General features: G+C 59.6%; 53 protein-coding genes, 1 tRNA gene and 1 pseudogene (2 of these 55 running past the window's edge). 40 read left to right on the forward strand and 15 right to left on the reverse strand.

Going from position 1 to position 56,375, the window contains the following annotated elements:
* Positions 1-488, forward strand: the 3' portion of a protein-coding gene (mtnC, locus tag ASD95_RS11660; RefSeq protein ID WP_056721835.1) for an acireductone synthase. It extends 196 nt beyond the left edge of the window; 488 of the gene's 684 nt are visible here — the last part of the coding sequence; the start codon falls outside the window, past its left edge; the stop codon is at positions 486-488.
* A 134-nt stretch (positions 489-622) separates the two neighbouring features.
* Here the strand turns inward: mtnC and ASD95_RS11665 are convergent, their stop codons facing one another.
* A complete protein-coding gene (locus tag ASD95_RS11665; protein ID WP_046042946.1) occupies positions 623-901 on the reverse strand; it encodes a DUF3509 domain-containing protein in 279 nt (92 codons plus the stop codon).
* Positions 902-1,271: 370 nt separating this feature from the next.
* Here ASD95_RS11665 and ASD95_RS11670 point away from each other — a divergent pair, with 370 nt between their 5' ends.
* From ASD95_RS11670 to ASD95_RS11715, 10 genes are all read left to right on the forward strand, one after another.
* Positions 1,272-3,110 (forward strand): long-chain-acyl-CoA synthetase, encoded by a 1,839-nt coding sequence (locus tag ASD95_RS11670; protein WP_056721837.1) that lies wholly within the window; start codon positions 1,272-1,274, stop codon positions 3,108-3,110.
* A 97-nt stretch (positions 3,111-3,207) separates the two neighbouring features.
* Complete coding sequence (locus ASD95_RS11675) at positions 3,208-3,726, forward strand: ankyrin repeat domain-containing protein (RefSeq protein WP_056721839.1); 519 nt, start codon at positions 3,208-3,210, stop codon at positions 3,724-3,726.
* A 154-nt stretch (positions 3,727-3,880) separates the two neighbouring features.
* A complete protein-coding gene (locus tag ASD95_RS11680; RefSeq protein ID WP_056721841.1) occupies positions 3,881-4,411 on the forward strand; it encodes a hypothetical protein in 531 nt (176 codons plus the stop codon).
* Positions 4,412-4,491: 80 nt separating this feature from the next.
* On the forward strand, positions 4,492-4,683 hold the full coding sequence (locus tag ASD95_RS11685) for a PLD nuclease N-terminal domain-containing protein (protein ID WP_046042941.1): 192 nt from the start codon (positions 4,492-4,494) through the stop codon (positions 4,681-4,683).
* A 276-nt stretch (positions 4,684-4,959) separates the two neighbouring features.
* Positions 4,960-5,835 (forward strand): polyamine aminopropyltransferase, encoded by an 876-nt coding sequence (gene speE / locus ASD95_RS11690; RefSeq protein WP_056721843.1) that lies wholly within the window; start codon positions 4,960-4,962, stop codon positions 5,833-5,835.
* A gap of 265 nt (positions 5,836-6,100) precedes the next feature.
* Entirely contained in the window at positions 6,101-6,334 is a 234-nt protein-coding gene (locus ASD95_RS11695) for a hypothetical protein (protein ID WP_056721845.1), read from the forward strand.
* 210 nt (positions 6,335-6,544) lie between these two features.
* Positions 6,545-6,889 (forward strand): ribonuclease E inhibitor RraB, encoded by a 345-nt coding sequence (locus tag ASD95_RS11700; protein WP_056721847.1) that lies wholly within the window; start codon positions 6,545-6,547, stop codon positions 6,887-6,889.
* Positions 6,890-7,254: 365 nt separating this feature from the next.
* Positions 7,255-8,664 carry a circularly permuted type 2 ATP-grasp protein gene (locus ASD95_RS11705; RefSeq protein ID WP_056721849.1) on the forward strand — a complete coding sequence of 470 codons (1,410 nt, stop codon included), beginning with the start codon at positions 7,255-7,257 and terminating at the stop codon, positions 8,662-8,664.
* Between the two features lie 12 nt (positions 8,665-8,676).
* Positions 8,677-9,627 (forward strand): alpha-E domain-containing protein, encoded by a 951-nt coding sequence (locus ASD95_RS11710; RefSeq protein WP_007971901.1) that lies wholly within the window; start codon positions 8,677-8,679, stop codon positions 9,625-9,627.
* Positions 9,624-10,433, forward strand: coding sequence for a transglutaminase family protein (locus ASD95_RS11715; protein ID WP_056721851.1), 810 nt, complete (start codon positions 9,624-9,626; stop codon positions 10,431-10,433). The genes ASD95_RS11710 and ASD95_RS11715 overlap by 4 nt, the downstream gene beginning before the upstream one ends.
* A gap of 120 nt (positions 10,434-10,553) precedes the next feature.
* Here ASD95_RS11715 and ASD95_RS11720 read toward each other — a convergent pair whose 3' ends face one another.
* Complete coding sequence (locus tag ASD95_RS11720) at positions 10,554-11,375, reverse strand: c-type cytochrome (RefSeq protein WP_056721853.1); 822 nt, start codon at positions 11,373-11,375, stop codon at positions 10,554-10,556.
* A 593-nt stretch (positions 11,376-11,968) separates the two neighbouring features.
* On the opposite strand from ASD95_RS11720, the gene ASD95_RS11725 reads away from it, so the two are divergent.
* The 3 genes from ASD95_RS11725 (at position 11,969) to ASD95_RS11735 (ending at position 16,167) form a co-directional block, all read left to right on the forward strand.
* Complete coding sequence (locus ASD95_RS11725) at positions 11,969-13,174, forward strand: acetyl-CoA C-acetyltransferase (protein WP_056721855.1); 1,206 nt, start codon at positions 11,969-11,971, stop codon at positions 13,172-13,174.
* Between the two features lie 24 nt (positions 13,175-13,198).
* Positions 13,199-15,343: a 3-hydroxyacyl-CoA dehydrogenase NAD-binding domain-containing protein gene (locus ASD95_RS11730; protein ID WP_056721857.1), complete on the forward strand. Its 2,145-nt coding sequence runs from the start codon at positions 13,199-13,201 to the stop codon at positions 15,341-15,343.
* 95 nt (positions 15,344-15,438) lie between these two features.
* Positions 15,439-16,167 carry an amidotransferase gene (locus ASD95_RS11735; protein WP_056721859.1) on the forward strand — a complete coding sequence of 243 codons (729 nt, stop codon included), beginning with the start codon at positions 15,439-15,441 and terminating at the stop codon, positions 16,165-16,167.
* 121 nt (positions 16,168-16,288) lie between these two features.
* On the opposite strand, the gene ASD95_RS11740 is transcribed toward ASD95_RS11735, so the two are convergent.
* The 3 genes from ASD95_RS11740 to ASD95_RS11750 form a co-directional block, all read right to left on the reverse strand.
* A complete protein-coding gene (locus tag ASD95_RS11740; RefSeq protein WP_056721861.1) occupies positions 16,289-17,260 on the reverse strand; it encodes a magnesium and cobalt transport protein CorA in 972 nt (323 codons plus the stop codon).
* A 160-nt stretch (positions 17,261-17,420) separates the two neighbouring features.
* Complete coding sequence (locus tag ASD95_RS11745; RefSeq protein ID WP_056721863.1) at positions 17,421-18,143, reverse strand: lysophospholipid acyltransferase family protein; 723 nt, start codon at positions 18,141-18,143, stop codon at positions 17,421-17,423.
* A gap of 214 nt (positions 18,144-18,357) precedes the next feature.
* Positions 18,358-19,047: a crotonase/enoyl-CoA hydratase family protein gene (locus ASD95_RS11750; protein WP_008048453.1), complete on the reverse strand. Its 690-nt coding sequence runs from the start codon at positions 19,045-19,047 to the stop codon at positions 18,358-18,360.
* A gap of 308 nt (positions 19,048-19,355) precedes the next feature.
* On the opposite strand from ASD95_RS11750, the gene ASD95_RS11755 reads away from it, so the two are divergent.
* From ASD95_RS11755 to ASD95_RS11790, 9 genes and pseudogenes are all read left to right on the forward strand, one after another.
* A tRNA-Ser gene (locus tag ASD95_RS11755) sits at positions 19,356-19,445 on the forward strand.
* A 290-nt stretch (positions 19,446-19,735) separates the two neighbouring features.
* Positions 19,736-20,389 carry a hypothetical protein gene (locus ASD95_RS11760; RefSeq protein ID WP_156385704.1) on the forward strand — a complete coding sequence of 218 codons (654 nt, stop codon included), beginning with the start codon at positions 19,736-19,738 and terminating at the stop codon, positions 20,387-20,389.
* Positions 20,390-20,405: 16 nt separating this feature from the next.
* Positions 20,406-20,583: pseudogene (locus ASD95_RS29790) on the forward strand (6-aminohexanoate hydrolase); the annotation flags it as partial.
* Entirely contained in the window at positions 20,580-20,900 is a 321-nt protein-coding gene (locus ASD95_RS11765) for a YbjQ family protein (protein WP_056721868.1), read from the forward strand. The pseudogene ASD95_RS29790 and the gene ASD95_RS11765, both read left to right, overlap by 4 nt.
* A gap of 146 nt (positions 20,901-21,046) precedes the next feature.
* On the forward strand, positions 21,047-21,235 hold the full coding sequence (locus ASD95_RS11770; RefSeq protein WP_056722301.1) for a hypothetical protein: 189 nt from the start codon (positions 21,047-21,049) through the stop codon (positions 21,233-21,235).
* Between the two features lie 312 nt (positions 21,236-21,547).
* Positions 21,548-21,916: a hypothetical protein gene (locus ASD95_RS11775; RefSeq protein ID WP_007988063.1), complete on the forward strand. Its 369-nt coding sequence runs from the start codon at positions 21,548-21,550 to the stop codon at positions 21,914-21,916.
* A gap of 113 nt (positions 21,917-22,029) precedes the next feature.
* Complete coding sequence (locus ASD95_RS28595; RefSeq protein WP_082562897.1) at positions 22,030-22,497, forward strand: YMGG-like glycine zipper-containing protein; 468 nt, start codon at positions 22,030-22,032, stop codon at positions 22,495-22,497.
* A gap of 16 nt (positions 22,498-22,513) precedes the next feature.
* Positions 22,514-22,696: a hypothetical protein gene (locus tag ASD95_RS11785; protein ID WP_056721871.1), complete on the forward strand. Its 183-nt coding sequence runs from the start codon at positions 22,514-22,516 to the stop codon at positions 22,694-22,696.
* 107 nt (positions 22,697-22,803) lie between these two features.
* Positions 22,804-23,019: a hypothetical protein gene (locus ASD95_RS11790; RefSeq protein ID WP_056721873.1), complete on the forward strand. Its 216-nt coding sequence runs from the start codon at positions 22,804-22,806 to the stop codon at positions 23,017-23,019.
* A gap of 24 nt (positions 23,020-23,043) precedes the next feature.
* Here ASD95_RS11790 and ASD95_RS11795 read toward each other — a convergent pair whose 3' ends face one another.
* Positions 23,044-26,238: an RHS repeat-associated core domain-containing protein gene (locus ASD95_RS11795; protein WP_442965837.1), complete on the reverse strand. Its 3,195-nt coding sequence runs from the start codon at positions 26,236-26,238 to the stop codon at positions 23,044-23,046.
* Between the two features lie 412 nt (positions 26,239-26,650).
* On the opposite strand from ASD95_RS11795, the gene ASD95_RS11800 reads away from it, so the two are divergent.
* A complete protein-coding gene (locus tag ASD95_RS11800) occupies positions 26,651-27,346 on the forward strand; it encodes an HAD-IA family hydrolase (protein ID WP_056721875.1) in 696 nt (231 codons plus the stop codon).
* A 154-nt stretch (positions 27,347-27,500) separates the two neighbouring features.
* Here ASD95_RS11800 and ASD95_RS11805 read toward each other — a convergent pair whose 3' ends face one another.
* On the reverse strand, positions 27,501-28,247 hold the full coding sequence (locus ASD95_RS11805) for a 3-oxoacyl-ACP reductase family protein (RefSeq protein WP_056721876.1): 747 nt from the start codon (positions 28,245-28,247) through the stop codon (positions 27,501-27,503).
* Between the two features lie 124 nt (positions 28,248-28,371).
* Here ASD95_RS11805 and ASD95_RS11810 point away from each other — a divergent pair, with 124 nt between their 5' ends.
* Complete coding sequence (locus ASD95_RS11810) at positions 28,372-29,295, forward strand: LysR family transcriptional regulator (RefSeq protein ID WP_056721879.1); 924 nt, start codon at positions 28,372-28,374, stop codon at positions 29,293-29,295.
* 71 nt (positions 29,296-29,366) lie between these two features.
* On the opposite strand, the gene ASD95_RS11815 is transcribed toward ASD95_RS11810, so the two are convergent.
* A complete protein-coding gene (locus ASD95_RS11815; protein ID WP_056721880.1) occupies positions 29,367-30,107 on the reverse strand; it encodes a phosphoadenylyl-sulfate reductase in 741 nt (246 codons plus the stop codon).
* Between the two features lie 173 nt (positions 30,108-30,280).
* Between ASD95_RS11815 and thrH the strand changes: the two genes are divergently transcribed.
* Entirely contained in the window at positions 30,281-30,889 is a 609-nt protein-coding gene (thrH, locus tag ASD95_RS11820; protein ID WP_056721882.1) for a bifunctional phosphoserine phosphatase/homoserine phosphotransferase ThrH, read from the forward strand.
* A 94-nt stretch (positions 30,890-30,983) separates the two neighbouring features.
* On the opposite strand, the gene pabB is transcribed toward thrH, so the two are convergent.
* The 4 genes from pabB to rloA form a co-directional block, all read right to left on the reverse strand.
* Positions 30,984-32,327: an aminodeoxychorismate synthase component I gene (gene pabB, locus ASD95_RS11825; protein ID WP_056721884.1), complete on the reverse strand. Its 1,344-nt coding sequence runs from the start codon at positions 32,325-32,327 to the stop codon at positions 30,984-30,986.
* A 145-nt stretch (positions 32,328-32,472) separates the two neighbouring features.
* A complete protein-coding gene (locus ASD95_RS11830) occupies positions 32,473-33,459 on the reverse strand; it encodes an alpha-L-glutamate ligase-like protein (RefSeq protein WP_056721886.1) in 987 nt (328 codons plus the stop codon).
* Complete coding sequence (rloB, locus tag ASD95_RS11835) at positions 33,459-34,994, reverse strand: osmotic stress tolerance membrane protein RloB (protein WP_056721888.1); 1,536 nt, start codon at positions 34,992-34,994, stop codon at positions 33,459-33,461. The genes ASD95_RS11830 and rloB overlap by 1 nt, the downstream gene beginning before the upstream one ends.
* Positions 34,995-34,999: 5 nt before the next feature.
* Complete coding sequence (gene rloA / locus ASD95_RS11840) at positions 35,000-35,536, reverse strand: retropepsin-like aspartic peptidase RloA (RefSeq protein ID WP_056721890.1); 537 nt, start codon at positions 35,534-35,536, stop codon at positions 35,000-35,002.
* Between the two features lie 297 nt (positions 35,537-35,833).
* Here rloA and ASD95_RS11845 point away from each other — a divergent pair, with 297 nt between their 5' ends.
* From ASD95_RS11845 to prpD, 6 genes are all read left to right on the forward strand, one after another.
* Positions 35,834-36,553, forward strand: a complete 720-nt coding sequence (locus ASD95_RS11845; protein ID WP_056721891.1) for a GntR family transcriptional regulator — start codon at positions 35,834-35,836, stop codon at positions 36,551-36,553.
* A complete protein-coding gene (prpB, locus tag ASD95_RS11850) occupies positions 36,550-37,440 on the forward strand; it encodes a methylisocitrate lyase (RefSeq protein ID WP_007971535.1) in 891 nt (296 codons plus the stop codon). The genes ASD95_RS11845 and prpB overlap by 4 nt, the downstream gene beginning before the upstream one ends.
* Before the next feature lie 42 nt (positions 37,441-37,482).
* Entirely contained in the window at positions 37,483-38,610 is a 1,128-nt protein-coding gene (prpC, locus tag ASD95_RS11855) for a bifunctional 2-methylcitrate synthase/citrate synthase (RefSeq protein ID WP_046042905.1), read from the forward strand.
* 203 nt (positions 38,611-38,813) lie between these two features.
* Positions 38,814-41,408: a Fe/S-dependent 2-methylisocitrate dehydratase AcnD gene (gene acnD, locus ASD95_RS11860; RefSeq protein ID WP_056721893.1), complete on the forward strand. Its 2,595-nt coding sequence runs from the start codon at positions 38,814-38,816 to the stop codon at positions 41,406-41,408.
* 64 nt (positions 41,409-41,472) lie between these two features.
* Positions 41,473-42,663, forward strand: a complete 1,191-nt coding sequence (prpF, locus tag ASD95_RS11865) for a 2-methylaconitate cis-trans isomerase PrpF (RefSeq protein WP_056721896.1) — start codon at positions 41,473-41,475, stop codon at positions 42,661-42,663.
* A gap of 75 nt (positions 42,664-42,738) precedes the next feature.
* The gene (gene prpD / locus ASD95_RS11870; protein ID WP_056721898.1) at positions 42,739-44,223 is read left to right on the forward strand and encodes a 2-methylcitrate dehydratase; all 1,485 of its coding nucleotides are present in this window, start codon (positions 42,739-42,741) and stop codon (positions 44,221-44,223) included.
* 135 nt (positions 44,224-44,358) lie between these two features.
* Here prpD and ppsR read toward each other — a convergent pair whose 3' ends face one another.
* Positions 44,359-45,177, reverse strand: coding sequence for a posphoenolpyruvate synthetase regulatory kinase/phosphorylase PpsR (gene ppsR, locus ASD95_RS11875; RefSeq protein WP_056721900.1), 819 nt, complete (start codon positions 45,175-45,177; stop codon positions 44,359-44,361).
* A 174-nt stretch (positions 45,178-45,351) separates the two neighbouring features.
* Between ppsR and ppsA the strand changes: the two genes are divergently transcribed.
* The 8 genes from ppsA (at position 45,352) to ASD95_RS11920 (ending at position 53,546) form a co-directional block, all read left to right on the forward strand.
* A complete protein-coding gene (gene ppsA, locus ASD95_RS11885; protein WP_056721904.1) occupies positions 45,352-47,727 on the forward strand; it encodes a phosphoenolpyruvate synthase in 2,376 nt (791 codons plus the stop codon).
* Positions 47,728-47,935: 208 nt separating this feature from the next.
* Positions 47,936-48,925, forward strand: coding sequence for an alpha/beta fold hydrolase (locus ASD95_RS11890; protein ID WP_056721906.1), 990 nt, complete (start codon positions 47,936-47,938; stop codon positions 48,923-48,925).
* 140 nt (positions 48,926-49,065) lie between these two features.
* Positions 49,066-49,554: a ribonuclease E activity regulator RraA gene (gene rraA / locus ASD95_RS11895; protein WP_177336456.1), complete on the forward strand. Its 489-nt coding sequence runs from the start codon at positions 49,066-49,068 to the stop codon at positions 49,552-49,554.
* 26 nt (positions 49,555-49,580) lie between these two features.
* Positions 49,581-50,576 (forward strand): zinc transporter ZntB, encoded by a 996-nt coding sequence (locus ASD95_RS11900; protein WP_056721910.1) that lies wholly within the window; start codon positions 49,581-49,583, stop codon positions 50,574-50,576.
* 62 nt (positions 50,577-50,638) lie between these two features.
* Positions 50,639-50,887, forward strand: coding sequence for a hypothetical protein (locus ASD95_RS11905; RefSeq protein WP_008048593.1), 249 nt, complete (start codon positions 50,639-50,641; stop codon positions 50,885-50,887).
* 2 nt (positions 50,888-50,889) lie between these two features.
* On the forward strand, positions 50,890-51,714 hold the full coding sequence (locus tag ASD95_RS11910; protein WP_008048604.1) for a mechanosensitive ion channel family protein: 825 nt from the start codon (positions 50,890-50,892) through the stop codon (positions 51,712-51,714).
* Between the two features lie 90 nt (positions 51,715-51,804).
* Complete coding sequence (sigX, locus tag ASD95_RS11915; RefSeq protein WP_015096065.1) at positions 51,805-52,395, forward strand: RNA polymerase sigma factor SigX; 591 nt, start codon at positions 51,805-51,807, stop codon at positions 52,393-52,395.
* Between the two features lie 107 nt (positions 52,396-52,502).
* Positions 52,503-53,546 (forward strand): OmpA family protein, encoded by a 1,044-nt coding sequence (locus tag ASD95_RS11920; RefSeq protein ID WP_056721911.1) that lies wholly within the window; start codon positions 52,503-52,505, stop codon positions 53,544-53,546.
* A gap of 73 nt (positions 53,547-53,619) precedes the next feature.
* Here ASD95_RS11920 and cobA read toward each other — a convergent pair whose 3' ends face one another.
* Positions 53,620-54,384: a uroporphyrinogen-III C-methyltransferase gene (gene cobA, locus ASD95_RS11925; RefSeq protein ID WP_056721913.1), complete on the reverse strand. Its 765-nt coding sequence runs from the start codon at positions 54,382-54,384 to the stop codon at positions 53,620-53,622.
* Between the two features lie 10 nt (positions 54,385-54,394).
* Positions 54,395-56,375 carry the 3' portion of a nitrate reductase gene (locus ASD95_RS11930; RefSeq protein ID WP_056721914.1) on the reverse strand. The gene runs 737 nt beyond the window's last position, so only the last 1,981 of its 2,718 coding nucleotides appear in the window; its start codon lies beyond the right edge, outside the window — the gene reads right to left on this strand; the stop codon is at positions 54,395-54,397.

The raw sequence follows: 56,375 nt of genomic DNA on the forward strand, positions 1-56,375 counted from the left end.
TCATCGAGATCCTGTTGGGCTGGATCGCTGAAGACCGCAAGGCCACGCCGTTGAAGGCGTTGCAGGGCATGGTCTGGGAACAGGGCTATCAGGCCGGGCAGTTGAAGGGGCATGTGTACCCGGACGCCGTTGACGCACTCAAGCGCTGGCATCGGGACGGCTTTCAACTGTTTGTTTACTCGTCCGGCTCGATCCAGGCCCAGCGGTTGATCTTCGGCTGCTCGGAGGCAGGGGATCTCACGCCGTTGTTCAGTGGTTACTTCGATACGACGTCAGGGCCCAAGCGCGAGGCGCAGTCCTACGCCAACATCAGCCAGGCGATCAGCATTGAGGCGGGGCAGATCCTGTTTCTGTCGGACATCGTCGAAGAGCTCGACGCGGCGCGCACGGCGGGGATGGCTACGTGCGGGCTGGCTCGCGAGGGTGGGGAACTGGCGGGGCATGTCACCGTGGACAGCTTTGCGCGGATCGATCCTTCAGCGTTCTAAACACCGGACAACCTGTGGGAGCGGCGGTGCGGCGATCCGACTTGCTCGCGAAGAGGGCGTGTCAGTCAACATCAACGTTGAATGACACGCCCTCTTCGCGAGCAAGCCCGCTCCCACATTTTTTTCTCATTTTTTTATAGTGAGTGATAGGTCGGCAGCGCAAACCGTTGCTGGCTCTGCAGCATGGAAATCTGCGGCAGTTCACTGGCTTGTTCGGCGAGGTCGCGGCGAATCGCACTGATGACCCACGTCAGTTGGTCGCCATTGTGCAACTGCTGGTAGGAAATCGAACGCTTGAACACTTTGCCTTCGCCGCCGCTGAGGGTCAGCAGGATCCCACCGTCAGGGCGGGCCTGGGTGGTGACTTCGAAGTTGGAGAACAGGGACGAAAATTTTTCCTGAATCAGGTTCATGTCTTTCAGCTCCGTTAGCTCTTGAATGGCAAGCATACGGAGAGGGTTGCAGTGATTGTGCCAGCCTTGGTTTTCTATAAATCAATATATAAAACAACAAGTTAGTATCGTTGGTGATTTTTGCTTTCGTGCATTCTGCATGAACGGCCATCGTGCATCCTGCATTTTGCGCGGTCGCTCGGCGATTCGATGGAACCATTGCGTGTGCGAGGGTTCACGATTGGCCCTGTATCAACCGCGGATCAAGATCGCAGATCAAGATCGCAGATACAAAACATTTCAAAAACCGCGTGTACAGCTCAAGAACCGTTGACGTATTTTCGGGCTCAGTCATCGCAGCCCGACAATAAAAAGATCGAACGGGAGCAACATGAGTCGCACGTCGAACGACACGATTACCTGGGGCATGATGCTCCGCAAGCTGCCTTCCATTGCCAAGGCCATCCCCCGGGTGGTGAAGGGCATGAAGGCCGCCAACGTCAAGGACCCGACCCAAGCGTGTGGTTTGGGCTGGAGTTTCGAGCAAGCCACGTTGCGTAACCCGGATGGCCCGGCGCTGTTGCAAGGCGACGTAATGCTCAGTTACTCCGAGGTCAACCAATGGGCCAATCGCATCGCCCATCACCTGATCGGCCAAGGCATCGGCAAGGGGGATGTGGTGGCGGTCTTCATCGAGAACCGCCCGGAACTGCTGGTGACCATACTGGCGGTGGCCAAGGTCGGCGCAATCAGTGCGCTGCTCAATACCTCCCAGACCCGCGACACCCTGGTGCACAGTGTGAATCTGGTGGCGCCGGCGGCGATCATTGTCGGTGAGGAGTTGGTCCCGGCGTACCTCGGAGTGCGTGACCGGGTGTCGATCAAGGCTGACCGAACCTGGTTCGTCGCCGATCAGGACACCTCGCGCCAACCGGGTATCGCGCCTGAAGGTTTCATCAACCTGATGACCGTCAGTCTCGACGATGGCAGCGACAACCCGGCCAGCAGCCGGCAGATTTTCTTTGATGATCCCTGCTTTTATATTTACACCTCGGGCACCACGGGGTTGCCCAAGGCGGGCGTGTTCAAGCACGGACGCTGGATGCGCAGTTCGGCGAGCTTCGGCATGATCGCCCTGGACATGCGCCCCGACGATGTCGTCTATTGCACTTTGCCGCTGTACCACGCCACGGGCCTTTGCGTGTGCTGGGGTTCGGCCGTCAGTGGTGCCAGCGGGTTCGCCATCCGCCGCAAATTCAGCGCCAGTCAGTTCTGGAACGATGCGCGCAAGTACCGGGCGACCACCATCGGTTATGTCGGCGAATTGTGCCGCTACCTGGTCGATCAACCGTCCAGCGCCGACGACAGCCGGCACGATGTGAAGAAAATGATCGGCAACGGCTTGCGGCCCGGCGCCTGGAACGAGTTCAAGACCCGCTTTGCGGTCAATCACATCTGCGAGCTGTACGCCGCCAGCGACGGCAACATCGGTTTCACCAACATTCTCAATTTCGACAACACCATCGGTTTTTCCCTGATGTCCTGGGAGCTGGTTGCGTACGACCACGACAGCGGCGCGCCGATTCGTCAGGCCAATGGCCTGATGCGCAAGGTCGCCAAGGGCGAGCAGGGGTTGTTGCTGGCAAAAATCGACGACAAGGCACCCCTGGACGGCTACACCGATCCGCAGAAAACCGCCAAGGTTGTGCTTGAGGATGTGTTCGAAAAGGGCGACCGCTACTTCAACACCGGCGACCTGTTGCGCAACATCGGCTTTGGGCATGCGCAGTTTGTCGACCGCCTGGGCGACACCTACCGCTGGAAGGGCGAAAACGTCTCGACCACGGAGGTCGAAAATATCCTCCTGCAACACCCGCTTATTTCCGAAGCCGTGGCCTATGGCGTGGAAATCCGCAACACCAATGGCCGGGCCGGGATGGCGGCGATTACCCCGGCCGAATCCCTGGCAACCCTGGATTTCAGCGAGCTGCTGGCCTTCGCCCGCGAGCAAATGCCGGCCTATGCGGTGCCGTTGTTCCTGCGGGTGAAAGTGAAAATGGAAACCACCGGGACGTTCAAATATCAGAAGACCCGACTCAAGGACGAGGCCTTCGACCCGGGTAAAACCGGCGATGATCCGATCTATGCCTGGCTGCCGGGGACGCAGACTTACGTGCAGGTCACGGAGCAGTTGTTGTCCGACATTCATGACGGCAAGTACCGCTATTGAATCTGGCTATGGCGGCCCATGAGAAAAAACAAGTGACAGTGCCGGGGGCGCTCGGGAAACTGTCGGCTTTTACGAATGACAGAAAAGGGAGTGCCCAATGTCAGACAAAAGCCGCCAGATGACCCCCGAAGAAGCCGCCGAATTCACCGAACAGGTATTCAACAAGGCACGGGAGGGCGATGCGGCGATGATGGCCGCGCTGCTGACCAAGGGTTTACCGCCGAACCTGCGTAACCACAAGGGCGATACCTTGCTGATGCTGGCCGCGTATCACGGTCACGTGGACACGGTAAAAGTCCTGCTGGAGCACAAGGCCGACCCGGAGATCCGCAACGACAACGGCCAGAGCCCGATTGCCGGCGCCGCCTTCAAGGGCGACCTGGCGATAATCAAGGCCTTGGTCGACGGTGGCGCGCAGGTTGAAGGCTCGTCCTTCGATGGCCGCACGGCGCTGATGATGGCGGCAATGTTCAATCGCGTCGAAGTGGTCGACTACCTGATCAGCAAGGGCGCCGACCCGAAAGCCAAGGACGCCAATGGCATCACTGCGCTGGAGGCGGCTAAAACCATGGGCGCTTCCGATACCGTTGCGCAGCTTGAGAAGCTGATTGGCTGATTGCTTTAAAAGATCGCAGCCTTCGGCAGCTCCTACGGGTGTACGCCACTCAATGTAGGAGCTGCCGAAGGCTGCGATCTTTTTTGGGCATTCGAATCTATCCTTGCGGTATCCTTCGCGCCCTCAAAATTCACCTCGCTACAGGATCCTCCCCATGAAAGCCGCACTCGTCGAACTCATCAGCAAAATCAGCTCCGGGTGCATGGGCGAAGACGAAATCCTCAAGGTTGCGGACGAAGCGGCCCGGGCATACGCCGATCAGGATGCTTTTCTGAGCGCCAATCCGGACATCAACTACGACGAAACCTTCCCGATCCCGCTGGGTGAATGGGTGGTGGTTGGCAGCCTACCGGAAACGGTACTGTTCCAGGCTGACACCTACATGGACCTGTTCGCCCAGATCGTCGCCTCATTCGGCCCAGGGGTGGAGTTCAATCTCAAGCCCAAGCAACTGGCCAAGACCGAAGCCCTGACCGCGCTCAACCGCATCCAGGTGCAGATGAGTAGCATGAACAAGGAAAATGGTGGCTACACGCTGATGAATTTCAGCCAGTTGCTCGATGACGAATTGCAGGTGGTCCTGGTCTACGGCAATGACGTGCCACGGGTGCTGGAATTGTGCGCAGAAGCGGGCATCGCAGCCGCGCCATCCCTGGAAGCCCTGAAAGTGGCGATCCACGTCTGACCCAGACACTGTCAATAAAAAGGAATCCTCGCGACGAGCGTCTATCCTGAGGGGGCATATCACTCTTTGGGAGCGTCACCATGGGTTCCACGTTCAACAGCCTGGTTGCCTTGATCATTTTTGTCCTGGACATCTGGGCCATCATCAACGTCTTCAAAAGCAGTGCCGAGACCGGGATGAAAATCCTCTGGGTACTGCTGATCGCGCTGTTGCCGGTACTGGGACTGATCATCTGGGCCATCGCCGGGCCGCGGGGCAATGTCAAACTCTGACGGATTTCCCACAAACAACACCGACCCTGTGGGAGCGGCGGTGCGGCGATCCGACTTGCTCGCGAAGAACGATTACGCGGTTCGCCGACAAACCGAGTTGCCTGCTTCGCGAGCAAGCCCGCTCCCACAGGATTGTGGCAAGTCGAACAAGTGAGGTTCGACCTGTCATGTTCCGCGACGTAGAATGCGCGCCTTTCCCGGTCAATCGAGACACTCGATTGGCCATCATGGGCGGGTAACCGTCCGTTGCCACCCGCATTCATCGGAGCACTTCCCATGAGCAACACCCCGACCAGCGACTACCTGGAAACCCTCTACGAAGGCTACGGCCAGCGTTTTCGCATGGAAAAACTGCTGCACGAAGTGCGCACCGAGCACCAGCACCTGGTGATCTTCGAAAATCCGCGCATGGGCCGCGTGATGGCGCTGGACGGCGTGATCCAGACCACCGAAGCCGACGAATTCATCTACCACGAAATGCTGACCCACGTGCCGATCCTGGCGCACGGTGCGGCCAAACGCGTGCTGATCATCGGCGGCGGTGACGGCGGCATGTTGCGTGAAGTGGCCAAGCACCGCAGCGTCGAGCACATCACCATGGTCGAGATCGACGGCACCGTGGTCGACATGTGCAAGGAATTCCTGCCGAATCACTCCAAGGGCGCGTTCGATGATCCACGCCTGAACCTGGTGATCGACGACGGCATGCGTTTCGTCGCCACCACCACTGAAAAGTTCGACGTGATCATTTCCGACTCCACCGACCCGATCGGCCCGGGTGAAGTACTGTTCTCGGAAAACTTCTACCAGGCCTGCCACCGCTGCCTGAACGAAGGCGGCATCCTGGTGACCCAGAACGGCACGCCATTCATGCAGATCGAAGAAGTGAAGACCACCGCCGGTCGCCTGCGCAGCCTGTTCCCGGACTGGCACTTCTATCAGGCCGCCGTGCCGACCTACATCGGTGGCTCGATGACCTTCGCCTGGGGCGCCACCAATACCGCTTATCGCAAGTTGTCCCGCGAAACCCTGCAACAGCGCTTCACGGGCAGCGGCATAGTCACCCGCTACTACAATCCTGAAATCCACATCGGCGCCTTCGCCTTGCCTCAGTACGTGCTGCAGGCGGTGAACAAGCCAAGCAACGACTGATAGGTTGAAACACAAAACCTGTGGGAGCGGCGGTGCGGCGATCCGACTTGCTCGCGAAGAGGGACGGTCAGCTGAAATCAAGCTGGCTGACACACCGCTTTCGCGAGCAAGCCCGCTCCCACATGGTTTGCGCTTGGTGGGTTACAAAGGGTGTTGAGAGTGATTTTCACATCCGTCGACGTGTTTGACTCGGCGGAACAATTAGTCAGCTAACAAGGTCGAGATAGAGGTAAGCCCATCCATGGGTTTTATCGAGGAGGCACCAATGCAAAAGTGGAAAGTCACTTTCGTGGATGATCATGGCGAAACCATCGACGAAGTCTTTGAGTGCACCGAGCGCCCGGACTACGAGCGTGCTGCCAAGCTCATCAAGGCCCGGCTTCTTCCTGTCGCCGCCGAACTGGATCTGAACGATCTGGAAGGGCGGACCAATGACGCGAGCGTCAAAGAGCTCAAGTCCCAGAACAGCATTCAAATCCTCGACATTACTCCAATCTGAACGATACCTGTCGCATTCATATCCAGGCCTTGGCAGAGGCTCTATCTTGAGGCTACTCTGCAAGCGAGATCAGCGAATGAATCGCTAAGGTCTGGTCTTGTCAGCTCCATGCTTGTTTCCCGCCGGCACATCGTTTGCCGTCGCTCGCGCTGTTCGGTTGCGGGTGAGGGAGTACGGAAAGTCTATCCATCGTTTTGAGGAGGACGTTTCATGAGCACAGCCTATCAAGAAGACATCAGCAGCAGTGTGCTGCGCCGCATGAAAGAAGGCGGTTTTGACTTTTCCCGGTTTCATCCCATCGAGTTCTACGCCATTTTCCCGGACGAGGAGCGGGCACGCAGGGCGGCAGGTCATTTCCACCGTGGTGAATCCCTGGATGCGCAAGTCAGTGCGCGCGACGACGGCGCCTGGGCGCTGGAACTGTGCAAGGTCATGTATGCCACCTACGACGATATCGGCGACTTCGAACAGGGTTTCGAAGCAGTGGTCGAGCCTCTGGGCGGCATTATCGAAGGCTGGGGTGTGAAGCAGGAGGTACGAGGGCGACTCGCATAACCTTATGAACAGTGACAACCAGCAATGACGGCTGACCTTCGGGTTGGCCGTTTTCATTTGTGGGCGTTGGACACCAAAAAAAAGCCGCCAGGGCAGGCGGCTAAAAGGGAAGTTCGGTGAGCTTTTCAGCGAATGCCTGGATTATCCGCATCCGTTGCCGGGCAGTGAAATCAACTCTGGCTATGCTGGTGATAGGCGACCACCACGCCTTGCAATGAAGCGGGGGCGATCAGGTTGGGGCATTTACCGCACAGGATTGGTGCGGCGCGTGCGCGTTGATTACCCAACTGATTGAAATTTAAGCGTTTATGCCGATGGCACGGGCCTTGCGAAGGTCTGGACGTCCGAGTGACAAGGAGTACGGCATGATCCGCACCTATTTTGATGAGATGTACGATGCCGGCGGACAGGTCCGCCCGCATTATCGGGAGTTTGCCCGTTGGCTGGCCGAGACGCCTGACGAGCTTCTGGCACAACGGCGACGCGAGGCCGATCTGCTGTTTCATCGCGCCGGGATTACTTTCACGCTCTACGGTGATGAGCAAGGGACAGAGCGCCTGATTCCCTTCGACACCATCCCCCGCAGTATCCCCGCCAGCGAATGGCGGATAGTCGAGCGCGGGTGCATCCAGCGGGTCAAGGCGTTGAACATGTTCCTCGCCGACCTTTACCACGAGCAGCGCATCATCAGGGCCGGCATCATTCCGGCCGAGCAGGTGCTGGCCAACGAGCAGTACCAGTTGGCGATGCAAGGGCTGGATCTGCACCGCGATATCTATTCGCACATCTCCGGCGTCGACCTGGTACGCGACGGCGACGGCACCTACTACGTTCTTGAAGACAATCTGCGAACACCGAGCGGCGTCAGCTACATGCTCGAAGACCGCAAGATGATGATGCGCCTGTTCCCCGAGCTGTTCGCGGCGCAACGCATTGCCCCCATCGACCACTACCCGAACCTGCTGCTCGATACCCTGAAAAGCTCAAGCCCGATCGATAACCCGAGCGTGGTGGTGCTGACGCCGGGGCGCTTCAACAGTGCGTTCTTCGAGCATGCGTTCCTGGCGCGGGAAATGGGCGTGGAGCTGGTGGAAGGCGCGGACCTGTTCGTGCGTGACGACAAGGTCTACATGCGAACCACCGACGGGCCGAAAGCCGTCGACGTGATCTATCGTCGCCTCGACGATGCGTTCCTCGACCCACTGGCATTCAACCCGGAATCGATGCTCGGCGTGCCGGGGCTGCTGTCGTCCTACCGTTCCGGCAACGTGGTGCTGGCTAATGCCATCGGCACGGGGGTGGCGGACGACAAGTCGGTGTACCCGTTCGTTACCGACATGATCCGTTTCTATCTCGATGAAGAGCCGATCCTGAAGAACGTTCCTACGTGGCAATGCCGTAATCCCTCTGAGCTTTCCCACGTGCTGGCCAACCTTCCAGAGTTGGTGGTCAAGGAAACCCAAGGCTCCGGCGGGTACGGAATGTTGGTGGGGCCGGCGGCGACGGCGGCGGAAATCGAAGCTTTCCGCGCGCGGATCATCGCCAAGCCCCATGCATATATCGCGCAACCGACGCTGTCGCTGTCGACCTGTCCGACCTTTGTCGAAAACGGCATTGCGCCACGCCATATCGACTTGCGGCCGTTTGTCCTGTCGGGTCGTGAAACCCGGGTCGTTCCCGGCGGCTTGACCCGTGTCGCCTTGCGCGAAGGCTCCCTGGTGGTCAACTCCTCCCAGGGCGGCGGAACCAAGGACACCTGGGTGGTCGAGGATTAAAGGAAGCCTGTCATGTTAAGTAGAACTGCCTCGGATCTGTATTGGATGTCACGTTATCTGGAGCGGGCGGAAAACCTCGCCCGGATGCTCGATATCAGCTATTCGCTGTCGCTGATGCCGCAGGACGGTCGCGGCGACGGTTTGCACGAACTGGCCATGCCGCTGTTGATCACCGGCACCCTGGACGATTACCTGGAGCGCCATGGCGAGCTGCATGCCGAACGCCTGCTGCATTTCTTTGCCCTGGATGCGGCCAACCCGGCGAGTATCTACAGCTGCCTTGGTGCCGCACGTGCCAGCGCCCATGCGGTACGTGGGCGCATCACCGCCGACATGTGGGAAAACATCAACGCCACCTGGCTGGAAATTCGCGGCATCGCCGAACAAGGCCTAAGTCGCTACGGCATGAGCCGTTTCTGCGAGTGGATCAAGGAACGTTCCCACCTGTTCCGGGGCGCGTCCTACGGCACCATCATGCGTAACGATGCGTTTCGCTTCATTCGTCTGGGGACCTTTATCGAACGGGCGGACAACACCTTGCGCCTGCTCGATGCCCGCTACGAAATGGCCGGCGACCAGGCCGAAGCGGTCAGCGATGGCACCGCTCACGCGTATTACCAATGGAGCGCGTTGTTGCGGGCGTTGTCGTCGTTTGAGGCCTACACGGAAATCTACCGCGACGCCCCCGGCGCCCGGCATGTTGCCGAATTGCTGTTGCTGCGGGCCGATGTACCGCGATCCCTGCGCGCCTGCACCGAAGAAATCGACCAGATCCTCGCGCAATTGCCGGGGGCCAACGGTCGTCCCGCACAACGCCTGGCGGCGGAAATGGACGCACGCCTGCGCTACACCGGCATCCATGAAATTCTCGAAGAAGGCCTGCACGCCTGGCTGACCGAGTTCATCCCGCTGGTGCGCCAGTTGGGTAACGCGATTCACAGTTCTTATCTGGAGGCCGCATGAGACTTTCCATTAGCCACGAGACCACCTATCACTACGAAGACAAGGTGCGGGCGAGCATCCAGTATCTGCGCCTGACTCCCCACGACAGCGAGCGCCAGCACGTGCTCAGCTGGCAGCTCGACCTGCCGCGTCCGGTGCGGGCGCAGCTCGATCCGTTCGGCAACATCCTGCATGTGCTGACCATGGACGAGCCCCACGAGGCGATCATCATCGGCGCCCGTGGCCAGGTCGATATCGACGAATGGCGTGAGGCCGAACACGAGAGCCAGTCGGCACTGCCATTTCTGCGCTTTACCCGTTTGACCGAAGCCGACGCCGCCCTGCGGGCGTTTGCCGAGAAGGAATGCAAGCAACGCCGCGACCGCACGGCGCTGATCGATCTGATGCACGGCCTCAACCAGCATATGACCTACACGCCGGGCTCCACGGAAGTGGATACCAGCGCGGCCCAGGCCTTTGCCGGAGGCTCCGGCGTGTGTCAGGACCACACCCACGCGTTTCTCGCCTGCACCCGCAGCCTGGGCATTCCAGCGCGGTATGTGTCGGGCTACCTGTACAGCGAGAACAGCGAACATCTGGCCAGTCACGCCTGGGCGGAAGCCTGGCTGGATGACGCCTGGTACAGCTTCGATGTGACCAACGAACTGGCCCGACCGGAGCGGCACCTGAAACTGGCGGTGGGCCTGGATTACCTGGATGCCTGCCCGGTGCGCGGGATGCGCCGGGGCGGCGGGTGTGAGCAGATGCACGCCAAGGTGCTGGTTTCACCGACGCCGGTGCCGGTGATTTCTGTGCAGCAGCAGTAGGCGCGATACCAAGGAACCTTGTGGGAGCGAGCTTGCTCGCGATGGCGTCATTTCAGTCAATACTTTTGTGACTGATACACCGCTATCGCGAGCAAGCTCGCTCCCACAGGTACGATGTTGTTACGGCTTCACCTTGCGCCCAACCATATGCTGCAAATACCCCACCAGCATCCCCAGATCCCCATCCGGCAACACCTCGGCCGGGAACCCGGGCATCTTCGCCTGCGGCCACTGACGCAAACTTTGTGGATCGCGAATGTAGCGCTTGAGGAAGTCCGCGCCGAAGTACTCGGTCGGGTTGTACGGAATATTCAGGTCCGGCCCGAATTGCGCATCCCCGGCGCCATTGAGTCGATGGCAGGCCAGGCAGTTCTTCTGGAACAACGCAAAGCCCTTGTTCACCGGATCATCCGCCTTCAATGCCGGATCGGGCAGCAGGGCAGGGAAGCGCTCGGTGACGGGCGCCAGGCGTTTGATGCTTGCCACCTGGAACGGCCATTGTTCGGGGCTGATATTGCCTGCCTGCGGATTGCTCCAGACCAGATAGAACGGTCCGGCGCCCGGCTTGCCTTCCGATAGCGGTGGCCAGGGTTTGGCTGGGTCTTCAATCGCCAGCCACGCCTGTGCACCCTGGGTTTTGAGCAACGGCGCGGCTGTCATTTCGGCGGCAAAGCCATCCAGCGCCACGGCCTGCAGGTGGTCTTCAGGCTTGATGCCGTCCAGCAGTGCGGACAGCGGCACGGCGCGGTAACTCATGTCCCGCTTGTAGGAAACGTCGTTGCTGATGTTGATGGTTTGGACCTGAGGATGCTTGAGCAATTGCTCGGTCTGCCAGGTGCGACTGTTCGCGCCCAGCTCCAGGTTCAGTTGTGCGGCATACAGGGGCGAGCCGAACAGCGTGGCCCCAAGCAGAATGAGCATTTTCAAGTGATCGCCGTCCATGTCGTGCAGGTGCCGCAAAGATTGGCACAGCCACGCTGGCCCGGGTAGCGGGCCAGTCACATTTTGAGAGTGGCAATTCAAAAACTGTGACGCCGTATCTTTTAGACGCGACTAGCCGATGACCTTGGTCAGGTTCGGCAATATCAACAACAGCGTGGTGGCGAAAAGGATGAGCCCGGCTTGACGAACTTTCGATTGTTTGAACATGGCTTGACCGCCTTTTTTGTTATTTCCTGATGCCTGCCCGCATAGCTCCATGATGGCAGCGCGTTGCACTTCCTGTAGTGACGAGCGCCTCGGCAAAACCCGACGACAACTTCGTACAAGTTCACCTTAGAGCCCGCGTTAAGCTTGGCTTAGATCCATTTCGTATGGTGTTCTTGCGATTCGCTTTTAAAAAGGCATGAGGCATATTGCCAGCTTCTTTGGCGCCCGTTGGCTAGACAGCTTGGTGTCCTGAATGGTAGCTGACTACCGTTCGTCTGAGCGTGAGCGTCAACGTCTGTGAGCGCTGCGGTCATTGAATCAAACGCGGCTCGGGCCAAGAGTGGGCACTCGGTATTTACCCACCTGCACTGCGGTTCGAGGACGTCATGACCCAAGCATTGATTTTCGACGCGTTACGCACGCCCCGTGGCAAAGGCAAGGCTGATGGCGCCTTGCACAGCGTCAAACCGGTGAACCTGGTGGCCGGTTTGCTCACCGCACTGCAGCAGCGCACGGCACTGGACACCAGTCAGGTCGATGACGTGGTGCTCGGCTGCGTGACACCGGTTGGCGATCAAGGTTCCGACATCGCCAAGACCGCCGCTCAAGTGGCCGATTGGGATGTCAGCGTGGCGGGGGTACAGATCAACCGGTTCTGTGCTTCGGGGCTGGAGGCTGTGAACCTCGGCGCGATGAAAGTGCGTTCAGGCTTCGAAGACCTGGTGGTGGTCGGTGGTGTCGAGTCGATGTCCCGGGTGCCGATGGGCAGCGATGGCGGGGCCTGGGCGCTGGACCCGGCGACCAACCTGCACAGTCACTTCACGCCACAGGGTGTGGGTGCCGACCTGATCGCCACCCTTGAAGGCTTCAGCCGTCAGGATGTCGATGCCTATGCGCTGCATTCCCAGCAGAAGGCCGCGCGGGCGCGAGCCGACGGTTCGTTCAACAAATCGCTGGTGCCGGTGCAGGACCAGAACGGCATCATCCTGCTCGATCACGATGAGTTCATCCGCGCCGATTCGACCCTGGAAGGCCTGGGCAAGCTCAAGCCGAGTTTCGAGATGATGGGGCAGATGGGCTTCGATGCCACCGCGCTGCGGGTCTACAGCCATGTCGAGCGGATCAACCATGTTCACACCCCCGGCAACAGCTCCGGGATTGTCGATGGTGCGGCGCTGATGCTCATCGGCTCCGAAGCCAAGGGGCGGGCTCTGGGCTTGCAGCCCCGGGCGCGGATTGTCGCCACGGCAGTCACCAGCACCGATCCGACCATCATGCTTACCGGCCCCGCGCCAGCGACCCGCAAGGCGTTGGCCAAGGCCGGGCTGCGGGTCGAAGACATCGATCTGTTCGAGGTCAACGAGGCGTTCGCGTCGGTGGTGTTGAAATTCATCAAGGACATGGCCGTCGATCCGGACAAGGTCAATGTCAATGGCGGTTCAATCGCCATGGGCCACCCGCTGGGCGCCACCGGTTGCGCCATTCTCGGCACGCTGCTCGATGAACTGGAAGCCCGACGCCTGCGCTATGGCCTCGCGACCCTGTGTGTCGGCGGCGGCATGGGCATTGCCACCATCATTGAACGCCTCTGAGCCCGGACTTCAAGGAATCCAGTTATGAACGAAGCTATTCGTTACGAAAAAGGCCAGGACCAGATCGTCGTCCTGACCATCGACATGCCGGGCCAGAGCGCCAATACCATGAACGCGGTGTACCGCGAGGCCATGGCGGACTGCGTTGCGCGCCTGGTGGCCGACAAAGACAGCATCGCCGGTGTGATCATCACCTCGGCCAAGAAGACGTTTTTCGCTGGCGGCGACCTCAACGAACTGATCAAGGTCGGCAAACCCCAGGCCAAGGCCTTCTACGACATGGTGCTGAACCTCAAGGGCCAGTTGCGCGCCCTGGAAACCCTAGGCAAGCCCGTGGTCGCCGCGATCAATGGCGCTGCATTGGGCGGCGGCTGGGAAATCTGCCTGGCCTGTCATCACCGTGTGGCGCTGGACAACCCGTCGGTGCAACTCGGCCTGCCGGAAGTCACCCTCGGTCTGCTGCCGGGCGGCGGAGGCGTGGTGCGCATGGTGCGCATGCTCGGCCTGGAAAAAGCCCTGCCTTATCTGCTGGAAGGCAAGAAGGTGCGGCCACAACAGGCATTGCAGGCGGGGTTGATCGATGCGCTGGCAAGCGATCACGAAGACCTGTTGGCCAAGGCGCGGGAATGGATTCTGGCCAATCCGGCGGCAGTGCAGCGCTGGGACGTGAAGGGCTACCAGATTCCGGGCGGCACACCGTCAAACCCGAAAGTCGCCCAGATGCTGGCGATTGCACCCTCGATCCTGCGCAGCAAAACCCAGGGCACGATGCCCGCGCCAGAGAAAATCCTCTGCGCGGCGGTCGAGGGCGCCCAGGTGGATTTCGATACGGCGCACCTGATCGAAACCCGCTACTTCACCGAACTGACCACCGGCCAGGTCTCGAAGAACCTGATCGGCACATTCTGGTTCCAGCTCAACGAAATCAATGCTGGCGGCTCGCGACCTCAAGGTTTTGCGCCTTATGTCACCCGCAAGGTCGGCGTGCTCGGTGCCGGGATGATGGGCGCCGGTATCGCGTTTGTCAGTGCATCGGCGGGAATCGAGGTGGTACTCAAGGACATCAGCCTCGCGGCGGCTGAGAAGGGCAAGGCGCATTCGGCGGCGCTGCTGGACAAGAAGGTCGCTCGCGGACAAATGAGCATCGAGCAACGCGACACCGTTCTATCACGCATTCAAACCAGCGAAAGCGATGCCGACCTGGCCGGTTGCGACCTGATCATCGAGGCCGTGTTCGAGGATCGAGATTTGAAAGCCAAGGTCTCGTTGGCCGCGCAGAAGGTCGTCGGCGCGGACGCGGTGATCGCCTCCAATACCTCGACCTTGCCGATCAGCGGCCTGGCGTGTGCCGTGCCCGACCAGAGCAAGTTTATCGGCCTGCATTTTTTCAGCCCCGTGGAAAAAATGCCGCTGGTGGAAATCATCAAGGGCGCCAATACCAGCGACGAAACCCTGGCACGCGGCTTCGATTACGTCCTGCAAATCAGGAAAACCCCGATTGTGGTCAACGACAGCCGCGGTTTCTTCACCTCAAGGGTGTTCGGCACCTTCACCAATGAAGGCATCGCCATGCTGGGCGAGGGCGTGAGCGCGGCGATGATCGAGACTGAAGCGCGCAAGGCCGGCATGCCGGTAGGGCCGCTGGCGATCTCTGACGAAGTGTCCCTCAGCCTGATGAACCATATCCGCCTGCAAACCGCCAAGGACCTGCAAGCAGAAGGCAAACCGCTGACAGAACACCCGGCATTTTCCGTGATTGACTTGCTGCTCAATGAATTCAAGCGTCCGGGCAAGGCTGGCGGCGGAGGTTTCTACGAGTATCCGGCGGGCGGCCAGAAACACCTGTGGCCTGAATTGAAAACCCGCTTCGAGAAAGCCGACGGGCAGATTTCGCCCAAGGACGTGCGTGATCGCCTGCTGTTCGTGCAAGCCATCGAAACCGTGCGCTGTGTGGAGGAGGGGGTGTTGACCTCGACGGCGGATGCCAACGTTGGCTCGATCTTCGGCATCGGTTTCGCCGCCTGGACCGGCGGTGCGCTGCAGTTCATCAACCAGTACGGCGTGCAGGACTTTGTGGCCCGCGCCCAGTATCTGGCCACGCAGTATGGCGAGCGGTTCGCGCCACCCGCCTTGCTGCTGGAGAAGGCTGCCAAAGGGGAGGCGTTCTAAGGGGGAGATGATGCATTTCTGGGCTTGCCTTGTCACAGCGTTTCAAGGCAGGCTCTGGGGTGTGCATTATTCCCATCACGTGTCAGGTATTTTTTATGTCGTTACGCATCTGCATTCTGGAAACCGACCACCTGCGTCCGGAATTGGTTGACCAATATCAGGGCTACGGGCAGATGTTCAAACACCTGTTTTCGCAGCAACCGATTGCCGCCGAGTTCACCGTCTACAACGTGGTGCAGGGTGAATACCCAAGCGACGACCTGACGTTCGACGCCTACCTGGTGACGGGCAGCAAGGCCGACTCCTTCGGCACCGATCCGTGGATCGAAACCCTCAAGAAATATCTGCTGACCCGCTACGAGCGCGGCGACAAGTTGCTGGGCGTCTGCTTCGGTCACCAGTTGCTGGCGTTGCTGCTCGGCGGCAAGAGCGAGCGTGCGACCCAAGGCTGGGGCGTCGGTACCCACAACTACAAGTTGGCCGCCAAGGCGCCATGGATGAGCCCTGTGCGCGAAGAGCTGACGCTGCTGATCAGCCACCAGGACCAGGTCACGTCGTTGCCGGAGAACGCCACGGTCATCGCTTCCAGCGATTTCTGCCCGTTTGCCGCCTACCACATCAACGACCAGGTGCTGTGCTTCCAGGGGCATCCGGAGTTCATCCACGACTACTCCCGCGCCCTGCTTGAAATTCGCCAGCAGGCACTGGGTGAGCAGGTCTATTCCAAAGGTATCGCGAGCCTGGAACAGGAACACCATGGCACCACGGTTGCCGAGTGGATGATGCGGTTTGTCGCGCACAAGCCAGCAGCCAAAGCGGTATAAAAGCTAAAAGCTTCGCGAGCAAGCCCGCTCCCACAGTGGTTCTTTGGTGTTGCAGAGATCCAATGTGGGAGCGGGCTTGCTCGCGAATGGGTCCCCCGGTTTTCAATGTAGACACACAGCCCTACAGCCACCCCGATTTCTTGAAACTCGCCCACAACCCCAGACAACCCACTGTAATAAACCCCAGCACCCCGAAATACCCGTAGTGCCAGGTCAACTCCGGCATGTTCTGGAAGTTCATCCCGTAGATCCCCGCCACCGCCGTCGGGAAGGCCAGGATCGCCGCCCAGGCCGCAAACTTGCGTTGCACCACGCTCTGGCGCGAGGCTTCCAGCAGCACCCCGATTTCAATCGTCTGGCTGGCAATATCCGCCAGCGTCGTCAGGTCTTCCATTTGCCGCGTTACATGAATCTGCACATCGCGAAAATACGGGCGCATGTTCTTGTCGATGAACGGGAAGCTCAGTCTCTGAAGTTCCTCTCCTATCTCGATCATCGGGGCCACATAACGACGCAAGCGCAACACATCACGGCGCAGGCCATGCAGCCTCTGGATGTCGTAGTCATTCAGCGAGCCGCACAACACATTGCCTTCCAGCTCATCGATCTCCGCGTGAATGGCTTCGCCCATCGGCTGGTAGTTTTCGATCACGAAATCGAGGATGGCATAGAGTACGAAATCTTCCCCGTGCTCAAGCAATAGCGGACGCGCCTCACAGCGTTGACGGACATGGGCGTAGGATGCCGAGTGACCGTTGCGCGCAGTAATGATGTAGCCATTGCCGGCAAAGATATGCGTCTCGATGAACTTGAGTTTGCCTTCATCCCGGATGGGCGAATACGTCACGATGAACAGCGCATCGCCGAAGGTTTCCAGTTTCGGTCGGCTGTGTTTTTCCAGGGCGTCTTCAATCGCCAGTTCGTGCAGGTTGAACTGGCGTTGCAGGTTGTAGAGTTCCTCGGCGTTCGGCTCCTCAAGGCCGATCCAGACAAAATGCCCGGGCTTTGCCGCCCAGGCGGCGCCTTCGTCAAGGGTGATATTGGTGACTCTCTTACCGGCGCTATAAACCGCAGCAGCAACAACTCTACCCATGATGGTGGTTCACTTCTTATGGCAGCTTTCAATTGGCAGCAAATGCAATGGCAGTGTGGATCAGCTTAGCCTCGCAGTGTTTGAGAGTCAGTTAAATCTGCCGAGTTCTGGGCAAAGATGCGCAGGCAAAAGAAAACCCGCACCAGGCGGGTTTTGTTTTTCAGGCGGCTTGCAGTTGCCGGTCCATCGATTCGATGCATTCACGCATCTGCTCGCGGCACTGGGCGATCAGCAGGGGCATGTCGTCCAGGCTCAAACCGGCGGTGGGGATCGCCGGCAACGAGCGAATCAGGATTTTCCCGCTGCGCCAGCGGTTCAATTGCATGTGTTTGACGTAACTGCTGACACACACCGGGACAATCGGCACCCCGGCGGCAATGGCCATCTGAAAGGCGCCTTTCTTGAAGGGCAGCAAGTCCTCACCCAGGTTGCGCGTGCCTTCCGGGAAAACCCAGATCGAGGTGTCTTTGTTTTGCAGGGTGTGGGTGGTGGTCAGCATCGACTGGCGCGCCTTGTGCGCATTGCCACGGTCGATCAGTACATTGCCGGCCAGCCAGAACAACTGCCCGAACAACGGTACCCACTTCAGGCTCTTTTTGCCGATGCACACGGTACGGCGCGGCACCACGTTGCCGAACACAAACAGGTCATAGTTGGACTGGTGATTGGCGATGATCACGCAACTGTCGGGTTTATCCATCAACGGCCCGACTTCGGCCTTCACCCGCAAACGCAAAATACACATGGCCGGCCATGCGTACAGGCGTGCGCACAGGCGGCTGTTATCCGGATTGAATGGTCGACACAGGCCGAGAATCACTCCCAGCACGCCCGCCACGATAAAGTGCAGGCCCATCAATGACATACGGAACAAAAACAGCATCTACAGGCCCCACCGGGACAAAAGGTGGCGCAGTGTACGGATGTGCACTGTATTCGGCAATTGCTCCCAGGGAAGTGGGAGGTGGCCGATGTTTGAGCTGATGTTTCCGACTATTTGGTCAGATGCGGTCTAGAGCGTTTACAGACGTTTAACACGGATATGTATGAAAAAGCCCGACACGACGGTCGGGCTTTTCGTTGCAGCAGATCCGGGCTTAACCCAAATGTTCCTGGTCCTGGATGATCGCGTTGTCCAGGGCCTCCAGAAGCGCTTTGCGCACTTTCAGTTTGGTGTTCTTGTGCGCAGTCATGTTGATCTTCTTCAACTGACGAGCCGCCGCCAATGCCGCGCCTTGCAGTTCTTCAGGCGAAACCACGACATCAAGGAAACCGGCCGCCACGGCGCCTTGTGGATTGAACATCTCGCCGTTGACCACCGAGCGCTGCAACGCCACTTTGTTCAGGCGGTCACGGGCAATCTCGATGCCCGCGTGGTGCATGGTCATGCCAATCTGCACTTCGTTCAGGCCAATGCTGAACGCGCCTTCTACGCCGATGCGATAGTCGGCCGACAACAGCAGGAACGCGCCCTTGGCCACCGCATGCCCCGGGCACGCCACGATCACCGGGAAGGGGTGCGACAGCAGGCGGCGGGCCAGGGTCGAGCCGGCGGTCACCAGTGCCACGGCTTCCCTGGGGCCGGCCGTCATCACCTTCAGGTCATAGCCGCCAGAGAGAATGCCCGGCTGGCCGGTAATGATCACCACCGCACGATCGGTCACGGCCCGATCCAGCGCAGCGTTGAACTCGGCAATCACATCCGGGGAGATGGCATTGACCTTGCCATTGCTCAGGGTCAGGGTCGCGATACCGTCTTCGAGATGGTAGGAAATCAACTCACTCATGACGCTATTCCTTTCAATAAAGTTGGGCAGACGTTACCCACCGCCGCAGGCCAGGTAAAGCGCCGTGACTGACCCGCCAGTCACCCTTTGCCCGCCCGCCAGGCGTAGCCCGCCGTGCCTGCTGCGCATTCCCGTCTATATAGAAGAGGGCACGAAGCCGGAGATTGGCCGGTTTGCCATGGCCCGGAACGACCGGAAACGCTGAATCGCGTTAACCGCATGAAAATTCTGAAAAAAATGTTTGCCATCGGAAATGCTTTCGACTACATTAGCGCGCCTCGACAGACAGAACTTGTTTGAAGAGATACGGTGAAGTGTCCGAGTGGCTTAAGGAGCACGCCTGGAAAGTGTGTATACAGGAAACTGTATCGAGAGTTCGAATCTCTCCTTCACCGCCAAATTCTGTAAACACAAACCCCCGACTTTCCTGGAGAAAGTCGGGGGTTTGTGGTTTTTGGCGTCTGAAAAAGAGCGATAGGGAAATGCTGCCGGATCATGTTCCCGTTCGTATGCCCCATCTACTCCGCAATCCGGCCCCAAATACATCATCGCGCCGATATCCAAGCCAAAACGAAGCAAGCGTAAGGTCCTTCGCAACTCACGGAGCTCTCCTACAGCCAGAGCGAGGGCGCCTCGATATGCTGCTTCCTATGCATGACACAGTTTTTGAATAGGGTTTTGCGCAAGAATGAGCATTGAAATAAAGAGCATGATCAAGGCTGCCGTGTTGATTTTTGCGGTGTGGCTTGCGCAGTTTCTCGAGCACGAGACTCTGACGGCTTTAATTTTTACGACTGTATTTTCATGTGGTGGGTATTTTGCTTTTTGCAACCGCAAGAATATCAGTGCTTTTGCAAAGAAATGGCCAAGCTCCCTGGCCTACACAGCAATCGTTTTTTACATTTGTAAAATCGTAGCGGAGAAAACCATCAACGCTACCACTGGAATTGAAGTCGAAAATATCAGGTACGCCTCGACAATCGGTGGTGTCATTTTATCTGTACCCATTTCACTGCTGTTGATCAGCATTTGCATGCTCGTCTGTTGGCAGATGAAGGCGTTGTTTGGTGTGCCGATTGGCGCGTCTGCCGAAGAACGCGTTCCAGGGCTGAAGATCTTCTTCATCGGGACCCTGATGGGAGCCGGCATGCTCGCTTCATCACAAGTTGATCCTTTAATCCGGTATGCGGTTCTCGCTGACGCGTCCAAGGTCACGACCTGCGGGCCAGTGGAAAATGACGTTGTCTACATCCGAAAAAACCCGGATACCTGTTCCAGGATCCACGTGAATCTTTTTAAGGGCATCTATGACTTCAGCGATGTACCGGCGAAATCCAACTGAAAGTTCAGAGGAGGGCGGGGCGTTCATGGCGCGTGGTTTCCATGGACAGCGCATCTATGTCGACCCGAAGGCCGAGAGGGGTCATCGTCCGCTACGCATCCCACCCGGTGGCCAGCAACTCGGCCAACGATCCCGTTACCTTGCCGGCGTTTGATGCGTTGGCTGAATATCTGAACAGGAAGGAGCATCAATGATCATCACCACGACCCACGCCATCGAAGGCCGGCAAATTACCGCCTACCTGGACATTGTCAGCGCCGAGTCGGTGCAAGGGATCAACGTTGTCCGTGACGTGTTTGCCGGGATGCGTGACTTTTTCGGCGGGCGCTCCCAGACACTGGAGCGAGCGTTGAAGGAAGCACGCATTCAGGCCACCGATGAGATCAAGGAACGGGCGCAGGCGCTTCAGGCGGACGCGGTGGTCGGGCTTGATTACGAGATCAGCATGCCGGCCGGCAAGGGCGGGATGGTCGTGGTGTTTGTGACCGGGACGGCGGTCAAGTTGCGGTGAAAGGTCAGAAGCCATTCGTCGGTCACGGGAAAATCAGAACGGCAGGTCCGTTAGTGACCGACTAGTCTGAAACACCTTGGCGATTGATATTCTTTCAGGCAAAGGGCTTGCCGGTGTCGATCGCGCGTTTTGAAAGGGGTGAAGAGATGGCTGATCCATATATCGAGGACGATGGCGCAGAATTTCCGATCAACAACTCCGTGCGGTGTGGTCAGACCCAGTATGTGGCCAGTTTCGGCGAGGACCAGACTGAGATCGACAAAATCAAGACCAGGGCGTGCCGGGTACTGAAGGGCAAATTTTTACCCAAGGTGACAGCACCGGTCCGGAAGTAATCGAGCGTGAGGCAGACCCCGTCAAAGAGCGGGGTTTTTCATGCCTGAAAAGTTTTATGACATTTTTTTGAAGGGGGTGATTTTTCACAAACTTTTCACAGTGCCCTCCTTAATCTCGACTCATCCGTTAGAAAGCAACACCTGGCCCGTTTCCCCAGCGGGCTTTTTTTTGTCCGCGATAAAACCTTTTCGGTAAACGCTGTCCAACCGTCGCCAATCGCGAAGTTGGACCGGCGTGCTGGACTTTATCCGCGCAAAAGCATTCAATCTCGCCCCCCTTTTTGTATACCCCTATTTTTTGAGGTTTATGTCATGCGTTTAACACTGCCCGCTCTGGTTCTGGGGCTTCTGGTTGCTCAAGGTGCAATGGCTGGCGACGGCACTGCCGCGCTGGGCGGCGGCTTGGGCGGCGCATTGGGTAATGTGGTCGGCCAGAAGATGGGCGGCAGCACTGGCGCTGCGATTGGTGCGGGTGTCGCTGGTGCGGCGGGCAGCGCAGTTGCCGCCAAAAAAGGCCATCGCACCAGCGCTGCCATCGGTGGCGGTGTCGGCGCGGCCGGTGGTTCGGTGATCGGCAATAGCCTTGGCGGCAAGTCCGGTGCCACCATCGGTGCAGGCCTGGGCGGTGCATTGGGCGGCGGCGTAGGCAGCAACCTGGCCAATGGTCACAAGCGCCACTGATCCTGATACGGATTTGAAAAGAGCCCGGCTTGATGCCGGGCTTTTTCTTTTATGAACGTTTCTCGCAGCAGCAACTCAAATCTTCCATACCCTGGAAGAATGCGAGGCGTGCCATGAACCCGGAAACCAACGGCAAAAAAAACGGAAGCCTGAATGCTCGGCTATTGATGGTGCCTGCGATTGTTTTTGGATTGCTGGTCTCTCAGGTGGCGCTGGCGGGAGGTAATGGAGATGCCGCGGTAGGCGGTGGTCTTGGTGGGGTGTTGGGCAACGTTGTCGGTGGCCAGGTGGGCGGCAGTACGGGTGCAGCGATTGGTGCAGGTGTCGGCGGAGCGGCCGGCAGTGCGATTGCCGCGCCCAAACGCAGTCGCACCGAAGCGGCGGTAGGCGGTGGTTTGGGCGCGGCGGGTGGATCGGTGGTCGGCAACAGTCTTGGCGGCTCGACCGGATCGGCCATCGGCGCAGGCCTCGGTGGTGCAGCCGGTGGTGCGGTCGGCAATGATCTGGGGAGTGACAGCGGTCATTCCCATTCCGGTAACGGTTATAAACACTCGAACAAGCACCACAAAAAGCATCACTAGTTAAGCGAGGCATCCCATGACTGCGAAAAGCGAAGGCAAGGAAGAAAAGGGCCCGAGCGGACTGCCGTCTATCAACGATCCCGGCAATGAAGATCCGGGGTCGCTGATGGATGATGCGACGGTGCCGCTTAACGATGCTGATGATTTGGGCGATGTGGGAAATATCGAGTTTGACGATGAGGAAGAAGACGAAGATTGATCGAGCCGTGCTGGCTGATTAACCGGTTGTCCAGCTGAACGAACACGTCCGTCGCCCGTTCCTCGCCAAGTCGTGGCCTGCATTTCAGGTCACACGAGAGGTGAGCTATGAAGACTGATCGGAAAGTCCCCGACGTTGATGAAACACCGGAGTATCCGCTGCCGTCGCCTACCGACTCCTTGAGCCGCGACCAACGACCGCCGGACGATGATGATGCAGGTGTGGAGCAGGTTCCGAGCGACGATGATGACGATGATATAGAGGCCGACCCAGAAGAACGGGACGATGGCGCGGGTGAGCCAGCCATTACGAAGCGACAGTGAGCCAGCCCGGGGCCGATTGCTTCGTTAAGGCGTCGGTCCGAGGGATTCAAACCCGGTTGAAAACATTTCCCGGAGCTCCCGTGAGTCTCCGTGAAGCACGTATTTATTTGATCGTTCTGGAGAGGGCGCATCAGGCTCTCCCTCATCAACTTTTACCCCTCCTTCCTCATACGGCGCCGAGCATCCTGGCTTGTACGCCCACGGACAATTCCCGCCCAGCCCCAGTGGATCCAACCACCCCGTCGGGTTCCGGGTGTACCGATAGGGGTTCAACCCACCGGCCAGCTTGACCGGATCCTGCGTCAGATAGCGACCGATGTCGGGATGGTAGTAGCGATGGCGGTTGTAGTGCAGGCCGCTCTCTGCGTCGAAGTATTGCCCCTGGAACCGTAGCGGTTGTTCGAGTCGCTCGCCGTCGCTCACTTCGCGGAGTTTGCCGTGGGCGGTGTATTTCGTCGACCAGACGATGGCGCCATCGTAGCTGGTCAGTTCCTGCGGGGTGCCGAGATGGTCGAGTTGGTAGTAGAACGGGCGGACGTCTGCCCGGCCCTTGCCGTCGAGCAGCGCCAGCGGGCGGAAGCTGCCGGGTTCGTAAACGTAGCTGCGGTAGTGCCAGGGAGCGCTTTCGGCGATGAGCTGGTCGCCTTGCCAGAAGAGTTGCGTGGTCTGGCCGTCGACGGTTTTGCGGATGCGCCGACCGAAGGCGTCGTAGCGGTAGCTGACACTTTTACCGTCCGGGGTGTTGACGCCAATCAGGCGGTGCTGGCTGTCGTAGGTGTATTGGGTGACCTGGGGCGGCATACCGCGGCGTTCACGGATCAGGTTGCCGAAGGCGTCGTAGACGTAGTGGCTGTCGCAATGGCGGTGCAGGCGGTTGCCCTGGAGCACGAACGGGCCCGGACGGCCGTGGATCAGCAGGTTGCCGGCCGGGTCATGGGTGAAATTCTCGGCGAACTGGTCGCGGGCGTGGCGTACGCCGGTCAGGCGGTCGAGCGAATCGTATTGATAGTGGCGTTGGCCCTGACGGCTGTCGGCAATCTGCAGCAGATTACCCTTGGCGCTGTAGGCATACTCGCGGTGGTACAGCGGTCGTTGCTTTTGGCTGACCGTATGGACCTGCAAGCGGCCCTGCTCGTCGTAGGCGTAATCGCTGAGCAGCAGACCCTGTTGGCGTTGCTGTTCGCGCCCGCGGACAAAGCGGTGGCTGGTCAGGCGCGTGCCATTGAGATCGATGGCAGTGAGGACGCCCCCCTTGGCGTGGTGGTAGACAAGGACACAGTCGTCCGGCAGGCGCAGCCGCTTGAGCCGGCCGCAGGCATCGTAGCCGTAATGCAGGGTGCCCCAACCCTGATGCTCGGTGATCAGCCGGCCCTGGCGGTCGTACTCGAACGCCAGCGGATGGTCCTGGCCGTCATCGACGCCAACCAGTCGCCCACAGTTGTCGTGGTGGTACTCGACCTTGATCCCGTCGGGCAGGGTCTTTAGCAATAAGCGCCCGGCGCTGTCACGTTGGTACTGTGTGACGAGTTGCGAACCGTCGTCGCCGAACTCGGTTTTTTCCAGCAACCGGCCATTACCGTCATACGCATACGCGGTACGACGGCCATCGAAGCCGGTTTCCTGTCGGATCAATCCGCCGGGCGTGTAGTCCAGCCGATAGGTGTCGCCGACCTCGTTTTCGATCTCGGTGAGCAACAGTTGCGCATGGTCGTAGCCGTACTTCAGTGCGCTGCCGTCGGGATTGATCCGACGGCTGACCAAGTGCAGGTCGTCGGCGTATTCGTAACGGGTTACCCGTCCCAGTTCGTCGGTTTCGGCGGTGACCTGGCCATAGGCGTTGTAGCGATAGGCTCGGCAGGCACCGGTGGGCAGCGTGGTCCTGATCAGTCGTCCCGCGGCGTCTGACTCATAGCCGGTGACGGTACCGTGTTCGTCCTGCCGGGTAATCCGCCGGCCCAGCACATCGTAGGAAAAGGATCGCAGGGCACCGTCCGGCAAGATCTCCTCCAACAGTTGCCCCAAGGCGTTCCAGACAAACCGGTGACCGCTCTGGTCGGGGAATCGAATTGTCAGCAAGCGCCCCTGCGGGTCGTAGATATAGCGAGTGATCTGCCCGTCGGGATCGGAGACGGCAGTGATGTCACCCCGGGCATTGCGCTGACAGGTCCACGCCGCCTGACCACGGGTGAGTGTGCGCAGGAAACCGTGGCGATAGTCACAGGACATGGGCGTCTCATCGGGCGCAAGCTGCGCGACCAACCGGCCGACTTCGTCATACTGGTATTCGGTGACGGCACCGAGGGCGTCCTGCTCGGCGATCAGGTGGCCCTGATCGTCGTAGGCCTTGTGCAGCTCTGCGCCGTCGGGCCCGACCTGGCGCACCAACCGTGCGCGATCGTCGTGAACGTAAATCTCTTCGCTGCCGTCGGCGTTGTTCACCGTCACGCCGCCTTGATCGTCCCAGGCGTAACGCGCCTCCATCTGCATAAACGAGGCCCAATGATGGATGCAGCGGACTGCTTTGCCGGAGCGTTCCCACGCCCAGAAGAAGCTCGCACCGCCGGCCAGTTGCCGTTGCAGGATGACGTGCCGTTCGTCGTAGTCATAGCGTTCGCTTTCACCTGCGGCGTTGGTTGCCTCGATCAAGCGCTGGCGGGCGTCGTAGCGGTAACTGACCAGGGTCTGTTCGGTGCGCCAGGTGTTCACCTCGGGGTCGCCGCGCTGAAGCACCTGGTAGTCGACGGCCACCAGGTGCTTGAGGTCGTAACGCAGCAATAAGGCGCGGTCGGCGCCGTTGTCCAGGCGCTGGATCCGGTCACAGCGGTCCCGTTGCACCGTCAGGCGGTTGCCGTAGGCGTCGCTGATCGCGCTGAGCCGGCCGTCATGAAAGTGGTAGAACCGCGCGCGGTCGCCGGCCAGGGCGAGGATCAGTTCGTCCGGCTTCCCCCCGAGGTAAATCGTCGCCCGCGACAGGCTGTTGTGGATCACCGGGCGCTCCGTCGTTGGTCGTGGAAACGGCGTGCGACGGTTTTCGGGGTCGATCCACAGCACTTGCTCGCCGTGGAGTTCCAGGTGCTGGGACAGCGAATTGCTCCAGCCAAAACCGAGGCCGTTGTCGATTTCGACGGCGCTGGTGCGGTAGAGGCGGGTGAAATCGAAGGGTAGGATCCCGTCGAGGGTGCCGTCGGTCAGGGGCAGCAGTCCTTCGCCGGTAACCATCGACACTGTGCCGTTATGGGTGGCAGTGCGCTCGATGGTGTCGGCGCTGTCGCCGTTGGGGTTTTTCGCCTGTCTGGAGGCGTCCTCGTGGCGTTCATGCCTGCCGGAGCCAAGTGTCAGGGAGCCGCTGGCGGGGCATGCCAATACCTCTTGGGGATCGAACATCTGCTGTCTTTCGCTTGGCGGAGTGTGGAGCGCGAAACTCTGCGGGGGATCGGCAAGGAAAGAAGTCGGGAAAGGTGGCGCTTGCTGTAGGGCGATTCGCTTAATCGCGGAGGACCATTGGGCGTCGAACGGGATTTGATCATTGCCCTGGACCGGCGGCGCTCGCTATGCTGCTGAATCCTTTAATCCATAGGGCATCGGCCGTACCTGAGCTGCCCCGGATGCCTTAGAAAACGGATCAGATGCGATGAATGCACCACTGAAAGCATTCGGCCCGATCAGGGCCGTGATTTTCGATATGGACGGTCTGTTGCTGGATACAGAGGGCATCTACACCGAAGTCACGTCCATCATTGCCGCGCGTTACGGCCGGACGTTCGACTGGAGCATCAAACAGAACATCATTGGCCGGGGCGCGGGCGATCTGGCGCGCTATGTGGTTCAAGCGCTGGACTTGCCGATCACGGCGCAAGAGTTCCTGGTGATCCGCGAGCCGCTGATGCGCGAGCGTTTTCCTACAGCACAGGCAATGCCCGGCGCACAGGAGCTGGTACGGCATTTGAAAGCCAACAATATTCCCATTGCCGTGGGCACCAGTTCCTCGAGCCAGTCGTTTGGCCAGAAAACTACCTTGCATCGCGACTGGTTCGCCTTGTTCGACTTCATTGTCACCGCCGATGATCCCGAGGTAGGCGCGGCCAAACCGGCACCGGATATTTTCCTGACGGCGGCGCGGCGCCTGGGTGTTGCACCGCAAGATTGCCTGGTGTTCGAGGATTCGCCCTTTGGTGTCACTGCGGCGAAAGCGGCGGGGATGACGGCGATTGCGATTCCGGATGCGGCAATGGCCGACGCCAGGTACGCACATGCCGATGGCATTCTTCGTACGCTGAAGGCGTTTGTGCCGGATGCATTTGGTTTGCCGGCGCTTGAATGGGCCTAGCTAAAAAAAGACGGGTCGACACTGGCAAATGTGGGAGCGGGCTTGCTCGCGAAGGCGGTGTGCCAGGCAATATTGATGTCGTCTGATTCACCACTTTCGCGAGCAAGTCGGATCGCCGCACCGCCGCTCCCACATTGGGTTTGCGTTTAACGCTTCAGGCGCCGAAACCACCGTCGATGGTCAGGCTGGCCCCGGTGATGTAACCGGCTTCAGGGCTGACGAGGTAGGCGACGAAGCTGGCAATCTCTTCGGCCTTGCCGTAACGGCCCACGGCCATCAACGGGATCAGGCTTTCCGCAAAGTCACCCTCGGCCGGGTTCATGTCGGTGTCGACCGGGCCCGGTTGGACGTTATTGATGGTGATACCTTGCGGGCCGAGATCACGGGCCAGGCCTTTGGTCAGGCCGACCAGTGCCGATTTGCTCATGGCGTACGGGCCGCCACCGGCGAAGGGCATGCGGTCGGCGTTGGTGCTGCCGATGTTGATGATGCGACCACCCTCGGTCATGTGCCGGGCGGCGGCCTGGGTGGCGATGAACACGCTGCGCACGTTGATGGCCAGGGTCTGGTCGAAGTCTTCGAGTTTGAACTCGGCCAGTGGTGCTACCGCCAGTACGCCGGCATTGTTGACCAGGATATCCAGGCGACCGAAGGCTTCTACCGTGGCGGACACGGCACCGCGGATGGCGTCGGCGTCGGCGCTGTCGGCCTTGATGGCCAGGGCCTTGCCGCCCTTGGTGGTGATGCTGTCTTGCAGTTCTTCGGCCTTGGCCGTGGAACTGACATAAGTGAAGGCAACGGTCGCGCCTTCAGCGGCCAGGCGCTTGACGATGGCGGCGCCGATACCGCGGGAACCACCTTGAATCAATGCCACTTTGCCGCTGAGGTTCTGAGTAGTCATGTCGATCTCCAAATCCCGAGGCGAGATGTCCCGGTTGATGGAGCCTAGTATCGATTCAGGATTACCTGCTGTGTAGACCATAATTGCGATAGTCTGTATAAACCAAAAGTTTATAGTGGCGCCTATGGAAACCTTCAGCAGTATCGAATGCTTTGTGCGCAGTGCCGAGGTCGGCAGCTTTGCTGAAGCGGCGCGTCGCTTGAGCCTGACACCGGCGGCGGTGGGCAAGAGCGTTGCCAAACTCGAGGCGCGCCTGGGTGTCAGATTGTTCCAGCGCAGTACTCGCAGCCTGACCCTGACGGAAGCCGGTCAGTTGTTTCTTGGTGAAGTCAGCGGCAGCCTGCACACGATCCAGAATGCCGTGGCCAATCTCGCCAGCGCCGGAGGGCAGCCGGCGGGCACCCTGAAAGTCAGCATGGGGACGGTATTCGGCTGCCTGTACATTGTGCCGATGCTCGGCGAGTTTCTGCGACGATTCCCGGCGATCAACCCGGACTGGCACTTCGACAATCGCCAGGTCGATCTGATCGGGCAGGGTTTCGACGCGGCAATCGGCGGTGGCTTCGAATTACCCCAGGGCGTTGTTGCACGCCGACTGAGTCCGGCGCATCGGGTGTTGGTGGCTACGCAGGACTACCTGGAGTCACATGCGGCGATCAGCGAGCCAGATGACCTCAAGCACCATGACGGGATTCTGATTCGTTCGCCGCAAACCGGTCGGGTGCGCTCCTGGCAGTTGACCCATCGCAATCAGCAACACAGTCCGTTGACGCTCAAGGCGCGGATGACCATGAGCGATTCCGAGGCCGCCTGCGCCACGGCCGCGCAGGGTCTGGGCATTGCGCTGGTGAGCATGCCGTTTGCCGCGGGCTATCTGGAGTCGGGCAGGTTGCAGCGGGTGTTGCCGGACTGGTACATCGACGACGGCTACACCTCCATCTATTACGCCGAACACAAACTGCTGCCCGGCAAGACCCGGGCGTTTGTCGAGTTCGTCATTGAGCAGTTTGCCGAGCGGGGGTTGGGGCAGAGGTTTAGTGCTGTTTGAGCCAGTCTTGAAACCGGGGAGCGGCCATCGCGAGCAGGCTCCCACAGAGGGGGATTTCACAAGGCTTGGGATCAGGCTTTTGACTTGCTGATGATATTCCCCGCATGCAGCCCGCATTCCTTCTGCGTCGCTTCTTCCCACCACCAGCGGCCTTCGCGCTCATGCTGGTTCGGCAGTACCGGGCGGGTGCAGGGTTCGCAGCCGATGCTGATGAAACCGCGTTCGTGCAGGCTGTTGTACGGCAGTTCCAGCATGCGGATGTAGCCCCAGATCTCTTCGCTGGTCATTTGTGCCAGCGGGTTGAACTTGTACAGGGTGCGTTCCGGTGTGGAGAACGCGGTGTCGATTTCCATCACCGCGACGGCGCTGCGAGTACCGGGGCTCTGATCCCGACGCTGGCCGGTGGCCCAGGCCGTCACGCTGGACAGCTTGCGGCGCAGCGGTTCGATCTTGCGGATGCCGCAGCATTCACCATGGCCATCCTTGTAGAAACTGAACAGGCCTTTCTCCTTCACGAAGGGTTCAAGTTTCGTGTAGTCCGGCGACACCAGTTCGATGTCGATCTTGTAGTGCTCGCGCACCTGATCGATGAAGCGGTAGGTCTCGGGGTGCAGGCGGCCGGTGTCGAGGCTGAACACCTTGACGTTCTTGTTCAGCTTCCAGGCCATGTCCACCAGCACCACATCCTCGGCGCCGCTGAAAGATATCCACAGGTCATCGCCAAACTCGGCAAATGCGAGTTTCAGAATGTCCTGGGCGGACTTGTTGGCATAGGTCGTGGCGAGTTCCACGACGTCGAACGTTGGGCTCATCAGGGCGGCTTCCTACAGGTCGGTGGCGCTGGGCGCTCTATATGGGGTCGATGGTAACAAAAAGCTGCGCGGGCCGGGGCATCCTCTGCGTTGCGCAGGCAGGCCCGAGTCGCTAGAGTTCGGCAATCTTTTTGCTCGCTCGACTCAATAATCAATACAAATGGGAGTGTCTTGTGGAAATTGCCTGTCTGGATCTTGAAGGTGTGCTGGTTCCGGAAATCTGGATCGCCTTCGCCGAAAAAACCGGGATCGAATCCCTCAGGGCCACCACCCGGGACATTCCCGACTACGACGTGCTGATGAAGCAGCGCCTGCGGATTCTCGACGAGCACGGTCTGAAGCTCTCCGACATCCAGGAAGTGATCGCCACGCTCAAGCCGCTGGACGGCGCCATCGAGTTCGTCGACTGGCTGCGCGAGCGCTTCCAGGTGGTGATCCTGTCGGACACCTTCTATGAGTTCTCCCAGCCGCTGATGCGCCAACTGGGCTTCCCGACCTTGCTCTGCCATCGCCTGATTACTGACGACACCGGGCGAGTCACTGACTATCAACTGCGTCAAAAAGATCCCAAGCGTCAGTCGGTCCTGGCCTTCAAGAGCCTCTACTACCGGGTTATCGCGGCGGGGGATTCCTACAACGACACCACCATGCTGGGCGAGGCCGATGCCGGGATTCTGTTCCATGCGCCGGACAACGTGATTGCACAGTTCCCGCAGTTCCCGGCGGTGCATACGTTCGAAGCGCTGAAGCAGGAGTTCATCAAGGCTTCGAATCGCTTGTAGGAGCTGCCGCAGGCTGCGATCTTTTGATCTTGATCTTAAAAAATCGAAAGATCGCAGCCTCGTTTCACTCGACAGCTCCTACAGGGGTAGGGTTTCAGAGGTTCTGCAGAGTTTCGAGCAACACCTTCACCTTGGTGATCGACTCCTGATACTCAGCCTGCCACTCCGAGTCCGCGACAATCCCGCCACCGCCCCAGCAACACACCTGCCCGTCCTTGACCAGCAAACTGCGGATGGCGATGGAGCTGTCCATCTCGCCGCGTACATCGAGATACAACAACGAACCGCAATACAGTCCGCGCCGGGTCGGCTCCAGTTCGTCGATGATCTGCATGGCGCGAATCTTTGGCGCGCCGGTAATCGAGCCGCCTGGGAAGCTGCCGGCGATCAGGTCCAGAGCGTCGCGCTCATCCGCCAGTTCACCGGTGACGCTGCTCACCAGGTGATGCACGTTCGGATAGCTTTCCAGGCTGAACAGTTCCGGCACCCGTACCGAGCCGGTGCGGCAGGTGCGACCGAGGTCATTGCGCAGCAGATCGACAATCATCAGGTTTTCCGCGCGGTCCTTGGGGCTGGCCAGCAATTCGGCGGCGTTCGCGGCATCTTGCCCGGGCGTCAGGCCCCGCGGGCGAGTGCCCTTGATCGGGCGGGTTTCCACGTGGCCCTGGCTGATTTTGACGAAGCGCTCCGGCGACAGGCTGAGTACGGCATTGCCATCAGGCAAGCTCTGGAAGCCGGAAAACGGCGTCGGGCAAGCAGCGCGCAGCGCGCAGTAAGCGGCCCACGAATCACCCTGGCAGGGTGCGCGAAACCGTTGGGCGAAATTGACCTGGTAACAGTCGCCGGCCTGAATGTACTGCTGGATGCGCTCGATGGCCTGTTGATACTCATCGGCGCTCAAGTCGGCAGTCATCGGGGTGAGCAGTTTGAAGGGCGCGACCTCTTGCGGTGCAGGCTGGTTGAACAGTTCGATCAGGCGCTGACACTCGCTGTCGGGCAGGGTCGGGTGGAACACCAATTGACTGGTCAGCGACAGGTGATCGCTGATCAATGCCCAGCTGTACAAACCGAAACGCGCGTCAGGCAGTTGCAGGTCGTCAAGGGCCTGGCTCGGCAGGCGCTCCAGATGTCGGCCGAAGTCGTAACTCAGGTAGCCGATCAATCCACCGGCAAACGGCAACTCGTAAGGTGCTGGCAGAGTGGCTTCGCCCAGGCGTGTCAGGTTATCGCGCAGGCGTTGCAGGAAAGCGTCGCCACTTTCGTCGGGCGATACCGTCAGTTGTTCCAGTGGCCAGGCGCTGAGCAGGTCATAGCGACCGCGGTCGGCGCTGGGGCGGCCACTGTCGAGCAGGACGGCGCCAGGGGCATGGCGAATCGCCGCGAAATATTCGGCGGGGTTGGCGCGATAGGGCAGCGGGTGTACGGAGCAGGTCAACATGGGCGGGGGAAGTCAGCCATCGAGGCGGGGTGGCGATTGTAGACCTCTGTAGGATTTGGTCCTAGAGGGATGTCGGAAAGAGGCATATTGGTAATGGCCGAAATGTAACTCTGTGGCGAGGGAGCTTGCTCCCTCGCCACAGGGATCAGCCTTCGACCGCGGGAATATGCCCAAACATCTCCTGCACAAACGCCACGCGTTCTTCGACCGTTTCGGTCACGCCACGGGCCTTCAGGTCTTCCAGCCGCGCCTCGACCGCATGCGTACGCAGCGTCAGGCCGCAGTCATTGGCAATCTGGATATTCAGCCCCGGCCGGGCGTTGAGCTCCAGAATCAGCGGGCCTTTTTCCTGGTCCAGGACCATGTCGACACCGATGTAGCCCAGGCCGCACAACTCATGGCAGCCAGCGGCGAGTTTCATGAAACCGTCCCAGTAGGGCAGTTGCACGCCATCTACTGCGTTCGTGGTGTCCGGGTGTTTGTTGATGATGTTGTTCAGCCAGGTGCCGCGCAGGGTCAGGCCGGTGGCCAGGTCCACGCCGACACCGATGGCGCCCTGGTGCAGGTTCGCCTTGCCGTTGGACTGGCGCGTCGGCAGGCGCAACATGGCCATCACCGGGTAGCCCATCAACACAATGATGCGGATGTCCGGCACGCCTTCATAGCTGATGCTCTTGAAGATCTGGTCCGGAATCACCCGGTATTCGATCAGCGCCCGGTCGCGGTGACCGCCCAGGGAGTACAGGCCGGTCAGGATGCTGGAAACCTGGTGCTCGATTTCCTCATGGCTGATGATCCGGCCGGACACCGTGCGATAACGTCCTTCAAAGCGGTCGGCGATCACCAGGATGCCATCACCGCCAGCGCCCTGGGCCGGCTTGATCACGAAGTCACTGCGTGCGCCGATGATCTCTTCGAGATTGTCGATTTCCTTCTCGGTGGAAATCACCCCATAGAGTTCCGGCACATGAATGCCGGCGGCGATGGCGCGTTCCTTGGTGATGATCTTGTCATCGACGATCGGGTACAGGCTGCGCTTGTTGTACTTGAGCACGTAGTCTGCGTTGCGCCGATTGATCCCCATGATGCCCCGGGCTTCCAGGGCCTTCCAGGTCTTCCAGAGGCCGAACATCAGGCGTCAGCCTTTTTCAGGAAGGCCTTGAAACGCACCAGTTCAGTCAGGCGATAACCGCGATAACGACCCATGGCCAGCATGAAGCCCACCAGGATCAGCAGGATCGCCGGGAAAGTGAACACGAAGTACACCAGTTCCGGCACGGTCATGATCAGGTGCGCCAGGGATGCGGCGAACAGGGTGCCGATCGCCACTTTCATGGCATGGCCACCGCCGCGTTCTTCCCAGGTGATCGACAGGCGTTCGATGGTCATGGTCAGGATCACCATCGGGAACAGCGCCACCGACAAGCCGCGTTCCAGGCCGAGTTTATGGCTGAACAGGCTGATGGCCGCAATCAGCACCACCACGAACGTCAGCACCACCGACAACCTGGGCAGCATTTGCAGTTTCAGGTGTTCGAGGTAGGAGCGCAGCGACAGGCCCAGCGCCGTGATGATGGTAAACAGCATGATACCGAAGCCGAGCTGGGTTTCGCGGAAGGCCAGGGCTATCAGCACCGGGGTGAAGGTGCCCAGGGTCTGGATGCCGATCAGGTTACGCAGGATCAGGATCACCAGCACGCCGATCGGGATCATCACCATGATCATGAAGGTCTGCTGGGTTTGCAGCGGCAGGCCGTACAGCGAGTACTCGAGGAAGTTGGCGTCGGTGTTTTCGTCGGTCAGCTTGGCCAGGCGAATGGCGTTCATTTCGCTGTTGTTCAGGCTGAAGGTCACGTTGGCTTTCTTGCCGCCATCGACGGTGATCAGGTTTTCGTCGCCGCTCCACCACAGCAGGCGGTCGGTCGGCAGGCCCTGTTCACCGGTTTCCGGGTTGAAGTACAGCCAGTCGGTGCCGTTGAAGCTGCGCAGCCATAGTTCCGGCATTTGCGGCTGGTCGGCCACCAGGCGGATGGTGTGGACCTTCTCGATTGGCACGTGGGCGATGGACAGCAGCAACTCGACGATTTTTGCCTTGTGCGCCGCGGAGGGATCACCGGCCAGCAGCAGTTTCACGTTGTCGTCGTTGGGGTTGTTGACGCGCTTGATGGCTTCGCCGACGAAGGTTTCGACGTCGGCCGAGTGCTGGCGAATCGGTGCGAGCAGGGCTTCGGCGGCGATTTTTTCCGGGCCTTCGATGGTCATGCTGTCGCGAAAGGTCGGGCCTTTGATCTTGGCTTTTTCACCGGAATAACGCTTGGTCAGCACCAGGCGGTAATACAGCGTCTGGTTGCCTTTGGCCCGGCGTGCCGACCAGGTGACCTTGCGGTTGCCATCGACCCGGTTCACCGCCACGCCGTAGTTGTTGGAGATGAAGCTCTCGTTGAGGCTCACGAAGTCGCGGCTCAGCGGAGGCACGAACATCTGGATCTTGACCGGGTCCTTGGCGCTGGCGACGAACTCGACCTTGGCGTCGATGTTCCACAGGTCGTCGGTGGCGTCTTCGGTCACCGGGATGCCCAGCACGAAGATCTGATAGGCCGTAACTGAAATGCCCAGCACCACCAGGATGGCGATCAGCAGTTTCAGGTGAAGGGTAAGAGAGCGCATTTGAATTACTCGGCGGTATGAGCGTCGGTGGTGCAGGCAGGTTTGCCGGCAGCATATTTAAGGCTGGGGTCGACCAGTGCATCGAAGCGCTTGAGCGCTTCGGAGCCAATCAGTAGCGGGTATTGGAAAGCGCTGCGGTCGGTCAGGTTCACTTCGATGCTGCGCAGGGCCGAGCCCATGCAGATATCCAGTTCGATCACCGGGCGGGCGGTGTACTTCTTGCCTTCCTCCGGGTCGTAGTCGCCGGCCCGGCGCTTGATCTTGCTGACACGGGCCAGCGGGCGTTCGATCGGGTGCGAATGGGCGGCGTCGATGGCCAGGTAAAAGCGCACCCATGATTCGCCATTGCGTTTGAAACGTTTGATGTCCCGGGCGCTCAGGGAAGCGGTTTTCGCCCCGGTGTCGAGTTTGGCCGCCACTTCCAGGTCGATGCCATTGAGCGATGCGTACTCATTGAGGCCATACACGGTCTTTTCCCCGGCCATTGCGAAGCCGGGCAGGCAAAGTAAATAAAGGAAGCTTGGGAAGGGCTTGAGTCTCATAAATCCTGGTGCGCAGCGGTCCGACTTGATTCAAGGCCCTGGCATCGCTGCGCAAGCTCCCTCGTATGCCTGGCAGGGTTTTATGACAGGCAGTGCAGATGTGACAAACAAATGCGGGCGGCATTCTAGCACGGTGGTTTGGTGGCGCCAGCGCTGGCCGGTGGCTATAAATAGACGGGTTGCTTCGTTGTGGTGCAACCGGTTATCAGAAGATTGTCGACAATATCTATTTATCCTTTGACTGATTCGCCTGTATTCGTTAGTTTTTACGGCATTGGCTTTCAAGGTGTCGACAATATGCTGGATCAACTCGATCCCCCGGTTTCTACGCAAGACGATACGGAGACGCTTTCCGAGAACGTCTTCCGACGCATTCAGGCGGCTATCGTCAAAGGCGATATCGCGCCGGGCAGCAAAATTTCCGAACCGGAACTGGCGCGTACCTACGGCATCAGCCGTGGCCCGTTGCGCGAGGCCATCCACCGTCTGGAAGGCCAGCGCCTGCTGGTTCGCGTGCCGCATGTCGGCGCACGGGTGGTGTCGCTCAACCACGCCGAACTGATTGAGCTATACGAAATCCGCGAATCCCTGGAAGGCATGGCCTGCCGCCTGGCCGCCGAGCGCATGAGTCTCGAAGAAATCGACGAACTGCGTCGGGTCCTGGAAACCCACGAGCGCGATGAGGCGTTTCAGGCCGGGAGAGGCTACTACCAGCAGGAAGGCGATTTCGACTTCCACTACCGGATTATCCAGGGCAGCGGTAACCGCACCCTGACGCAAATGCTCTGCGGCGAGCTGTATCAACTGGTGCGTATGTACCGCATGAAGTTTTCCAGCACGCCCAATCGCCCACACCAGGCGTTCGCCGAGCACCACCGAATTCTCGATGCCATCGCCGACCGTGACGGTGAACTGGCCGAGTTGTTGATGCGCCGTCACATCGGCGCCTCCAAACGCAACATCGCCCGTCATTACCAGGACGGCGCCAACCCGACAGCCAAACGAGGTGAGTCATGAGTTTGAACAAGAGCACTCCAGGCCAGCGTTTCCGCGATGCGGTCGCCAGCGAGCATCCATTGCAAGTGGTCGGCGCGATCAACGCCAACCACGCGCTGCTGGCCAAGCGCGCCGGTTTCAAGGCGATCTACCTGTCGGGTGGCGGGGTGGCTGCCGGCTCCCTCGGCCTGCCGGACCTGGGCATCACCGGCCTGGATGACGTACTGACCGACGTGCGCCGCATCACCGACGTCTGCGACCTGCCTTTGTTGGTGGACGTGGACACCGGTTTCGGTTCCTCGGCCTTCAACGTGGCCCGTACCGTGAAGTCGATGATCAAGTTCGGCGCGGCGGCGATTCATATCGAGGACCAGGTCGGCGCCAAGCGTTGCGGCCACCGTCCTAATAAAGAGATCGTGACCCAGCAGGAAATGGTCGATCGCATCAAGGCGGCGGTCGATGCCCGTACCGACGACAGCTTCGTGATCATGGCCCGTACCGACGCCCTGGCGGTGGAAGGCCTGGAATCTGCCCTGGATCGCGCCGCTGCCTGCATCGAAGCCGGCGCCGACATGATTTTCCCGGAAGCCATCACCGAACTGGACATGTACAAGCTGTTCGCCAGCCGCGTGAAAGCGCCAATCCTGGCCAACATCACCGAATTCGGCGCGACGCCGCTGTACACCACCGAGCAACTCGCCGCTGTCGACGTGTCGCTGGTGCTGTACCCGCTGTCGGCCTTCCGCGCCATGAACAAGGCCGCGGAAAACGTCTACACCGCGCTGCGCCGCGATGGCACGCAGGCGAATGTCATCGACACCATGCAGACCCGCATGGAGCTTTACGATCGCATCGACTACCACACCTTCGAGCAGAAGCTCGATGCGTTGTTCGCCGCGAAGAAGTAAGTCGAATAACTCCCTAATAAATTCAAGAAACTGGAGGCAGAAATGGCCGAAGCAAAAGTACTCAGTGGCGCCGGGCTCCGTGGCCAGGTTGCCGGGCAAACCGCACTGTCCACCGTGGGCCAGTCGGGTGCCGGTCTGACCTATCGTGGTTATGACGTTCGTGAACTGGCGGCTGACGCACAGTTCGAAGAAGTGGCCTACCTGCTGCTGTACGGCGAACTGCCGAGCAAGGCACAACTGAATGCCTACATCACCAAGCTGAGCAAGCTGCGTGACCTGCCGCAGGCGCTCAAGGAAGTGCTGGAGCGCATCCCCGCCGACGCCCACCCGATGGACGTGATGCGCACTGGCTGCTCGTTCCTGGGTAACCTGGAGCCGGAGAACAACTTCTCCGAGCAGCACGACAAGACCGACCGCCTGCTGGCCGCGTTCCCGGCGATCATGACCTACTGGTATCGCTTCAGCCACGAAGGCAAGCGCATCGATTGCGTGAGCGACGAGCAGTCCATCGGCGGCCACTTCCTGCACCTGCTGCACGGCAAGAAGCCGAGTGAACTGCACGTCAAGGTGATGAACGTTTCACTGATCCTCTACGCAGAGCACGAATTCAACGCGTCGACCTTCACCGCGCGTGTTTGCGCATCGACCCTGTCCGATCTTTACTCTTGCATCACCGCAGCCATCGGCTCGCTGCGCGGTCCGCTGCACGGCGGCGCCAACGAAGCGGCGATGGAAATGATCGAGCGCTTCTCGTCGCCGGAAGACGCGATCAAGGGCACCCTCGGCATGCTCGAGCGCAAGGACAAGATCATGGGCTTCGGCCACGCGATCTATAAGGACAACGATCCGCGCAACGAAGTGATCAAGGGCTGGTCGAAAAAACTCGCTGACGAAGTGGGCGACAAGGTGTTGTTCCCGGTGTCCGAGGCCATCGACAAGACCATGTGGGAGCAGAAGAAACTGTTCCCGAACGCCGACTTCTACCATGCCTCGGCGTACCACTTCATGGGCATCCCGACCAAGTTGTTCACACCGATCTTCGTCTGCTCGCGCCTGACCGGCTGGGCCGCCCACGTGTACGAACAACGTGCCAACAACCGCATCATCCGTCCAAGCGCCGAGTACACCGGCGTTGAACAGCGCAAGTTCGTACCAATCGAACAACGCTGAATGGTGGAGGTCGGCACCGGGATCTGAAATCAACGCAGATCCCTGTGGGAGCGAGCTTGCTCGCGATGACGGGCTGACATTCAACATCAATGTCGGCAGTTACATCGCTATCGCGAGCAAGCTCGCTCCCACAGTGGATGGTGTGAACTTCAAGTCTGGTGCCAGGCCCCACCTTTTGTAACTACCGTGACCGAGTCCTGACGATGAACACTGAATTTCGCAAATCGCTGCCCGGCAGCCACCTGGATTACTTCGACGTCCGCGCGGCAGTCGAGGCGATCCAGCCTGGCGCCTACGACACCCTGCCGTACACCTCCCGTGTGCTGGCGGAAAACCTTGTGCGTCGCTGCGACCCGGCCACGCTCACCGAATCCCTGAAGCAATTCATCGAGCGCAAGCGCGACCTCGACTTCCCGTGGTTCCCGGCCCGCGTGGTGTGCCACGACATTCTCGGCCAGACCGCTTTGGTCGACCTTGCCGGCCTGCGTGACGCCATCGCCCTGCAAGGCGGCGATCCTGCGCAAGTCAACCCGGTGGTGCCGACCCAACTGATCGTCGACCACTCCCTGGCCGTCGAGCGCGGTGGCTTCGATCCGGAAGCGTTCGAGAAGAACCGCGCCATCGAAGACCGTCGAAACGAAGACCGGTTCCACTTCATCAACTGGACCAAGAAGGCGTTCAAGAACGTCGACGTGATCCCGCCAGGCAACGGCATCATGCACCAGATCAACCTGGAGAAAATGTCTCCGGTGATCCAGGTGCGCGACGGCGTGGCGTTCCCTGACACCTGCGTCGGCACCGACAGCCACACCCCGCACGTCGATGCGCTGGGCGTGATCGCCATTGGTGTCGGTGGCCTGGAAGCCGAAAGCGTGATGCTCGGCCGCGCCTCGTGGATGCGTCTGCCAGAAAGCGTTGGCGTCGAGCTGACCGGCAAGCTGCAACCGGGCATCACCGCCACCGACATGGTGCTGGCGTTGACCGAATTCCTGCGCAAGCAAAAAGTGGTTGGCGCATGGCTGGAATTCTTCGGCGAAGGCGCGTCAAGGTTGACCCTTGGCGACCGCGCGACCATCTCCAACATGGCTCCGGAATACGGCGCCACCGCGGCGATGTTCTACATCGACCAGCAGACCATCGACTACCTCAAGCTCACCGGCCGTGAAGACGAGCAGGTGCAGTTGGTCGAGAACTACGCCAAGACCGCAGGCCTGTGGGCCGACAGCCTGAAGGGCGCGCAATACGAGCGCGGCCTGACCTTCGACCTGTCCTCGGTGGTGCGCAACATGGCTGGCCCAAGCAACCCGCACGCCCGTGTCGCGGTTTCGGATCTGGCGGCCAAAGGCATCTCCGGCCAATGGGAAGACGTGCCTGGCCAGATGCCGGATGGCGCGGTGATCATCGCCGCCATCACCAGCTGCACCAACACCAGCAACCCGCGCAACGTGATCGCCGCCGGCCTGCTGGCGCGCAACGCCAACAAGCTCGGCCTGACCCGCAAACCATGGGTCAAATCGTCCCTGGCACCGGGTTCGAAAACCGTCGCGCTGTACCTCGACGAAGCCGGCCTGACCGATGAGCTGGACAAGCTCGGCTTCGGCGTCGTGGCCTTTGCCTGCACCACCTGCAACGGCATGTCCGGCGCACTGGACCCGGTGATCCAGCAAGAGATCATCGACCGCGACCTGTACGCCACTGCCGTGTTGTCCGGCAACCGTAACTTCGACGGCCGGATTCATCCGTACGCCAAGCAAGCGTTCCTCGCTTCGCCGCCACTGGTGGTCGCTTACGCCATCGCCGGCACCATCCGTTTCGACATCGAAAAAGACGTGCTGGGCGTGGTCGACGGCAAGGAAATTCGCCTGAAAGACATCTGGCCGAGCGACGAAGAAATCGACTCGGTGGTGAAGGCCTCGGTCAAACCTGAGCAGTTCCGCCAGGTCTACATCCCGATGTTCGCCATCCACGAAGACACCGGCCCGAAAGTCGCGCCGCTGTACGACTGGCGTGAAATGAGCACCTACATCCGCCGTCCGCCGTACTGGGAAGGCGCGCTGGCCGGCGCTCGTCCGCTCAAGGGCATGCGCCCGCTGGCGGTACTGCCGGACAACATCACCACCGATCACCTGTCGCCATCCAACGCCATCATGCTCGACAGCGCCGCCGGCGAATACCTGGCGAAAATGGGCCTGCCGGAAGAGGACTTCAACTCTTACGCGACTCACCGTGGTGACCACCTGACCGCGCAGCGTGCGACCTTCGCCAACCCGAAACTGTTCAACGAAATGGTTCAGGAAGACGGCAAGGTCAAGCAAGGTTCGCTGGCCCGCGTCGAGCCGGAAGGCAAAGTGATGCGCATGTGGGAAGCCATCGAGACCTACATGGATCGCAAGCAGCCGCTGATCATCATTGCCGGTGCCGACTACGGTCAGGGTTCGTCCCGCGACTGGGCAGCAAAAGGCGTGCGTCTGGCCGGTGTCGAAGCGATTGCCGCCGAAGGCTTCGAGCGCATTCACCGCACCAACCTGGTGGGCATGGGCGTGTTGCCGCTGGAGTTCAAACCAGGCACCAACCGCCATACCCTGGCGATTGATGGCAGCGAAACCTACGACGTCATCGGTGAGCGCACCCCGCGTGCCGAGCTGACGCTGGTGATCCATCGCAAGAACGGCGAGCGCGTCGATGTGCCGGTGACCTGCCGCCTCGACACCGCTGAAGAAGTGTCGATCTACGAGGCCGGCGGCGTGTTGCAACGCTTCGCCCAGGACTTCCTCGAAGAATCGGCGGTTGCCGTCTAAAACGCTGCACAGACATGGGACTTTGAGTCCCATGTCTGTTTCTGGATTAGGAGTAACGAGCACCATGGTTCACGCACCGCAGATCAAAATTCCCGCCACCTACATGCGCGGCGGCACCAGCAAAGGCGTGTTTTTCAGTCTCAAGGATTTGCCTGAAGCGGCCCAGGTTCCAGGCCCGGCCCGCGATGCCTTGTTGCTGCGCGTGATCGGCAGCCCCGATCCGTACGACAAGCAAATCGACGGCATGGGCGGCGCGACCTCCAGCACCAGCAAAACCGTGATCCTGTCGAAAAGCACCCAGGCTGATCACGACGTCGATTACCTGTTCGGCCAGGTTTCCATCGACAAGCCTTTCGTGGACTGGAGTGGCAACTGCGGCAACCTGACCGCGGCAGTCGGTTCGTTCGCCGTCAGCAACGGTCTGGTCGATGCCAGCCGCATCCCGCACAACGGCGTGGCCGTGGTTCGCGTGTGGCAGGCCAACATCAGCAAGACCATCATCGCCCACGTGCCGATCACCAACGGTGAAGTGCAGGAAACCGGTGACTTCGAACTCGACGGCGTAACCTTTCCGGCCGCCGAAGTACAGGTTGAATTCCTCGATCCGGCAGCGGATGAAGAGGGCGGTGGCGGTTCGATGTTCCCGACCGGCAACCTCGTGGATGACCTCGAAGTACCTGGCGTCGGCACCTTCAAGGCGACCCTGATCAACGCCGGCATCCCGACGATTTTCGTTAATGCCGAAGACATCGGCTACAAAGGCACTGAGCTGCAAGGCGCCATCAACGGCGATCCGAAAGCCCTGCTGATGTTCGAAACCATCCGCGCTTACGGCGCGCTGCGCATGGGCCTGATCTCGAACGTCGACGAAGCGGCCAAGCGGCAGCACACGCCGAAGGTGGCCTTCGTCGCCAAGCCGGCGGATTACGTATCGTCCAGTGGCAAAGCCATTGCGGCGGGTGATGTCGACCTGCTGGTGCGTGCGCTGTCGATGGGCAAGTTGCACCACGCGATGATGGGGACTGCGGCGGTGGCAATCGGCACGGCGGCAGCGATCACCGGCACGCTGGTTAACCTCGCGGCAGGCGGTATCGAACGCAACGCGGTGCGCTTCGGCCATCCGTCCGGCACTTTGCGCGTCGGCGCAGAGGCCAGCCAGGTCAATGGCGAATGGACCGTGAACAAGGCGATCATGAGCCGCAGTGCGCGGGTGTTGATGGAAGGCTTTGTACGGGTGCCAGGCGACTCGTTCTAATCCGGCACCGAACCCTGTAGGAGTTGCCCTGAGCCGAGGTCCCATCAACGACCCACTTCATAGAGTGAATCGAACATGAGTGCCAACGTCGACCTGAACAACCGCCCCGACTACGACAAGGTCCTGCAGGACATTGCCGATTACGTCCTCAACTACAGGATCGAGTCAATTGAGGCGCTGGATACCGCGCGCAACTGCCTGATCGATACCTTGGGTTGCGGTCTGCTGGCCCTGCGTTTTCCCGAGTGCACCAAGCATTTGGGGCCAGTGGTAGAAGGCACTGTCGTGCCGTTTGGCGCCCGGGTGCCGGGGACCAGTTATCGACTCGATCCGGTGAAGGCGGCGTGGGACATCGGCTGCATCGTGCGCTGGCTCGACTACAACGACACATGGCTCGCGGCGGAGTGGGGGCATCCGTCGGACAACCTCGGCGGTATTCTCGCGGTAGCCGACCATTTATCACAAAAGCACCTGGCGAATGGCGTAGCACCGCTGACCATGCGTACAGTGCTTGAAGCGATGATCATGGCCCACGAGATTCAAGGCGTGATTGCCCTGGAAAACTCGTTCAACCGTGTCGGCCTCGATCACGTCATTCTGGTGAAAGTGGCCTCGGCCGCAGTCACCGCCAAGCTGATGGGGGCCAATCGCGAGCAGTTGTTGTCGGCGTTGTCTCACGCCTTTGCTGACGGTCAGGCATTGCGCACGTATCGGCATGCACCGAATGCCGGTTCGCGTAAATCCTGGGCGGCGGGGGATGCGTCCAGTCGTGGCGTGCGTTTGGCGGACATGGCGATGCGCGGCGAAATGGGTATACCCGGTGTGTTGAGTGCCAGGCAGTGGGGGTTTTACGACGTATTGTTCAGCCACAACAACAATGATCTGGCGCTCAAGCCTGAAGACAAACGTGCGTTCAGTTTCTCGCGACCGTACGGCAGTTATGTGATGGAAAACGTGTTGTTCAAGATCAGTTTTCCGGCCGAGTTCCATGCACAAACGGCCTGTGAGGCGGCGGTGATCCTGCACCCGCAGGTGCGCAATCGCCTGCATGAAATCGACAGGATCGTCATCACCACTCACGAGTCAGCGATTCGCATCATTTCCAAGGTCGGCCCACTGGCCAATGCTGCTGATCGCGATCACTGCATCCAGTACATGACTGCTGTACCGCTGGCTTTCGGCAATCTGGTTGCCGAGTACTACGAGGATGATTTTCACAAGGCGCATCCGATCATCGATGTGCTGCGCGACAAAATGGTGATTGTTGAGGAATCGCGGTTCACCCGTGAGTATCTGGAGCCCGATAAACGCTCCATTGCCAACGCGGTGCAGGTGTTTTTCAAGGATGGTTCGAGCACGGAAAACGTCGTCGTGGAATACCCGATTGGGCATCGTCGGCGTCGGGCTGAAGGTATTCCGTTGCTGGAGGAGAAATTCAGGGCGAACTTGCTGACACGATTCGCGGGGCAGCGCAGCGAGGAGATTTTCGCGCTGTGCAAGGATCAGCAGAGGCTTGAAGCGACAGCGGTGAACCGGTTTGTGGATTTGTTTGTGATCTAGGAGACCGCGTTATCGTTCTTCGCGAGCAAGCCCGCTCCCACAGGGGATCTGCTGTGAACACAAAATTTGTGTATGACAGAAATCCAATGTGGGAGCGGGCTTGCTCGCGAAAGCAGTAGATCAGGCGCCGGAGAGCTACTTGAACCGCCGCTCGACGCCTTTCTCCACAAGTATTTTCGCGGAGATTTCTTCCACCGAAAAATGCGTGGAGTTGATGTGCGGGATGTTTGCGCGGCGGAACAGGTTCTCGACCTCACGCACTTCGAACTCGCACTGGGCGTAGCTCGAATAGCGGCTGTTGGGCTTGCGCTCGTTGCGGATCGCGGTGAGGCGGTCGGGGTCGATGGTCAGGCCGAACAGCTTGTGCTGGTGGGCGCGCAGGGCGGAAGGCAGTTGCAGGCGTTCCATGTCGTCTTCGGTCAGCGGGTAGTTGGCTGCGCGGATGCCGAACTGCATCGCCATGTACAGGCACGTCGGCGTCTTACCGCATCGCGACACGCCCACTAGTATCAGGTCGGCCTTATCGTAATAGTGCGTGCGGGCGCCGTCGTCGTTGTCGAGGGCGAAGTTAACGGCCTCGATACGCTCCATGTAATTGGTGTTGGCGCCGATGGAGTGGGACTTGCCCACGGTGTAGGAAGAATGCTCGGTCAGTTCCTGTTCAAGCGGCGCCAGGAACGTCGAGAAAATGTCGATCATGAAACCATTCGAGGTTGCGAGAATCTCACGAATGTCCTGATTGACGATGGTGTCGAAGATAATCGGACGGAAGCCGTCGGTTTCGGCGGCTTTGTTGATTTGTTGTACCATGGCCCGCGCTTTGTCCACGTTGTCGATGTACGGCCGCGTGACTTTGCTGAAGGTAATGTTTTCGAACTGCGCCAGAAGGCTTTGACCCAGGGTTTCGGCGGTAATGCCGGTACCATCGGAGATAAAGAAAGCAGATCGTTTCATTTGCACCTTGGGCCTTAAGCTAGTGACGAATCTTGGATATGATAGGCGCGATTTGCCGGCCGCCATTGGCCCGCATTCTCACTTATTTTCCAGGTCCAGGCCATATAACCGGCAAATGCTCACTTAAGCAGCCGGTTTCTGAGCTTTTCCAACACAGTTAGTGGAGAGATCACCTTGGTAGAGTACGTAGTTTCCCTCGATAAGCTCGGCGTCCATGATGTAGAGCATGTGGGGGGCAAGAACGCATCCCTGGGCGAGATGATCAGCAACCTTGCAGGTGCCGGTGTATCGGTGCCCGGCGGCTTTGCCACAACCGCTCAGGCTTATCGTGATTTCCTGGAACTGAGCGGCCTGAATCAGCAGATTCACGATGCGCTCGATGCCCTGGACGTCGATGACGTGAATGCCCTGGCCAAGACCGGTGCCCAGATCCGCAAATGGATCATGGAAGCCGAGTTCCCTGAAAAATTGAATGCCGAAATCCGTACCGCGTTCGCCACGCTGTCCGCCGGCAACCCTGAGATGGCCGTGGCCGTGCGTTCTTCCGCCACCGCCGAAGACTTGCCGGACGCATCCTTTGCCGGCCAGCAGGAAACCTTCCTGAACATCCGTGGTGTCGAAAACGTCATTCGCGCCGCCAAAGAGGTGTTCGCCTCGCTGTTTAACGACCGTGCCATTTCCTATCGCGTGCATCAGGGCTTCGACCACAAGCTGGTGGCCCTGTCCGCTGGCGTGCAGCGCATGGTCCGCTCCGAAACCGGCACCGCCGGCGTGATGTTCACCCTCGATACCGAATCGGGCTTCCGTGACGTGGTGTTCATCACCGGCGCCTACGGCCTGGGTGAAACCGTCGTACAAGGCGCGGTGAACCCGGATGAGTTCTACGTCCACAAGGGTACGCTGGCTGCCGGTCGTCCGGCCATCCTGCGTCGCAACCTGGGCAGCAAGGCCATCAAGATGATCTACGGCGACGAGGCCAAGGCCGGTCGTTCGGTCAAGACCGTCGACGTGGACAAGGCTGAACGCGCACGTTTCTGCCTGACCGACGCCGAAGTCAGCGAGTTGGCCAAGCAGGCGATGATCATCGAGAAGCACTACAAGTGCCCGATGGACATCGAGTGGGCCAAGGACGGTGACGACGGCAAGCTGTACATCGTGCAGGCCCGTCCGGAAACCGTGAAGAGCCGCACCCAGGCCAACGTCATGGAACGCTACCTGTTGAAAGAGACGGGTACCGTGCTGGTGGAAGGCCGTGCCATTGGCCAGCGCATCGGCGCCGGCAAGGTCCGCATCATCAAGGACGTGTCCGAGATGGACAAGGTCCAGCCAGGCGACGTACTGGTTTCCGACATGACCGACCCGGATTGGGAACCGGTCATGAAGCGCGCCAGCGCGATCGTCACCAACCGTGGTGGCCGTACCTGCCACGCGGCGATCATCGCCCGTGAGCTGGGTATTCCTGCGGTAGTGGGTTGCGGCAACGCCACCCAGCTGTTGAAAGACGGCCAGGGCGTGACCGTTTCCTGCGCTGAAGGCGACACCGGTTTCATCTTCGAAGGCGAACTGGGCTTCGACATCAAGAAGAACTCCGTGGACGCTATGCCGGAGCTGCCGTTCAAGATCATGATGAACGTCGGCAACCCGGACCGCGCCTTCGACTTCGCGCAGCTGCCGAACGCCGGTGTGGGCCTGGCCCGCCTGGAGTTCATCATCAACCGCATGATCGGCGTGCACCCCAAGGCATTGCTGAACTACGACGGCCTGCCGCAGGACATCAAGGACAGCGTCGACAAGCGCATCGCCGGTTACGACGATCCGGTCGGCTTCTATGTCGAGAAACTGGTTGAAGGCATCAGCACCCTGGCGGCTGCGTTCTGGCCGAAAAAGGTCATCGTGCGCCTGTCGGACTTCAAGTCCAACGAATACGCCAACCTGATCGGCGGCAAGCTGTACGAGCCGGAAGAAGAGAACCCGATGCTGGGCTTCCGCGGCGCCTCGCGTTACATCAGCGAATCGTTCCGCGACTGCTTCGAACTCGAATGCCGCGCTCTCAAGCGTGTGCGCAACGAGATGGGCCTGACCAACGTCGAAATCATGGTGCCGTTCGTCCGTACCCTGGGTGAAGCGAGCCAGGTGGTCGATCTGCTGGCGCAAAACGGTCTGGCCCGTGGCCAGAACGGCCTGCGTGTGATCATGATGTGCGAACTGCCGTCCAACGCCATCCTGGCTGAAGAGTTCCTAGAGTTCTTCGACGGTTTCTCCATCGGTTCCAACGACCTGACCCAGCTAACCCTGGGCCTGGACCGTGACTCCGGCATCATCGCCCACCTGTTCGACGAGCGTAATCCGGCGGTGAAGAAGCTGTTGGCCAATGCCATTGCCGCGTGCAACAAGGCCGGCAAATACATCGGCATCTGCGGTCAGGGTCCTTCGGACCACCCGGACCTGGCCAAGTGGCTGATGGAGCAGGGCATTGAAAGCGTATCGTTGAACCCGGACTCCGTACTGGAAACCTGGTTCTTCCTGGCAGAGGGTCAGGCGCAGGCTTGATCCTGTAGGAGCGACGGTGCGGCGATCTGACCTGCTCGCGATGGACTGCAGTACAGCGCGTTTTTTCAGCATGAACGCGTTATCGTTGGCGACCATCGCGAGCAGGCTCGCTCCTACAATGATTGGCAGTGTGGTCGGTGAACGCTGCCTTTGAGATTCAAGCAGGGCGGGCTCCATCTGGATGCCGCCCTTTTTTGTGCAAGAGATTATGCAAAGCAGCAGCAACCTATTTCCTGTCGCCCTGATCAGCGCCGAACGGCGCGGTGATCTGAGCGAAGATGTCTATCGATTGAAACCCGGTAACAGCCCCGACTTCACTGTCGAACTGGCTGTGACACGCCTTGGCATGGCCGATGAGTCATCCTCCCGTGGCGTGCCGGTGATCCTGCTGCATGGCAGCTTTTCCAATCGCCGGTTCTGGTTCTCTCCCAAGGGCCTGGGATTGGGCGCTTACCTGGCTCGCCTGGGGTTCGACGTCTGGATTCCGGAAATGCGCGGTCACGGCCTGTCCCAGCGTAACCACGACTACCGCAAGAACCGTGTCGCCGACTACGCGCGCTATGACCTGCCGGCCATTGGCGCGTTCGTGCGCGAACAGAACGGGCAGGTGCCGCACTGGATCGGTCACTCGCTGGGCGGTACTACACTGGCCGCAGCGCTGGGTGGCGAGTACATCGGTGAGCCGGTCGTGGCCTCGGCGGCGTTTTTCGGTACACAAGTCAGCCGCACCTACTGGCCATTGAAGATTCCGCCAGTGGAGTGGAGTGGTCGCTTCATTCTCAAGCGCTTTGCCCAGTTGTCCGGCTCAAGGCTCAAGCGCGGTCCGGAGGACGAGCCTATCGGCCTGGCCCTGGAAAGCATGCGCTGGTTTGGCCTGTTCGGGCGCTTCGGTGATGCCGACAAGGACTGGTGGGCAGGCCTGGCCGAGGTCAAGTTGCCCGTGCTGGCGGTCAGTGCCGCGGGCGATCATCAGGACCCGGCGTGGGCGTGTCGCAAATTGTTCGAGCAGTTCGGCTCCGAGCACAAGCAATTCATCAACCTGGGGCGCGAGCAGGGCTTCGGCGACAATTTCGGTCACGTGGAAATGCTCGTCAGCAAGGCAGCCCAGGCTGAAGTCTGGCCTTTGGTGACGCGCTGGTTGGCTGATCAGCAGACACCTTTGCCAGGCGCGCAACAGGATTTGGCCGCGGCAATCTGAGCCTGACGCTCTAACAAGGGCATTTCGCTCCGGTCGGCTTGCGGCTAAGATATGACGCATTGAGCTGTTCCGGTCACAATGCGTGACTGAGCCATCACCGATGTTCGTGCTGTCTTCCTCTTCACAGGAGTTTCTCGATGATCCATTACCTCACGCCTGACCTGTGCGATGCCTATCCGGAACTGGTGCAGGTGCTGGAACCGATGTTCAGCAATTTCGGCGGCCGTGATTCCTTTGGTGGCGAAATCGTGACCATCAAGTGCTTCGAAGACAACTCGCGGGTCAAGGAGCAAGTCGAGCTCAAGGGGAATGGCAAAGTGCTAGTGGTAGACGGTGGCGGTTCCCTGCGTCATGCGTTGCTGGGTGACATGCTGGCCGAGAAAGCCGCGAAAAACGGTTGGGAAGGGCTGGTGATCTACGGTTGCATCCGTGACGTCGATATCATCGCACAGACCGATCTGGGCGTTCAGGCCCTCGCCAGCCACCCGAGGAAATCCGACAGGCGCGGGCTCGGCGATCTCAACGTTGCCGTGACCTTCGCCGGCGTGACTTTCCACCCGGGCCATTACATCTATGCGGACAACAACGGCGTGATCATCTCGCCCAGCCCGCTGCAAATGCCTGAATAAAGCGCTGGTCGACCAAAGGAGTGCGGATGTTCGAGGAAGAAAACGCGCAATGGGGGCTGGTGCATGCCCTGGTGCTGGACGGTAAAGGCGGCGCGCGTTCGATTGCCCGGACTGAACTCGATGACTTGCAGCTGCAGGCCCATGAAAGCCTGTGGCTGCACTGGGATCGCAGTCATCCGCAAACCCGGACCTGGTTACGCAAATCCAGCGGTCTGAGCGAATTCAGCTGTGACCTGTTACTCGAAGAAAACACTCGTCCGCGACTTTTACAGCTTTCCGACAGCGAACTGCTGCTATTTTTGCGCGGGGTCAATCTGAACCCCGGTGCTGAGCCGGAAGACATGGTGTCGGTGCGGATCTTCGGCTCTGCCCAGCGTGTCATTTCCCTGCGTTTGCGTCCGTTGCGTGCCACTGACGAGTTGTTGGTGCAACTGTCCGAGGGCAAGGGGCCGAAAACTGCCTCCGAACTCATCCTTTGCATGGCGCAGTACCTCACCAACAAGGTGCAGGATCTGGTCAGCTGTCTCTCGGAAGTGGTCGATGAGGAAGAAGAAAAGCTGGATGCCGACGAACGGTATACTCCTGAGCACGGATCGGTTTTGCAGATTCGTCGCCGGGCGGCTGCGTTGAAGCGCTTTCTTGCTCCGCAGCGGGATATTTTCGGTCAACTGACGCGGATCAAGTTGCCCTGGTTCGTCGAGGACGATGGCGATTACTGGAACGAATTGAACAACAGCCTGACTCGTTATCTTGAAGAGCTGGAATTGACCCGGGAGCGGGTGGGGCTGGTCCTGGAGGCTGAGGACCGTCGCTTGAACGTGCGTATGAACCGCACGATGTACCGCTTCGGGATCATCACCGGGATCTTTTTGCCGATGAGTTTTCTGACCGGGCTGTTGGGGATCAATGTCGGTGGAATTCCTTTCTCTGCCAGCCCCTACGGCTTTCTGATCGCCTGCCTGATGATGGTCTCGGTGGCACTGGGGCAGTGGTGGTTGTTCCGACGTTTGCGCTGGGTCTGAGGGAAGCCATGTGACCAGACCAACTCTGACCGCGTCTCCCACAGACATCACGAGAGGTGCGTATGCACGATCCGTTTGAACAGTCTTTGCGCGACATGCTCAACGCCTCACCGTCTACCCGGGACGACGATGCGTGCCTGGGGCGTGTGCTGAAAACCGCCAACCGCCAGGTCGGCGCCGGTGATTTGTTCAGTCTGCTGGGGCGCTGGTTGCCCGCACTGATGATCGCCCTCAATAACGGATCGGCCCATGTCGCGCCGGTATCCCGTCTTCGTAAACCTGCTGCCCGCACTGCTGATAAGGCTGATTGAATATGGAACTTGATCTCTGGACTCAGAGCCTCGTCACTGCAATGACTGCGTTGTGGACCAAGGTTGCGAACTTCATTCCGAACCTGTTCGGCGCACTGGTCGTGCTGCTGTTGGGTTTCGTCGTGGCCAAGCTGCTCGACACCCTGCTGTCGAAATTGCTCGCCAAATTGGGCCTTGATCGCTTGATGGGTGGCACCGGCCTGACCAAGTTGCTGTCCCGCGCAGGGTTGCAAGTTCCTATTTCGACCCTGATCGGCAAGATCGTCTATTGGTTCGTTCTGCTTATTTTTCTGGTTTCTGCCGCAGAATCCCTTGGCCTTGAGCGAGTTTCAGCTACGCTGGACATGCTTGCGTTGTATTTGCCGAAGGTGTTTGGCGCGGCGCTGGTGTTGCTGGTAGGTGTCTTGCTGGCGCAACTGGCCAACGGTCTGGTGCGTGGAGCGGCAGAAGGCGTGGGTCTGGACTATGCTTCAGGGCTTGGGCGGATTGCCCAGGGCCTGGTGATCATAATCAGTATTTCGGTTGCGATCAGCCAGTTGGAGGTCAAGACTGACCTGCTGAACCATGTGATTGTGATTGTGTTGATAACCGTTGGTCTGGCGGTAGCGCTGGCCATGGGGTTGGGAAGCCGGGAAATTGCCGGCCAGATTCTTGCGGGAATCTACGTGCGTGAGCTGTACCAGGTTGGGCAACAAGTGCGTGTTGGCGAGGTCGAAGGCCAGATCGAAGAGATCGGCACGGTTAAAACCACATTGCTGACCGATGAGGGTGAGCTAGTCTCTCTTTCCAATCGGATCCTCCTTGAGCAGCATGTGAGTAGCCGCTAACCCGGCAAACCCTGCTAATGTATGCCGCCGCAAAATGCCTGCTCACGCTGGCTGCGGCGGACATTGACCTGACTGTCGGCCCGACTTGTTTTGAATAAAGCCCAATCGTTATCCATGCGCTACGACCCCCGCGAGCTCTCTGATGAGGAGTTGGTCGCGCGCTCGCATACCGAGCTGTTTCACGTAACGCGTGCCTATGAAGAACTGATGCGGCGTTACCAGCGAACATTATTTAACGTGTGTGCACGATATCTTGGGAACGATCGCGACGCAGACGATGTCTGTCAGGAGGTCATGTTGAAGGTGCTGTATGGCCTGAAGAACTTCGAAGGTAAATCGAAGTTCAAGACATGGCTATATAGCATCACGTACAACGAGTGCATCACACAGTATCGAAAGGAACGGCGAAAGCGTCGCTTGATGGACGCATTGAGTCTTGACCCCCTCGAGGAAGCGTCCGAAGAAAAGACGCCGAAACCTGAGGAAAAAGGTGGACTTGATCGCTGGCTGGTGTATGTGAACCCGATTGACCGTGAAATTCTGGTGCTACGATTTGTCGCAGAGCTGGAGTTTCAGGAGATCGCAGACATCATGCATATGGGTTTGAGTGCAACAAAAATGCGGTACAAACGCGCTCTAGATAAATTGCGTGAGAAATTTGCAGGCATTGCTGAAACTTAGTTCAGCGCAAATATCTCTTACGCGTAGGCAAGTTCTGTTAGACTTGCCGCCGAGTTGTCCCCCGGTTTGCGGGACTGCTTCACAATCACCAGATGGGGATTTAACGGATGAAACTGAAAAACACCTTGGGCTTGGCCATTGGTACTCTTATTGCCGCTACTTCGTTCGGCGCATTGGCACAAGGCCAAGGCGCAGTTGAAGGCGAGCTCAACTACGGGAAGAAGTACAACGACAGCGTTAACAACGTTGAAGACGGCTACACTCCTGGCGCCTCCATCGGTTACTTCTTGACCGACGACGTATCGTTGAACTTTACCTACAACAACGACGACTACACCCGTTCGAACAACGGTACTGGCAATCAGAAAATCGAAGGCGACCAGTTTGGTCTGAACGCTCAGTACCACTTCAACAACGCTGGCGACGCTCTGCGTCCTTACGTTCAAGGTGGTGTTAAGCACGGCAGCATGACCAACGTAGCCGCTGACGGCCACACCGGTCGTGACCAGTCGACTTTCCTGACTGCTGGCGCTGGCCTGAAGTACTACTTCCTGGAAAACGTCTACGCTCGTGCTGGCGTAGAAGCTGACTACAAGCTGGACAACGGCCGTTGGGACTACATCCCGTCCGTAGGTCTGGGTGTTAACTTCGGTGGCGGCAACAAGCCTGTCGCTGCAGCTCCAGCTCCAGAAGTTTGCTCCGACAGCGACAACGACGGCGTTTGCGACAACGTTGACAAGTGCCCGGACACCCCGGCCAACGTAACTGTTGACGCTGATGGCTGCCCAGCTGTTGCTGAAGTCGTTCGTGTAGAGCTGGACGTGAAGTTCGACTTCGACAAGTCGGTAGTCAAGCCAAACAGCTACGGCGACATCAAGAACCTGGCTGACTTCATGAAGCAGTACCCATCCACCACCACTACTGTTGAAGGTCACACTGACTCCGTCGGTCCTGACGCTTACAACCAGAAACTGTCCGAGCGTCGTGCAAACGCCGTTAAGCAAGTTCTGACCAACCAGTACGGTGTTGAGTCGTCCCGCGTTCAGTCCGTTGGCTACGGCGAATCCCGCCCAGTTGCTGACAACAAAACTGAAGCTGGTCGCGCTGTTAACCGTCGCGTAGAAGCGCAGGTTGAAGCTCAAGCTAAGTAATTAGCTCGCAGCTCTGAAAAGCCCGGCTCAGGCCGGGCTTTTCTTTGTCTGCGATTTGGTGAAACGGGTGAAACTACGCTGACTGATCTGCCGTCATCACAGGCAAATCATGCTGCCACAGGGATTGAGTTGCACTGGCTGCCACTGCACCGATCACCATTATGGCAGGGCTTTTCAGTTGGAATCTGTAGGCAGCTTCATCCATGTCTGTGAGAGTGCTCCGACATTCCCGTTGATGGGGCAAGGAGGCGTTTTCAATCATGGCCACGGGCGTATCCGTCGCCATGCCGCCGGCCAATAGCTGTTCCCGGATTTCACCGAGCTTGGCCACTCCCATGTAAATCACCAACGTCGTTCCGCCTTGGGTCAGTGCCTGCCAGTTCAATTGGCTGTCGTCCTGGGTGTGTGCGGTGACCAGCGTGACACCACGGGCGACACCGCGCAAAGTCAGCGGAATATCGCATTGCGTTGCCCCCGCCAGCCCGGCAGTGATGCCGTTGACCAACTCGGCTTCGACCCCACGCTCACGCAACCACTGCGCTTCTTCTCCACCGCGACCGAAAATGCATGGATCGCCGCCCTTGAGCCGTGCCACGCATTTACCCTGCCGGGCATAACGAAGCATCAGGCGATGGATGAACGCTTGCGGGGTGGAGCGGCAGCCGCCGCGCTTGCCCACCGGGATGATCCGCGCCCCGGGGCAATGCTCGAGTACCGCGACATTGACCAGGTCATCGATCAGCACCACATCTGCCTCGCGCAAGGCGCGTACCGCTTTCAATGTGAGCAACTCCGGATCACCCGGGCCCGCACCTACCAGCCAGACTTTTGCACTCATAGTGTTTTCCTCACGAGAAGACGGTGACTGGCTGCGCCGTGGCAGCCAGCAGGCGTTTGATTTCCGGAACGCAGGACCCGCATTGCGTGCCGCAACCCAGTTCTTGCTTGAGTCCCTGCAAGTCCAGGCCACGGCTGATGCCGGCGCAGATCGCGTTCTGGCCGACGTTCTTGCAATTGCACAGGATCTTGTTCGCGTTGACGGGCGCGTCGAGGTTGCCCGGTGGTGCGCTCAGCGGCGCAAGCAGCCAGCGCCGCAGTTGCTGGTCCGCGCGACCTTCGAGCCACAACCCCTGCAACCAGTGCTGGGCAAGGGTTTCCCCGGCCAGTCGAATGGCAGTGATCCGGCCATTTTCGATTCGCACGCGCTTGCCAATGGCCCGCCGAGGATCGTCGTAAGCCAGCACCGGGCCATCATCGAGTGCCAGGTTTTTATCGATTTCGCTTAGCAGCTCTGCCGCAGGCGCTGAAGTATTGGCCGCCCTTATAAGCAGGGCCGGGCGCTCACGACCAACCAGGCTGAGGCTGACGTAGGAAAACGCCTCACAAAGCGGCCGTAGCGTCTCAAAATGCCGTTGAACATCACCCTCGATCAGTGCGAACAGTTTCCAGGGCAGATCCACCGGATCCAGGCGAACGCCGCTGTGTTTAAGTTCGGGCTGTTTCGACAAAGGATCGAATGCGGGCAGGGTGAGGCTGTTCACCCCGCCCTTGAGAAAACGGTCGCCCCAATGCATCGGTAAAAAGGCCTGGCCCGGACGCACGCTGTCATCGCTGGCAACTGCGACGATGACTGCGCCACGCCGACTTTTCAGGCTGACCAGATCCCCCGGCTGCAGGCGATGGCGACGCAGTTCGTCCGGGTGCAGGCTCAACTCCGCTTCGTTGACATGGCCGAACAACTGCGCGGCGGTGCCGGTGCGGCTCATGCCGTGCCATTGATCGCGCAGGCGGCCGGTGATCAGGGTCAGCGGGAAGCGTGCATCCCGTTGCTCTTTGGCGGCGCGGTAGGGATCGGCCACGAACTGTGCGCGCCCATTGGCAGTGGCGAATACCCCGTCGACGTACAGCCGGGCCGTGCCTTCAACGGCACCCGCAGGGAAGGGCCACTGCTGTGGGCCGAGACGATCGATCAGTGCATGGCTGATACCGGACAGATCCAGGTCGCGACCTTGAGTCAGTTGTTTGTATTCGTCAAAGACCTGAGCGGGATTATTAAATTCAAACAGGCTGGTTTGGCCGGGGCGCAGATGTTTTTCCAGGCGTTGTGCGAAATCTACGGTGATTGCCCAGTCCGGCCGCGCCTCACCCGGTGCGACAATTGCCTGGCGTACGTGGGAAATGCGCCGCTCGGAGTTGGTCACGCAACCTTCCTTTTCCCCCCAGCTGGCGGCGGGCAGCAAAAGGTCGGCGAACTTCGCGGTTTCAGTGGTGCTGAAGGCTTCCTGCAACACCACGAACGGGCAGGCTTGCAGCGCTGCGCGCACGGCCGTCTGGTCCGGCATGGATTGCGCGGGGTTGGTACAGGCGATCCACAACGCCTTGATCTTGCCATTGCGCACTTGCTCGAACAGTTCGATTGCGGTGAGCCCGGGATTTTCCGGCAGTTGCTCGACGCCCCAGTAGGACGCCACTTGCTCACGGTGTTGCGGATTGGCGGCGTCACGGTGGCCGGGCAGCAGGTTGGACAAGCTGCCGGTTTCCCTTCCGCCCATGGCATTTGGCTGACCGGTGAGGGAGAAAGGTCCGGCGCCGGGACGACCGATCTGCCCGGTGGCCAGGTGCAGGTTGATCAGTGCACTGTTTTTCGCGCTGCCGGCGGTGGACTGGTTAAGCCCCATGCACCACAGCGACAGAAAGCTCGGTGACGTGCCGATCCACTCGGCACACTGCTGCAATTGCCCGAGACTGATTCCGCAGAGCTGCGAAACCATTTGCGGCGTGTAGTCACGCACCAGGCTTTTCAGCTCGGCCAGGCCTTCGGTGTGGTCG

Origin of the sequence: Pseudomonas sp. Root71, from assembly GCF_001429045.1 — a bacterium.
Classification (GTDB): domain Bacteria; phylum Pseudomonadota; class Gammaproteobacteria; order Pseudomonadales; family Pseudomonadaceae; genus Aquipseudomonas; species Aquipseudomonas monachiensis.

Bases quoted from the DNA above. Each gene is read 5' to 3' on its own strand.
- ASD95_RS11830 (WP_056721886.1), bottom strand. From the start codon at position 33,459: ATGTTCGGCCTCTGGAAGACCTGGAAGGCCCTGGAAGCCCGGGGCATC.
- rloA (WP_056721890.1), bottom strand. From the start codon at position 35,536: ATGAGACTCAAGCCCTTCCCAAGCTTCCTTTATTTACTTTGCCTGCCC.
- ASD95_RS11790 (WP_056721873.1), top strand. From the start codon at position 22,804: ATGAAGACTGATCGGAAAGTCCCCGACGTTGATGAAACACCGGAGTAT.
- prpB (WP_007971535.1), top strand. From the start codon at position 36,550: ATGAGTTTGAACAAGAGCACTCCAGGCCAGCGTTTCCGCGATGCGGTC.
- prpF (WP_056721896.1), top strand. From the start codon at position 41,473: ATGGTTCACGCACCGCAGATCAAAATTCCCGCCACCTACATGCGCGGC.
- ASD95_RS11725 (WP_056721855.1), top strand. From the start codon at position 11,969: ATGACCCAAGCATTGATTTTCGACGCGTTACGCACGCCCCGTGGCAAA.
- ASD95_RS11910 (WP_008048604.1), top strand. From the start codon at position 50,890: ATGGAACTTGATCTCTGGACTCAGAGCCTCGTCACTGCAATGACTGCG.
- ASD95_RS11720 (WP_056721853.1), bottom strand. From the start codon at position 11,375: ATGGACGGCGATCACTTGAAAATGCTCATTCTGCTTGGGGCCACGCTG.
- ASD95_RS11900 (WP_056721910.1), top strand. From the start codon at position 49,581: ATGTTCGAGGAAGAAAACGCGCAATGGGGGCTGGTGCATGCCCTGGTG.
- pabB (WP_056721884.1), bottom strand. From the start codon at position 32,327: ATGTTGACCTGCTCCGTACACCCGCTGCCCTATCGCGCCAACCCCGCC.
- ASD95_RS11800 (WP_056721875.1), top strand. From the start codon at position 26,651: ATGAATGCACCACTGAAAGCATTCGGCCCGATCAGGGCCGTGATTTTC.
- ASD95_RS11705 (WP_056721849.1), top strand. From the start codon at position 7,255: ATGATCCGCACCTATTTTGATGAGATGTACGATGCCGGCGGACAGGTC.
- ASD95_RS11795 (WP_442965837.1), bottom strand. From the start codon at position 26,238: ATGGTTACCGGCGAAGGACTGCTGCCCCTGACCGACGGCACCCTCGAC.
- ASD95_RS11805 (WP_056721876.1), bottom strand. From the start codon at position 28,247: ATGACTACTCAGAACCTCAGCGGCAAAGTGGCATTGATTCAAGGTGGT.
- ASD95_RS11770 (WP_056722301.1), top strand. From the start codon at position 21,047: ATGGCTGATCCATATATCGAGGACGATGGCGCAGAATTTCCGATCAAC.
- ASD95_RS11675 (WP_056721839.1), top strand. From the start codon at position 3,208: ATGTCAGACAAAAGCCGCCAGATGACCCCCGAAGAAGCCGCCGAATTC.
- ASD95_RS11785 (WP_056721871.1), top strand. From the start codon at position 22,514: ATGACTGCGAAAAGCGAAGGCAAGGAAGAAAAGGGCCCGAGCGGACTG.
- prpD (WP_056721898.1), top strand. From the start codon at position 42,739: ATGAGTGCCAACGTCGACCTGAACAACCGCCCCGACTACGACAAGGTC.
- acnD (WP_056721893.1), top strand. From the start codon at position 38,814: ATGAACACTGAATTTCGCAAATCGCTGCCCGGCAGCCACCTGGATTAC.
- ASD95_RS11710 (WP_007971901.1), top strand. From the start codon at position 8,677: ATGTTAAGTAGAACTGCCTCGGATCTGTATTGGATGTCACGTTATCTG.
- cobA (WP_056721913.1), bottom strand. From the start codon at position 54,384: ATGAGTGCAAAAGTCTGGCTGGTAGGTGCGGGCCCGGGTGATCCGGAG.
- ASD95_RS11730 (WP_056721857.1), top strand. From the start codon at position 13,199: ATGAACGAAGCTATTCGTTACGAAAAAGGCCAGGACCAGATCGTCGTC.
- ASD95_RS11890 (WP_056721906.1), top strand. From the start codon at position 47,936: ATGCAAAGCAGCAGCAACCTATTTCCTGTCGCCCTGATCAGCGCCGAA.
- ASD95_RS11745 (WP_056721863.1), bottom strand. From the start codon at position 18,143: ATGCTGTTTTTGTTCCGTATGTCATTGATGGGCCTGCACTTTATCGTG.
- ASD95_RS28595 (WP_082562897.1), top strand. From the start codon at position 22,030: ATGAACCCGGAAACCAACGGCAAAAAAAACGGAAGCCTGAATGCTCGG.
- ASD95_RS11760 (WP_156385704.1), top strand. From the start codon at position 19,736: ATGAGCATTGAAATAAAGAGCATGATCAAGGCTGCCGTGTTGATTTTT.
- ASD95_RS11740 (WP_056721861.1), bottom strand. From the start codon at position 17,260: ATGGGTAGAGTTGTTGCTGCTGCGGTTTATAGCGCCGGTAAGAGAGTC.
- ASD95_RS11775 (WP_007988063.1), top strand. From the start codon at position 21,548: ATGCGTTTAACACTGCCCGCTCTGGTTCTGGGGCTTCTGGTTGCTCAA.
- ASD95_RS11670 (WP_056721837.1), top strand. From the start codon at position 1,272: ATGAGTCGCACGTCGAACGACACGATTACCTGGGGCATGATGCTCCGC.
- ASD95_RS11665 (WP_046042946.1), bottom strand. From the start codon at position 901: ATGAACCTGATTCAGGAAAAATTTTCGTCCCTGTTCTCCAACTTCGAA.
- ASD95_RS11905 (WP_008048593.1), top strand. From the start codon at position 50,639: ATGCACGATCCGTTTGAACAGTCTTTGCGCGACATGCTCAACGCCTCA.
- ASD95_RS11685 (WP_046042941.1), top strand. From the start codon at position 4,492: ATGGGTTCCACGTTCAACAGCCTGGTTGCCTTGATCATTTTTGTCCTG.
- ASD95_RS11815 (WP_056721880.1), bottom strand. From the start codon at position 30,107: ATGAGCCCAACGTTCGACGTCGTGGAACTCGCCACGACCTATGCCAAC.
- ASD95_RS11715 (WP_056721851.1), top strand. From the start codon at position 9,624: ATGAGACTTTCCATTAGCCACGAGACCACCTATCACTACGAAGACAAG.
- speE (WP_056721843.1), top strand. From the start codon at position 4,960: ATGAGCAACACCCCGACCAGCGACTACCTGGAAACCCTCTACGAAGGC.
- ASD95_RS11920 (WP_056721911.1), top strand. From the start codon at position 52,503: ATGAAACTGAAAAACACCTTGGGCTTGGCCATTGGTACTCTTATTGCC.
- ASD95_RS11765 (WP_056721868.1), top strand. From the start codon at position 20,580: ATGATCATCACCACGACCCACGCCATCGAAGGCCGGCAAATTACCGCC.
- ASD95_RS11700 (WP_056721847.1), top strand. From the start codon at position 6,545: ATGAGCACAGCCTATCAAGAAGACATCAGCAGCAGTGTGCTGCGCCGC.
- ASD95_RS11750 (WP_008048453.1), bottom strand. From the start codon at position 19,047: ATGAGTGAGTTGATTTCCTACCATCTCGAAGACGGTATCGCGACCCTG.
- ASD95_RS11845 (WP_056721891.1), top strand. From the start codon at position 35,834: ATGCTGGATCAACTCGATCCCCCGGTTTCTACGCAAGACGATACGGAG.
- ppsR (WP_056721900.1), bottom strand. From the start codon at position 45,177: ATGAAACGATCTGCTTTCTTTATCTCCGATGGTACCGGCATTACCGCC.
- prpC (WP_046042905.1), top strand. From the start codon at position 37,483: ATGGCCGAAGCAAAAGTACTCAGTGGCGCCGGGCTCCGTGGCCAGGTT.
- ASD95_RS11735 (WP_056721859.1), top strand. From the start codon at position 15,439: ATGTCGTTACGCATCTGCATTCTGGAAACCGACCACCTGCGTCCGGAA.
- ASD95_RS11810 (WP_056721879.1), top strand. From the start codon at position 28,372: ATGGAAACCTTCAGCAGTATCGAATGCTTTGTGCGCAGTGCCGAGGTC.
- ASD95_RS11695 (WP_056721845.1), top strand. From the start codon at position 6,101: ATGCAAAAGTGGAAAGTCACTTTCGTGGATGATCATGGCGAAACCATC.
- ASD95_RS11680 (WP_056721841.1), top strand. From the start codon at position 3,881: ATGAAAGCCGCACTCGTCGAACTCATCAGCAAAATCAGCTCCGGGTGC.
- rloB (WP_056721888.1), bottom strand. From the start codon at position 34,994: ATGCGCTCTCTTACCCTTCACCTGAAACTGCTGATCGCCATCCTGGTG.